Source organism: Marinibactrum halimedae (assembly GCF_021234875.1).
Classification (GTDB): Bacteria; Pseudomonadota; Gammaproteobacteria; order Pseudomonadales; family Cellvibrionaceae; genus Marinibactrum; species Marinibactrum halimedae.
Genome location: NZ_JAJQVM010000021.1, coordinates 57,672 through 106,712, shown reverse-complemented (window position 1 = coordinate 106,712; position 49,041 = coordinate 57,672). Strand labels below are relative to the sequence as shown.

40 protein-coding genes (1 of these 40 cut by a window edge) are annotated in these 49,041 nt (G+C 45.1%); 22 read left to right on the top strand and 18 right to left on the bottom strand.

All coding sequences use genetic code 11. The features are described from left to right. Positions 1–390 precede the first annotated feature (390 nt). On the top strand, positions 391–1,311 hold the full coding sequence (locus LU351_RS13140; protein WP_232594543.1) for a histone deacetylase family protein: 921 nt from the start codon (positions 391–393) through the stop codon (positions 1,309–1,311). A gap of 77 nt (positions 1,312–1,388) precedes the next feature. On the opposite strand, the gene phhA is transcribed toward LU351_RS13140, so the two are convergent. Next, positions 1,389–2,198 carry a phenylalanine 4-monooxygenase gene (phhA, locus tag LU351_RS13135; protein ID WP_232594542.1) on the bottom strand — a complete coding sequence of 270 codons (810 nt, stop codon included), beginning with the start codon at positions 2,196–2,198 and terminating at the stop codon, positions 1,389–1,391. Positions 2,199–2,507: 309 nt separating this feature from the next. Here phhA and LU351_RS13130 point away from each other — a divergent pair, with 309 nt between their 5' ends. Next, entirely contained in the window at positions 2,508–2,975 is a 468-nt protein-coding gene (locus LU351_RS13130; RefSeq protein WP_232594541.1) for an Lrp/AsnC family transcriptional regulator, read from the top strand. A gap of 192 nt (positions 2,976–3,167) precedes the next feature. Here LU351_RS13130 and LU351_RS13125 read toward each other — a convergent pair whose 3' ends face one another. The 5 genes from LU351_RS13125 to LU351_RS13105 all read right to left on the bottom strand — a co-directional run bounded on the left by LU351_RS13125 (position 3,168) and on the right by LU351_RS13105 (position 11,069). After that, complete coding sequence (locus LU351_RS13125) at positions 3,168–3,878, bottom strand: substrate-binding periplasmic protein (RefSeq protein ID WP_284285142.1); 711 nt, start codon at positions 3,876–3,878, stop codon at positions 3,168–3,170. Positions 3,879–4,211: 333 nt separating this feature from the next. After that, positions 4,212–6,644 carry a DNA polymerase II gene (locus LU351_RS13120; protein ID WP_232594539.1) on the bottom strand — a complete coding sequence of 811 codons (2,433 nt, stop codon included), beginning with the start codon at positions 6,642–6,644 and terminating at the stop codon, positions 4,212–4,214. A 95-nt stretch (positions 6,645–6,739) separates the two neighbouring features. After that, positions 6,740–7,804, bottom strand: coding sequence for a DUF2333 family protein (locus LU351_RS13115; protein ID WP_232594538.1), 1,065 nt, complete (start codon positions 7,802–7,804; stop codon positions 6,740–6,742). 182 nt (positions 7,805–7,986) lie between these two features. Next, on the bottom strand, positions 7,987–9,990 hold the full coding sequence (locus LU351_RS13110; RefSeq protein WP_232594537.1) for a bifunctional diguanylate cyclase/phosphodiesterase: 2,004 nt from the start codon (positions 9,988–9,990) through the stop codon (positions 7,987–7,989). A 296-nt stretch (positions 9,991–10,286) separates the two neighbouring features. Further along, positions 10,287–11,069 carry a hypothetical protein gene (locus tag LU351_RS13105; RefSeq protein ID WP_232594536.1) on the bottom strand — a complete coding sequence of 261 codons (783 nt, stop codon included), beginning with the start codon at positions 11,067–11,069 and terminating at the stop codon, positions 10,287–10,289. A 351-nt stretch (positions 11,070–11,420) separates the two neighbouring features. Here LU351_RS13105 and LU351_RS13100 point away from each other — a divergent pair, with 351 nt between their 5' ends. From LU351_RS13100 to accC, 4 genes are all read left to right on the top strand, one after another. Then, a complete protein-coding gene (locus tag LU351_RS13100) occupies positions 11,421–13,235 on the top strand; it encodes a protein-disulfide reductase DsbD family protein (RefSeq protein ID WP_232594535.1) in 1,815 nt (604 codons plus the stop codon). Positions 13,236–13,716: 481 nt separating this feature from the next. Next, complete coding sequence (gene aroQ / locus LU351_RS13095) at positions 13,717–14,154, top strand: type II 3-dehydroquinate dehydratase (RefSeq protein ID WP_232594534.1); 438 nt, start codon at positions 13,717–13,719, stop codon at positions 14,152–14,154. 70 nt (positions 14,155–14,224) lie between these two features. Beyond that, positions 14,225–14,695, top strand: a complete 471-nt coding sequence (accB, locus tag LU351_RS13090; protein ID WP_232594533.1) for an acetyl-CoA carboxylase biotin carboxyl carrier protein — start codon at positions 14,225–14,227, stop codon at positions 14,693–14,695. 206 nt (positions 14,696–14,901) lie between these two features. Continuing rightward, on the top strand, positions 14,902–16,245 hold the full coding sequence (gene accC, locus LU351_RS13085) for an acetyl-CoA carboxylase biotin carboxylase subunit (protein WP_232594532.1): 1,344 nt from the start codon (positions 14,902–14,904) through the stop codon (positions 16,243–16,245). Between the two features lie 137 nt (positions 16,246–16,382). On the opposite strand, the gene LU351_RS13080 is transcribed toward accC, so the two are convergent. After that, a complete protein-coding gene (locus tag LU351_RS13080) occupies positions 16,383–17,600 on the bottom strand; it encodes a DUF4785 domain-containing protein (protein ID WP_232594531.1) in 1,218 nt (405 codons plus the stop codon). 13 nt (positions 17,601–17,613) lie between these two features. Beyond that, entirely contained in the window at positions 17,614–18,624 is a 1,011-nt protein-coding gene (locus LU351_RS13075; protein ID WP_232594530.1) for an alpha/beta hydrolase, read from the bottom strand. 476 nt (positions 18,625–19,100) lie between these two features. Between LU351_RS13075 and prmA the strand changes: the two genes are divergently transcribed. From prmA to coq7, 7 genes are all read left to right on the top strand, one after another. Next, positions 19,101–19,985, top strand: coding sequence for a 50S ribosomal protein L11 methyltransferase (gene prmA, locus LU351_RS13070; RefSeq protein WP_232594529.1), 885 nt, complete (start codon positions 19,101–19,103; stop codon positions 19,983–19,985). Between the two features lie 444 nt (positions 19,986–20,429). Further along, positions 20,430–22,250: a DUF3426 domain-containing protein gene (locus LU351_RS13065; RefSeq protein ID WP_232594528.1), complete on the top strand. Its 1,821-nt coding sequence runs from the start codon at positions 20,430–20,432 to the stop codon at positions 22,248–22,250. A 615-nt stretch (positions 22,251–22,865) separates the two neighbouring features. Beyond that, positions 22,866–23,855 (top strand): tRNA dihydrouridine synthase DusB, encoded by a 990-nt coding sequence (gene dusB, locus LU351_RS13060; protein WP_232594527.1) that lies wholly within the window; start codon positions 22,866–22,868, stop codon positions 23,853–23,855. Further along, positions 23,852–24,181, top strand: a complete 330-nt coding sequence (gene fis / locus LU351_RS13055) for a DNA-binding transcriptional regulator Fis (RefSeq protein WP_232594526.1) — start codon at positions 23,852–23,854, stop codon at positions 24,179–24,181. The genes dusB and fis overlap by 4 nt, the downstream gene beginning before the upstream one ends. A gap of 169 nt (positions 24,182–24,350) precedes the next feature. Beyond that, the gene (gene purH, locus LU351_RS13050; protein WP_232594525.1) at positions 24,351–25,937 is read left to right on the top strand and encodes a bifunctional phosphoribosylaminoimidazolecarboxamide formyltransferase/IMP cyclohydrolase; all 1,587 of its coding nucleotides are present in this window, start codon (positions 24,351–24,353) and stop codon (positions 25,935–25,937) included. Between the two features lie 38 nt (positions 25,938–25,975). Further along, positions 25,976–27,265: a phosphoribosylamine--glycine ligase gene (gene purD / locus LU351_RS13045; protein ID WP_232594524.1), complete on the top strand. Its 1,290-nt coding sequence runs from the start codon at positions 25,976–25,978 to the stop codon at positions 27,263–27,265. Positions 27,266–27,503: 238 nt separating this feature from the next. Next, positions 27,504–28,151: a 2-polyprenyl-3-methyl-6-methoxy-1,4-benzoquinone monooxygenase gene (gene coq7 / locus LU351_RS13040; protein ID WP_232594523.1), complete on the top strand. Its 648-nt coding sequence runs from the start codon at positions 27,504–27,506 to the stop codon at positions 28,149–28,151. A 75-nt stretch (positions 28,152–28,226) separates the two neighbouring features. Here the strand turns inward: coq7 and LU351_RS13035 are convergent, their stop codons facing one another. Beyond that, positions 28,227–28,646: an OsmC family protein gene (locus LU351_RS13035; protein ID WP_232594522.1), complete on the bottom strand. Its 420-nt coding sequence runs from the start codon at positions 28,644–28,646 to the stop codon at positions 28,227–28,229. A gap of 508 nt (positions 28,647–29,154) precedes the next feature. Here LU351_RS13035 and crp point away from each other — a divergent pair. Both crp and LU351_RS13025 read left to right on the top strand, forming a co-directional pair. Further along, a complete protein-coding gene (gene crp / locus LU351_RS13030) occupies positions 29,155–29,790 on the top strand; it encodes a cAMP-activated global transcriptional regulator CRP (RefSeq protein ID WP_232594521.1) in 636 nt (211 codons plus the stop codon). Positions 29,791–30,237: 447 nt separating this feature from the next. Then, complete coding sequence (locus tag LU351_RS13025) at positions 30,238–31,923, top strand: NAD-dependent malic enzyme (RefSeq protein ID WP_232594520.1); 1,686 nt, start codon at positions 30,238–30,240, stop codon at positions 31,921–31,923. A gap of 84 nt (positions 31,924–32,007) precedes the next feature. Here LU351_RS13025 and rimI read toward each other — a convergent pair whose 3' ends face one another. From rimI to LU351_RS13005, 4 genes are all read right to left on the bottom strand, one after another. Then, positions 32,008–32,478, bottom strand: coding sequence for a ribosomal protein S18-alanine N-acetyltransferase (gene rimI / locus LU351_RS13020; protein ID WP_232594519.1), 471 nt, complete (start codon positions 32,476–32,478; stop codon positions 32,008–32,010). Between the two features lie 22 nt (positions 32,479–32,500). Next, positions 32,501–33,430, bottom strand: coding sequence for a hypothetical protein (locus LU351_RS13015; RefSeq protein WP_232594518.1), 930 nt, complete (start codon positions 33,428–33,430; stop codon positions 32,501–32,503). Between the two features lie 79 nt (positions 33,431–33,509). Beyond that, entirely contained in the window at positions 33,510–35,057 is a 1,548-nt protein-coding gene (locus LU351_RS13010; protein WP_232594517.1) for a 2-isopropylmalate synthase, read from the bottom strand. 222 nt (positions 35,058–35,279) lie between these two features. After that, positions 35,280–36,800, bottom strand: a complete 1,521-nt coding sequence (locus tag LU351_RS13005; protein WP_232594516.1) for a PilT/PilU family type 4a pilus ATPase — start codon at positions 36,798–36,800, stop codon at positions 35,280–35,282. 125 nt (positions 36,801–36,925) lie between these two features. Here LU351_RS13005 and LU351_RS13000 point away from each other — a divergent pair, with 125 nt between their 5' ends. Further along, positions 36,926–37,867 (top strand): 4'-phosphopantetheinyl transferase family protein, encoded by a 942-nt coding sequence (locus LU351_RS13000; protein WP_232594515.1) that lies wholly within the window; start codon positions 36,926–36,928, stop codon positions 37,865–37,867. 21 nt (positions 37,868–37,888) lie between these two features. On the opposite strand, the gene LU351_RS12995 is transcribed toward LU351_RS13000, so the two are convergent. Then, complete coding sequence (locus LU351_RS12995) at positions 37,889–38,737, bottom strand: ParA family protein (RefSeq protein ID WP_232594514.1); 849 nt, start codon at positions 38,735–38,737, stop codon at positions 37,889–37,891. A gap of 302 nt (positions 38,738–39,039) precedes the next feature. On the opposite strand from LU351_RS12995, the gene LU351_RS12990 reads away from it, so the two are divergent. Further along, positions 39,040–39,648, top strand: a complete 609-nt coding sequence (locus LU351_RS12990) for a flavin reductase family protein (RefSeq protein WP_232594513.1) — start codon at positions 39,040–39,042, stop codon at positions 39,646–39,648. Positions 39,649–39,741: 93 nt separating this feature from the next. On the opposite strand, the gene LU351_RS12985 is transcribed toward LU351_RS12990, so the two are convergent. Next, complete coding sequence (locus LU351_RS12985) at positions 39,742–40,014, bottom strand: cell division protein ZapB (RefSeq protein WP_232594512.1); 273 nt, start codon at positions 40,012–40,014, stop codon at positions 39,742–39,744. A gap of 466 nt (positions 40,015–40,480) precedes the next feature. On the opposite strand from LU351_RS12985, the gene LU351_RS12980 reads away from it, so the two are divergent. Further along, complete coding sequence (locus tag LU351_RS12980; protein ID WP_232594511.1) at positions 40,481–41,512, top strand: hypothetical protein; 1,032 nt, start codon at positions 40,481–40,483, stop codon at positions 41,510–41,512. Between the two features lie 75 nt (positions 41,513–41,587). Here LU351_RS12980 and msrQ read toward each other — a convergent pair whose 3' ends face one another. Continuing rightward, the gene (gene msrQ / locus LU351_RS12975) at positions 41,588–42,208 is read right to left on the bottom strand and encodes a protein-methionine-sulfoxide reductase heme-binding subunit MsrQ (RefSeq protein WP_232594510.1); all 621 of its coding nucleotides are present in this window, start codon (positions 42,206–42,208) and stop codon (positions 41,588–41,590) included. A 123-nt stretch (positions 42,209–42,331) separates the two neighbouring features. After that, positions 42,332–43,354, bottom strand: a complete 1,023-nt coding sequence (gene msrP / locus LU351_RS12970; protein ID WP_232594509.1) for a protein-methionine-sulfoxide reductase catalytic subunit MsrP — start codon at positions 43,352–43,354, stop codon at positions 42,332–42,334. 356 nt (positions 43,355–43,710) lie between these two features. On the opposite strand from msrP, the gene LU351_RS12965 reads away from it, so the two are divergent. After that, a complete protein-coding gene (locus LU351_RS12965; protein ID WP_232594508.1) occupies positions 43,711–44,280 on the top strand; it encodes a hypothetical protein in 570 nt (189 codons plus the stop codon). Between the two features lie 102 nt (positions 44,281–44,382). Here LU351_RS12965 and LU351_RS12960 read toward each other — a convergent pair whose 3' ends face one another. Beyond that, on the bottom strand, positions 44,383–44,853 hold the full coding sequence (locus LU351_RS12960; protein WP_232594507.1) for an EVE domain-containing protein: 471 nt from the start codon (positions 44,851–44,853) through the stop codon (positions 44,383–44,385). A gap of 336 nt (positions 44,854–45,189) precedes the next feature. On the opposite strand from LU351_RS12960, the gene speA reads away from it, so the two are divergent. The 3 genes from speA to nspC all read left to right on the top strand — a co-directional run. Further along, on the top strand, positions 45,190–47,106 hold the full coding sequence (gene speA / locus LU351_RS12955) for a biosynthetic arginine decarboxylase (protein WP_232594506.1): 1,917 nt from the start codon (positions 45,190–45,192) through the stop codon (positions 47,104–47,106). A 207-nt stretch (positions 47,107–47,313) separates the two neighbouring features. Further along, on the top strand, positions 47,314–48,495 hold the full coding sequence (locus LU351_RS12950; RefSeq protein ID WP_232594505.1) for a saccharopine dehydrogenase family protein: 1,182 nt from the start codon (positions 47,314–47,316) through the stop codon (positions 48,493–48,495). Positions 48,496–48,577: 82 nt separating this feature from the next. After that, positions 48,578–49,041, top strand: the beginning of a protein-coding gene (gene nspC / locus LU351_RS12945; RefSeq protein WP_232594504.1) for a carboxynorspermidine decarboxylase. Its footprint extends 703 nt past the window's final position; the window shows 464 of its 1,167 coding nt (coding positions 1–464); it begins with the start codon at positions 48,578–48,580; the stop codon falls past the right edge of the window.

Sequence of the window (49,041 nt, the reverse complement as noted above, 5' to 3'; positions counted from 1 at the left end):
CAAAAGAACGAATTTTTATCCAATATTTTTGTAAATAAATGCGTAATGATAATTATTTTCGGTAAATGTTCCGGTAGAAAAAATTAGAAAATTATCGCGCTAAAAAAACGAATTTATAGAGGTTCCCATTACACAATGTTAATGAAGATGCTCTATCACGCTTTATAGCACAACTGATATCTGACAAACCCAGATATCAACTTGCTAAATACAACTGCTCAAATGTAGTAGCTGAATGTTTGAAGGTTGCTTGTGATCAAGACCCCAGCTTTAATCCATCCGCGCACGACTATGGTAAATTAGGTAAGTTTTTAGGGCGCGGCATTTGGACACCCAATGAAATATTGCGCTATGCTCGTGAACTCTCAGATCAGACTAAGTGGTAATAAAATGAAGGTCATTTATAACAAGCATTACAACTACAATCTTGGCCTACTTAAGCACCTACATCCTTTTGAAGGTACAAAATTTAAAATTATTTATGATGCGTTAAAAAGCGATTCTGCTATCAGATTCATTTCTCCAGAGCAACCTGTTGACATGAGCATGATTGACGAATTTTTATCCAGCATCATGCAGTATAGAGTACGCAATAAAAATGGGATTTTTCAAGCCCTCGAAGTTCCCAAAATTCCACTTGTCAGCTTTTCGTTTCTGGATCGGAAAATCCTAACGCCTATGCGGTGGGGAGTCGCAGGCACATTGCTTGGCGCTGAGAGCGCATTGAATGAAGGTGATGTGTACTGGAATTTATCCGGCGGTTATCACCATGCCATGCAACAAAATATGGAAGGCTTCTGTATTTATAATGACATTGGCATTGCTTATCAACAACTGATAAAACAGCACAAGCTCAGTCCAAATGACAAAATTTTGATTATCGATACCGATGCACACCACGGCAACGGCAATGCCTATACGTTTATGGAAAACAAACAAATCACATTACTGGATGTGTATAACGCCGGTATTTATCCCACCTCTGGCTATACCCGCGATCGAGTGGACATCCCAGTTCAACTCCCCCCCGGAACAGACGGACAAACCTATTTAGAGCGATACAGCACGGCACTACATCAGTTGACTGATGATTATCGACTTGCCTTTGTTGTCGCCGGCACAGACCCTTTGCTCAGTGATAAATTAGGTAAATTATGCTTAAGCATCGACGACATCGCCGAAAGAGAAAAACGAACAATTAAAGCCCTTAAAAAACGAAATATTCCAACGGTCATCCTTGGCGGCGGCGGCTATTCAAAAGAAAGTGCTCAAAGCGTGATAAAAGCCATTTCTGTGTGTACAACCTTATAAGTTGGTGTGAACTCATAAGATTGTACGAGTTGACAAAATTGTACGAACTAATAACGTTGTGGGGATCAATAAAAAACTTAAGCCGCTTTAGGTGGCCAAATGTCTTCTGGGGTGTCCACAATAGGAATCATACCAACGGATTTTGCTTCATCAATAGCATCAACAATTTCACCATCGGACAAGCGTGTAAAATCTCCGAAGCTATTGATAACAAAATACTTAGGCTGTAATTGATCAATGCGATATTTTGTCCGTGCTACCTCCAACAAATTAAATGGAGTTCGTGCCGGATAATCACTTTCTATAGCATATTGCAATTCTGATTTAGAGGAGACAATACCTGCACCATAGGCCCGAATTCCATTTCCTGTTTTGATCAAGCCAAATTCGACAGTCATCCAATAAAGTCGAGCCAACCCCGCATGATAGTGACTCGGTAGCTTTGTTCCCAACCGGCCAATTCGAGCAGTAAAATCTGCGACATCACTGTTGGTTAATAATGGGGTATGCCCAAATAATTCATGGAAAATATCCGGCTCTTTTAGATATTCAAACTCTTCACGAGAGCGAATAAAAGAAGCCGCAGGGAAGCAGCGATCCGCCAGCATCGCAAAGAATTTATCAAAGCTAATTAACGCAGGTACCGGCTCTACTCGCCAGCCGGTACAATCGCGAAGAGGTTTAGAAAGTTCAACACACTGGGGAATTTTATCCGAAGACATAGAAAGTTGTTGCAAACCGTAGATGTATTCCTGGCAAGCTCTTCCTGTGAGTAAAGGCAATTGAGATGCCATTAAATCAGACCAAACCGCATGCTCTTTACCCAAGTAAGGTATGACGCCGTTTTCATCCGGAGTGTGCGCAATATATGAGGAATTATGACCCATATTATTCTCCATTTAGCTTATTTATCATTATTATTGTTCAGTCATACGCACAGAAACTTCAATTTTTTGAACACCACTTTTGGAAATGCTCTTTCCTATACCTTTCCCACCCTACCCACCACCTCTCTAGATTTTTGTGCTGTACAGCTAAGGGCTCATGTGACGAATTGTTGTGGGCGATAAATTTGGTCACTGCGCGAGGAATTTAGATTATCAGGGAATTTCGGCAATAAGTTGCCAAATATTGTGTTTACAGCATATATTTAAGCAATAATCTTTTAATTCTGGCAGCTTATGAACTCATTTGACATGGATAGATGCGACAAAGCCATTATCGACTCACTCCAAAGAGATGGCAAACTCACCAATCAAGAACTGGCCACTCGAGTTAACTTATCTCCCGCACCCTGCTTGCGTCGTGTAAAGCGACTTGAAAAAGAAGGCGTAATCAAAGGCTACACCTGCCTTGTAAATCGGGTAGCACTTGGAGCCCATCTTCTGGCGTTTGTTCAAGTCTCTCTCAATCGCCACACGATTGATGCAACTGAATTATTTAATGAATTTGTTGAGCGTTGCGAGCAAGTGATTGAATGTTACTCAACATCAGGGGAATACGATTATTTACTAAAAGTCGTCGCACACGACATGGTCGAAATGGAGGACTTTTTACTTCATGAGCTAATGGCCATGAATGTGATTTCCACCGCTAATACTAATTTTGTACTGGGTGAACGTAAACATACTACAGTCATTCCTGATTTACGTCGTAAAAAATAGGCCCCATCATGAAACAACTTAAAATAAAAAAACTCTGGACATTTTGAAGGGGGATATTTCAAGTGAAGCTGTCTCACCCGGTTGGACCATGAAAGACATGGTATTGATCACCAAACTTTTAAAAAAACTTCCACAACGTGAGAAAATTATCCAACGTTTAACGCACGATTAAACGTTGTTTTTTATTTATAACTATTGATTAGGCTTCGAATGTCGGCTAAGAGGTACGACGTCTAATTCAGATAAATACGCCTCATACTGCCCACTTGCTTTCAGTGCCTGTAATCCCTTATTAAAAATAGTGATTATCGAACGGTTACGCGGTATTTTTTTGGAAAGCAATAAAAAAGTGGGCTCATCCATTAATGGATGAGGATGATAAGTCAGTTTATTTATCGACTCTTGAGAAAACCACTTTGACAAGGTTGAATAGGCAACATGGATATCCGTGGGATACACATCAATTCTCCCCGAAAGTAACATTTTCATCGCCGAGGCTTCATTTTTAATTCGTACAACTTTAATAGTTCCAGCGTTTTCAGCGGCTCTAAATTCAGCAGTATAGGTATTGCCAATAATGGCACCTACTTTCAAGCCTGCCAAATCACTCACAGTACGCCACTCAAAATCCTTTTCTTTAAGATGTAAAAAAACCCATTTGGTTGAAAAAATAGGATCACTGTACCAAAAATGTCGCTCCTTATCCGGGCGCCTTAACCAACCAATGGTTCCATCACGAAAACCTTCTCTGGCATACGACAACCCCCGCTTCCAAGGCAAAAAATCATACTCAACCTCCACACCTTGTGATGCAAAAGCTTCTGATACAATACGAGAGCCGACACCATAGTGTTTAAGTGACTCCGACATGTACGGAGGCCACTCTCCATTACAAACTCGCACAGGCTCTACCGCAACGCTTGTACTTGATATCAAGCATAGCAATACAGATAGAGAATAAATCCACTTTTTTATCTTCACTACTGAGCCTTATGGGTTAAAAGTAGTTATAGAATCTGCTATGAAGTATGTAATATAAACCTTAAATGTGAATACTATAAATTTTATTTATGTAAAGAAATTAAACAGAGAGTTAAAATGCGCCAATAAGAGAGTTTTTGCGACACATATACCCCCCAAACAATGAGAACCTCAGGTAACATCACCAATCAAACAATGCTTTTAAAAAATATCTTTAAAAAAATGCTTTTAAAAACAACCTCTTTGAAAAACCTATTAAAATAACCCAAATTGTCTATCGGTCAGCTCTGAAAAGCGTTCACCTAGAAACATTAATAGGCTATCTGCTACAGGCGCCAACTGCTTGTCAATGTAGTGCTGATAATCCAAAGGGCTTTTTCTCAACGACAGTGGTTCTGCGCCGCTTGTGGTAATTACATACTCTATCCAATCTCCTTTGCGAATTTTCAAGCCTGCTTCAGAGAGCTTTTTTGCCGCTTGAACATGAGGAGGGATGTTACGCTGATACTCATACAACTGACGTCTTAAGCGCTTTTTATAAACCAGCAAATCGTCACATTCGCCAGAGAAAACAGATTCTACTTGATGCTTTAAATAATTTTTATAGGGCTGCTCATAAAATATTTTCTCATAAAGTGACTGTTGAAATTTTTTGGCTAAAGGTGTCCAATCCGACCGAACAGATTCTAGCCCTCTGAAAATTAACTCTTCACCTTTCGATGAAACAGAAATTCCGGCATATCGTTTTTTACTCCCTAACTCACTGCCACGAATGGTAGGCATAAAAAATTTACGATAGTGTGTTTCAAACTCAATTTCGAGATGACTGGTAATATCAAACTCTTTCTCTAATCGAGTGCGCCACCACTCATTTAACCCTTTTGCCAAATCATTTCCAATCACCACGGCCTGCGTACAAGTGACCTCCTCTCCCAATAAGACAAAAACTGAATCGGTATCGCCATACACTACCGTATACTGCTGTTCAATCCATTCTTTGGACTGCTGAATAATTTGATGACCTCGTAAAGTAATAGAACTGGCAATACGTGGATCAAAAAAACGACAACCCGATGACCCCAAAACCCCATAAAACGAGTTCATAATAATTTTAATCGCGTATGACAATGAAGCATTCTGAGAGTGTTTTGCCTCATCGCGTTTTTGCCATAGTGAGCGAATCAGTTCTGGCAAAATATGATGATTTTTTGCAAAACAAGCGTCATTAAAGCCAGGCACCCGTTCAGACTCTGACAGGGTATTATGCTTGGCAAACCAAAAGCCGTATGGGTCGATAGCAAAGGTACGAATTATACTGGGGTACAGACTTTTAAAATCCAAAACAAGGACATTTTCATAGAGACCCGGTTTTGAGTCCAATACATACCCACCAGGGCTAACAATATTGGATTGTAATTCCCCCAAATTCGGAGCAACGTAACCTTTTCGATGCATTCTGGGTAGATAGGCAAATTCAAAACTGGCCACAGCACCACCACTGCGATCCATCAACATACCGGTCATTTGAGTTCGAGCAATTGCAAAATTAATCAAGTCGGTTTTATCGAAAATGTCGCCCACCAACTCGCAATCTTTAATGTTATAGCGAGCCAGATGACGTCGATCCACTTGGTAATAGTGAGCGATATCTTCTCCCCGATGACTACCCGCAATTAGCTTGCCCGCCCCCAATAATTCATTCGCTACGAACTCTAGACTAAAGCTGTCAAAGTTATAAAAGGCCGTACGCAGTAATTCAATACCATCCAATACTACGCGGCCGGGCACGGTAATATAGCGTCGCTCTCGATCTTCTTGATCAATTCGCCAACTGACAACAGATCGTGTACGACCTAAACGAAAAGGAATGCTCAAACGTTTGCAAAGTTGATGAAGCACCCACATATCAAAACCCACAACGTTCCAGCCAATCAAAACATCGGGGTCATACTCATCAACCCATTCTAAAAATGCCGTAATACATTCGCTTTCGGTTGCACACAATACAACAGTAAAATCATCAGTTTCCTCCCGCGCTCCATTCAACTCATCAGCCACAAGAAACACACGTTTTCCAGACTCTACATCTGTTACGCCACAGCAGCGTACCACCGCAATGGAAAAGAGAGTTTGTGCATCCATAGACGTTTCAATGTCGATGGAAACCACTCGCAACGTTGGATGGTACTCGGAAGGTTGCAATACCGGATTGAGCACCCTGGAATACGGTGCGCCAGAATGAGGTTTAACCGATTGGATATGGCCGAAGAGATCCACTCCCCCTGTAATAAAACGTTCCATTAAAAAACGTTCTGCCGGGCGAATATCCGCTTCCCACACCGAGATTTCTCTACGAAGTGTGTTGGCAGCCTCTCTGGCACGCTTATGACTACGGAAATACAATGCCGTAATCGCATTATTTTCTGTGCTTTTTAACGGTAAAGGCTTTGTTCTCCACCCCCGTTGTACCCCAAGCAACGGAGAAAGGCGATCGGTATCAGCCTGCTCAATAAAAAAAACACTTTCTTGCTCTGATACGCAAACCTGCAATGGCCCATCGTCTGTGCTAAACCAGCACTCAATAACAACACCTTGCTCGGTATCATGCCAATGTCGGGTTAATAGGAATCCGGTTAAGCGTTTTTCTGAATGTGGAGTGGGAGTAATTAACGGTTTCGTATGTGACATCTCCGGCCCTGGCGATAAAAACCAGAGCCGGGAAGAAGCAGTAACAGAAGAACGGGAAAAGAAACGAGAAGGAGACACGAAAAGGCCTGGAATACTTAGCCTTTTGATAACAGCTCGCGCAAGTCAATTAAGGCAGCATTAGCACGAGAAATATAAGAGGCCATGACTAAAGAATGATTCGCAAATACCCCAAAACCACTACCGTTTAAAATAACTGGGCTGTATACAAACACTTGTGTCGCTTCCAATTCTCGAATAATTTGCTGCAAACTGACCCGTGCGTTTTTCTTTTCTAAAACCTCAGCAAAATCCACTTCAATGGCTTTTAAAAAGTGCAATAACGCCCAAGCACTACCACGAGCCTCATAAAACACATCATCCACTTCATTCCATGGTGTTTTTACTTCCATTTCACGAGGTGCCGCCGTCGCTTGACGAGCCGAATTATCTCCGGCCAAATCCGTATTAATACGGCGTTGCCCCACACTGGCACTTAACCGCTGAGACAAGCTGCCCAAACGTGTCTCTACAGTTGACAACCAATAGCGTAAATTATCTGCACGAGCATAAAATTGCGCATCGGCTTTTTCCGCATCCACCAGCCGTGCCAAATAACGTCCGAAAAACTCCATACCTTCACGATATTGTGACTCCGTCGCCGGCACGACCCAACTGTTGTGATCGAAATTAAATCGAGATTCCGCAATGGCCAAATCTTTATCTTCTGTCGATTGAGATTGGGAACGACTGAAGGATTCTCGCATCGCTTTACTTAAATCACGCACTTGAATAAGTACACCATACTCCCAGTGGGGTTGGTTATCCAACCAAACCCCGGGCGGAAAAATATCATTACTTAAATAACCGCCGTTTTTATGCAATAACGTATCTGATACATTAATCAACGTTGCTGTCGTCACTGCCCCAGTGACGATATCGGCGTCTAGCTCTTTCACTCGCACAAATGCTTGGGTACGGACATCAAATTCATCCGGCTCAATACTCCAGATAACTCCCATGACCATAGCCACCAATAGATACCCTGCAATAGCTATCGCAACATAACGAGGCCAACGAATCCCATCATCGTAATCTCCACGCCAATCCGACCAGCGCTCTTTAATCTTGTCACGAATTTTCTGCCGAAAATCAGACATCATCTGTGCCACCCCAAGTTTTTATTTGAATCAACGATCCACTTTGCGATTTTTTACTTACTCAACGAAACGTACATTATCTCAATACATTTATCCGGCCACAACATAGTGTTTTTAGTGGCCTCGTCATTATCAATATTATCGTTATGAGCGCCCGAATTAAGGATAGTCGTGTTCGGGCTTCACTATTTATTGTTATTGACTTTGACAAACGAATCATAATCCGGCTCCGGCTTAGCCAACCAATAACCTTGTCCACCCCCAAGGTTCAGCTCGGTGAGTACTCGCCACTCTGATTCATTCTCAATCCCATCAGCAAGCAAAGTTACCTCGCAACTAGATGCAATTTGCACCAACGAACGAAGAAAAAACTGGTAATCCTCACGTCTAGACAACTCTCGAATAAATCGACGATTCACTTTTAGCACATCCACAGGCAGCGTTTGTAAATAATGGAAAGACACGCCGCTATTGCCAAAATTATCCAGAGAAACGCCCAAACCTAAACGTTTAGCCGTTGCTACCAGTCGCTCCACTTTGTCAGGTATCAGGCTGACAAAGTGTTCATTGAATTCAATGATAAGCCGATCTGCAAAGACACCATTATCTCGAACAAACTCCTCAAGCCACAGACAAAAGCGATCACTGCAAATCGTCTGGCATGACAGGTTGACCGCCACCGGAAAAGAGGCATTGTAACTTCTGGCCAATTTGCTCAGCATCGCTTTGTCTACGCTTTCAGCCAACTCGAATCGCTCGGCATAAGGGACAAACATACCCGCATGGTAAATTTCACCCGCCACCTTTAAGCGGCTGAAGACTTCCAAGTGCATAAGCTCTTTACGGTTGGTGTAAACCGGTTGGTAATGCAACAGAAAACTGTTGGATTCCAATGCATCCAATAAAATACGACGCCAATGTTTTGCTTGAAATACCGAATGACTGAGCGAGGGCGCCTCAGAACGACTGGAAGCCGCTTGCAAAGATGAAGAAGATAAACTTTCACACGTCCACCCGGATTGGGCTTTATGAACCGTCTTCTGTAAATAATGATCCACCAGCGCGCACAATGTTTCACGATCTTTACCTCTTTCAATCATGACAAACCCGCCGTAACAACGCAGAGACGAATCTTCGATGAAAAGAGGTAAGCGCTGAATACGGCCAAAGATCACACTGATTTTTTCTTCAAACAGGTCTTGCGTTAAGCCCGGCACAAGGAGCATAAACTCCCCTCCACTCCGTCGCCCAACGATACACCCTGGTAGTACTTCCAACTCCTGACGAATAACATCCGCCACAGACACAATCAGCTCATCCACCGTTGGTCGACCCAAGCGGTCATTTAACGATTTCACATCACGTAACTGAATGACACCAAGCCCTCCGCTGCCACCGTGTTCGGAACTAAGGTGGGCATCCACTGACGATTCGAAGTCCACCATATTGGACAGTAAAGTGAGAGGGTCTAAATGCACTTTTTGGTGAAGCGACTCTATCAGCGCCACTTGATCCGAGAACATCTGTTTGAGCTTACTCATCATGTTATTCACGGTGCTGACCGTTTGGCGTAACTCACGCTGCCGCGGTAATGGCCCGAGCACATCGAAATTCTTCCGGCAAATCGCATTCGCTTGAACTTGAATATGCCGCAATGGCCGCAAAATATTCATGAGCACACGCAAAGCAAGGAGATACACCATGACGGCAATGGCACCATAAAGGAAGACATACGCTTTACATTCACGCCAAAGATCTTGATGAGCCAGGTGAATTTCACTGACCACAATCACTTCTCCCAGGCGGGCTCCGTCATAAACAACCTCGGAATAAGCTGAATGATTGGGTACCGATACAAGCTCATTAAACCAATCGGGTACACCATTCGCACTGCTGGGCCCCTCCTGCCGAGAAACTAATGTTTCACCAGATAGGTTGGAATAGGAAATGGACTGATAATAACCACTCGAAAATAGGGTATTGATCGTTTGCTCAATAGCCGTCAGGTCATTCGCTTCGGCATCCGGAGCAATACCGATTGCCAATGCCGTCGCAACCTGTCGAGCTTGAGCATCGAGTTGCTCATACAAATACACCCTCGAGCCATAAATACTGAGAGCAACGGAGGCACAGAAAAGGATCAAAAATAACACCCCAATCGCCACCATCAACTGCCGCTTGAGACTCAAAACCCCTCCCATCATCCGCTTTATTATTCTGTTTGAAGGTCTTCATTATTCGCTTTTTATGGTTTTCTATTTGGACGTCGTTTGGAGCGACCTAAAGCAGCCTTCTGCTGACAAACACGCTTTGCAATATCACTGCATACCCATCTCAAAGCCAACTCTAAAAATCTACGTTAAAACCCCATCAATTCAAAGTATTTATAGACACAGTGGTTATAGACAAAGTAGTTATGAATAAAGTGGTTATGAACAAATTAGTTATAGACTACGCAATTGAATAATCTCCCAAAAGCAAGCACTCACTTTTCTAAGATAATCTTTGGTGACTTGCCTCGCCGAATATCGCCACGCAAACGGTATCCCGGCACCGCTTTTTTCATCTCTTGATAAATCCAACGCCCTTCTGTGTCATTTCGGGCAACAATCAGCATAAACTCATCACTGTTTTTTACGCGAACTGCCAATTTTTGCAATTGCGCCTTCAAAACATCGCTGCGTTGATCCAACGCACGAACAGGCAGGGCCACAACTTCCTTTCCTTCACCATTGTCATCCACACCAGAGCTCACCAGCTCTACCGGTTGTTGACGATTCTGTTTTTCAAGAGTCTGGATGGCAGCCTCCACAGAGGCAATTCCGTCTATATGAGGATGAATATTACGGGCTTTCGAAACAAAGTTTCGCGCACTGCCAAACTGCCCCCGCTCTGCCAGAGCTTTCGCTAAGGACAAATACCGTTGCGCAATGCTTCGTATACCCTGCGCGGCCTCTTTATTGTCTGGATCAATTAACATTACCGCCCGATATCGATCATGCGCATTATCTTCTACCGGGGTCATATACTGGCTTAGTGTCATCGCACGCTCAGCGTCTGCCAATAATTGAGCGATCATACGATCTTTTTTACTGGGTTGCTGAGGTTGAGCTGTTATTGATGACTCTCGATTATCGACAGGTTTCATGGCGGGCGTCATGGTGGGCTTGGCCTCTGATTTCACCCCAGCGCCTCCGCAACTTGACAGCATGAACACCAAAGCCATCACTTCCGCTATCGTCACACAAGCGCTCAAGCGACTTGGCAATTTACACTCCATCCTTTCTTTATTTGTATTCCATTTTCTACCCATACTCCCCTCGCTACATTAACTGCTCTGATTTTCAGTCACTGGTTTCAACGACTTTGACTTCAATACCATGGCCGCTTATATCCATAAAGACTTAAATATGAAAAAAGTATCCCGAATTAATCACTAAAAGCACAATTCTAAAACAATTTTTTGTCGACCAGTCCCAAGCCTGGAACTGTCGTAAAAAGGGGGCGGTCAAACCCTCCACAAATCGCGTACACTAAAACCCTGATTGCGTGCATGAGCGTTATTTGGGTTTTCAAATTCAAATAACATCGACGAGATTCAACCCAGAAGCCCTTACACATGAAACGGATATTGAATACTTTACGCCTAACTCAATCCTGCCTCCTCCTTGTTTTGCTTTTTTTGCAATTCAACACTTTTTCTCACGCTCAAGATCTCAGCTTCGACTCCCCCTCGATAGACTCTAACGAACATGAGTTTTTAAAAGTGGAAGAAGCGTATAATGTCGAAGTGGAATTTAGCGACAACCAGTTGCTGCTGCGATGGTTTATTGAGCCTGGCTACTACCTGTATAAAGAAAAGTTCAAATTCAAAGTCGATGGCCAAACTCATACCGCCACCCTAGAAAAGGGAAAGGTTAAGTACGATGAGTACTTCGAAAAAGACCTTGAAGTTTTCTACAACACCACGGTCGCAACACTGGACACCCAATCCCTACCTCGACAACTTTCCTTAAAAGTCACATCCCAGGGCTGCGCGGACGCAGGGCTTTGTTATCCTCCCTATCATCAGTATTTCGACATCGACCTGGATGAAAAACTTGCACAAGAGACCGGCAAACCCTCGACCACAGGAGGAAGTTCTCAGAATATTTCAGGTAACATCGATTCAAACACCGTTGATACAACAAGCCTGAGTGATGGCTCCGCCACCAACCTGTGGATAAGTTTACTTTTTGCTGTAATCGGCGGCGCTATTCTTAACCTAATGCCATGTGTGTTCCCAGTACTGTCGATTAAAGCGATTAGTCTAAGTAACGCCCACCTCTCCCCCCACCAACAACATTTGCATGGCTGGGCCTACACGTTAGGATGCATAGCGACTTTTGTTGCCATTGCCGCCGTCATGCTTGCTCTTCGTGCCGGAGGAGAAGCCATAGGCTGGGGCTTCCAGCTACAGTCACCGATGGTGATTACATTGTTGATGTATCTTTTCTTTGTTATGGGCCTTAGCTTTTCCGGTGTGATTAATATCGGCAGCCGTTGGATGGGCCTTGGCCAAGAAGCCAGCCAAGGGGATGGCTTACGACATTCTGTGATGACCGGCGCTTTAGCCTCTGTTGTCGCAAGCCCCTGTACTGCACCCATGATGGGATCGGCATTGGGGTACGCTATTACTCAGCCAACCTTCATTGCTTTACTGGTCTTCGCCGCCTTGGGTTTTGGTATGGCATTGCCCTTCTTATTGCTGTCTTACCTTCCCAAGCTGGCCAATGCTATGCCAAAGCCTGGCGCTTGGATGGACACCCTAAAACAGGCCCTCGCCTTCCCCCTTTACTTAACCAGCGTCTGGCTACTTTGGGTTTTAATCAATCAAACCAACTCCAATCAAGTAGCGCTTGTCGCTACTGGATTAGTCGCCATCGCTTTTGCAATTTGGTTATTACCTAAACTCCCAGAGAAAGGCACTGGGCTATGGATTGGACGGCTTACAGCATTAGGAGCTATTAGCTTGGCGTTGAATTTTGCAGTCAACGCCAAACCAGAAAAAGCAGATGAACTTTGGGTCGCTTATACCCCCAAAACATTGCAAGAACTGAGGGAAGAGGGTCGTGCAGTACTCGTTAACCTAACCGCAACGTGGTGCATTACCTGCTTGGCAAATGAAAAAGTAGCCTTAAGTACGGACACCGTTCGCAACGCTATGAAAGCCAATAATGTACAAGGTGTGAAAGGGGATTGGACAAACGCAGACCCTCAAATTACCGAACTACTGAACCAATATGGACGAAGTGGCGTTCCTATGTACCTATACTTCCCACCGAAGAAAAACGCCAAAGCAGAGCTTTTGCCTCAGTTACTCACGCCAGAAATAATCACCGACGCCATCCAGAGACATAAAAATAACAATTTGGCAGACATTAGCAACATTTAGCAGCATTTTAGCTTCAATTTGTCGCATCTTCGTCAAACCTGAGTATATCGCGCCGCCTTCAGGCGCGATTGTCCTTTAACTTCTTAAAACCAGGTCTGAAATAGCGACGTTTAGGATCGTAAATTTCGTGTTTTAACAGTAAACATCGTCAATCTTGCTGACATTTGCAGTTATTTACCATTTTTTTTGCTTGACCGTGGACACCTAGTCGAATTTACGGCACACTCTTTTCGATCGTGAAAAGCGTGGATTCAGGCCCATTGCCTTAGTCAAGAAAATGACGAATAAACGTTATAGCAAGCAACTCATAACAAACGACAGAGCGTCACGGTTATCTAGATGTCATTTTAATCAACACCATCCTCTACTCCGAGCACATTGTTTATCGCTCAATTATCCAGAGGAAAATACCATCGCCGCTGATGGCAACATAGCAGCCTGATAAAACTAAGCTCAACTTATCTCACTAGACGGTTTATGTATGGCGAAATTTCTCATACTACATGGCCCCAATTTAAACTTATTGGGCACTCGAGAACCTGAAATCTACGGTGCTGACACCTTAGAAGATATCAACACAGAGTTGTCTTCCCAATGCAACGAGGCAGGCCATGAGGTGTCATTTTTCCAAAGCAACGCTGAGCACGAATTGATTGAGCGTATTCATAGAGCGAGGACCGAGCAGGTTGATATCATCATCATCAACCCTGCCGCCTATACCCATACCAGTGTTGCCCTACGCGACGCCTTGGCCGGTGTCGCCATACCATTCATCGAGGTCCATCTTTCCAATGTGCACGCCCGTGAACCGTTCCGACACCACTCCTATTTCTCTGACACTGCCATTGGCGTCATTTGCGGATTTGGTGTACACAGTTATCGTCTAGCCATATCCGCTGCCATTGAGAAGCTACGTTGAGTATTAATTAAGCATCACAATTCATTAAATCGGTTAATCCCATAAAAACAACAGAAAAAGAGACAGAACAATGGATATTCGAAAAATTAAGAAATTGATCGAGCTCCTAGAAGAATCAGATATCGGGGAAATTGAAATTAAAGAAGGAGAGGAGTCTGTTCGAATCAGTCGAGGCAGCTCTCATAACGCAGCTCCTGTTTACGCTCCTGCTCCAGCCCAAGTCACCACCGTTGCTCCAACCGCACCTGCTGCGGCGGCAACCACCGCCTCTGCCGAACCCGCTCCTAGCGCAGAAGCTGAGGTATCCGGCCATGCGGTTCGCTCTCCTATGGTGGGCACGTTCTACGCCTCACCAAGCCCAGGCGCAGCCAAATTTGCCGAAGTTGGTAAATCAGTAAAAGTAGGCGATGTTATTTGTATCGTCGAAGCCATGAAGATGATGAACCAGATCGAAGCAGATAAAGCAGGCGTTATCGAAGCCATATTGGTTGAAGACGGTGAGCCCGTTGAATTTGATCAACCCCTTGTGACCATTGTTTAGATTCGCGGCTTAATGACCTAAGGCTTGGTCTACCTAGAACTTGAGCTATCTAGGTCTTAGTTGACCTATGAATTAGTTGGCCTAGGAATTAGTTGGCCTAGGAATTAGTCGACCCGAATCAACATTGATAAACGCCCGCCATCTCGTGATGAACGTTTTAAGAATACTTGGCAGGCAAACTGAAAACCGCCTAGGAGCTGGTTTTAATGATAAAAAAACTCTTAATCGCCAATCGGGGTGAAATTGCTCTGCGAGTACTGCGCGCGTGTAAAGAGCTGGGTATCGCAACCGTTGCGGTGCACTCAAAAATTGATCGCGACTTAAAACACGTAAAACTGGCAGACGAATCGGTCTGCATCGGGCCCAACCCGTCGCCACAAAGCTATTTGAACATTCCTGCCATCATCTCAGCCATGGAAGTGACCGGCGCCGACGCTGTTCACCCCGGCTACGGCTTTTTAGCTGAAAATGCCGACTTTGCAGAACAAGTTCAAAAAAGTGGATTCACCTTCATTGGCCCAAGTGCTGACGTTATTCGTTTAATGGGCGACAAAGTTTCTGCTATCGAAGCCATGAAAAACGCCGGTGTACCTACGGTTCCTGGCTCTGACGGGCCCCTACCAGAGGATTCCGACACCTGTTTGACGATCGCTGAGCGAATCGGCTACCCAGTCATCATCAAGGCCGCCGCCGGAGGGGGTGGTCGTGGAATGCGTGTAGTGCATAACAAAGATGCTCTGATCAATTCGATTTCCGTAACGAAAGCGGAAGCCGGTGCAGCCTTTGGTGACGACACCGTTTACATGGAAAAATTTCTTCAAAATCCACGCCACGTCGAAATTCAGGTCATGTCAGATGGACAAGGCGGAGCGGTTCACTTTTATGACCGCGATTGCTCTCTCCAGCGACGCCATCAAAAAGTCCTTGAGGAAGCTCCTGCACCGGGTATTCCCGATGAAATTCGTCAAAATGTCTACAACGCCTGTACCAATGCCTGTATTGAAATTGGTTATCGCGGCGCGGGAACATTCGAATTTTTGTATGAAGACGGTCGATTCTACTTCATCGAAATGAATACGCGTATCCAGGTAGAACACCCAGTTACAGAAATGGTGACGAGCACGGACCTCATCAAAGAACAAATCAATGTTTGTTCAGGCAATAAGTTGTCGGTTTCACAAAGTGATATCACTCTGAAAGGCCATTCGTTTGAATGCCGAATCAATGCGGAAGACCCGAAAACTTTCATGCCAAGCCCTGGTAAAGTCGTGAATTTTCACTCCCCCGGCGGCTTGGGTGTTCGCGTTGACTCTCACCTCTACAGTGGCTACAGCGTCCCTCCTAATTACGACTCGATGATCGCAAAAGTCATCACCCACGGGGAAGACCGTGCCACTGCATTGGCCAAAATGCGCGTCGCACTGGATGAACTATTGATCGACGGCATCAAAACCAACATTCCGTTACAACAAATTCTTGTTCGCGATGAGCCTTTTGGGAAGGGGGGGGTCAACATTCACTACCTTGAGAAAATGCTGAGCGAGGACTAGCTCTATCTCAAGAAGACAATGAATACCTCACCAATAGAGTGGCTATTCTCTCTTCAAAAGGAGTAGCCCTCTTCTAGAACAGCTCTCTTCTAGAAAGGCGCCCACAAGGGCGCCTTTTCTTTTGCACACATAAACACTCAGTACGATTGCCTAGCCGATTGCTTTGATAACCGGCTTTGATCAATCAACTCCACCCCACGCAACTGATAAGGTGGCGACAAACCTGACTGTTTGAGTAATGAGTGGTCAAACATAAGCGCCAACTCTCCACCGGGTGCCTCCATCCATGCTGCGGTGTGCCCAATGGCAATGGGCATTGACTGACCATCGTTATTCACACCCGCCAAGAGCGCCCTCACTTCGTATCGCCCAGGCTCGGACACCGCTACAGAAAAACGAGCTTGTAAACCCCCTTCTTCTGTCAACATCAAGTGGTGATCATTCGTTGCGGCGGTTGTTGGAAAATGGGCAAATGAGAACCGCAGATTGCGGCGTATCTCACCACTAACGGCTTTGATTTCCAAATCCCACAACTTACCGGGCACAACATCATTGGGAACGGTCATGGGAAGATCCACAACATAATGCGCCCTGCTTTGCCGAATAACGTTTACGGTCTTGAGATTGCCCAAAGGCGAAACCAACACCCCCTGAACCTCATCCAAAGGAAGAGAAGATTGAGCTACTCCCTTACTAGAATCTCTCTTATTAGATTTATCCTTTGAAGGCATGAACATCTCAATATTTGCGGTGAGTCGCTCACCAGGTGAAAAAGCTCGCTGATTTACACTCATTGATAGCGTTGGTGATGATGACTTCTCTTTCACATGAACACGGTATTGTGCCTGTAGATTGGAAACAGCCTGCGATCGCAAAGAGACGACACCCGTTCCCGCTGCCTGACTCAGGCGCACCGTATTGGCCCGGGCCAAACCCACTCCCTGTAACTCTTCAGCAGTAGCACTTAAGCTGAAAGCTTCAGACGCTGACAACACTTTCCCATCACTACGTATCACATCAAAGGTCATCGGCTCCAATGCCCGCCCCCCGAGCGGTGAAACTCTAATCAACGCGCCAGGTGACGATGTGGAAATGGCAACACCCTTTTGCAACGAGCGCCCGCTGGCATGGAACCAATACTCTTGGCTAGCGAGCAATACAGCCTGCTCTGCTCGCTTTTCAGATTGGGGGGCGAGCTGAACACTTGATTGATCTACCGCATACACATACTGCAATGGCTCACGGTTCGTGGTTGCTGAAGGTAAAGATGCTTCCGCCAAAGACACTGAGCTTAGTAAGCTACAGGCTCCCGCTAAGATAAAGGCAGCTAACGATAAAATAGTCGATCGAATCATAAGAACACCCCCTTCAAAGGTCATTGCGTAAGAACACATCAAGATTGAAACAGGGCCTACGACTTTGATGATGACTCAAAGGCTCGCGGCGGCGTGTTCGATCAACATCATAAAACCACACCGTTCCTGCACCGGCTTGGGATCTGCACTCAATAAACCCGTCGGAGCAGTTATCCAGCCATTCCTGCGTGACCTCCAATGCCACTTGATAAGCGTACCCACCACAATAACTATCAGAATCAAACGGACTGGATTCCACATCCGTCCCCACGATAGATTTAAACGTCACAGGTAAAGCCGGGCGCCCAGCCGTGCCATAAAAAAGCGTATTGTTGTAATGGGCCATCCAGTCTTCCTGCTGTAACTCAACGGCCGGACTTCGATACCCCAAAATCCACCCCAATACCCTCTCAAACCGATTACCGTCAATAACCGCATCCGCCAACGGTGTTCCCAAGCTTGATGGCGCGATGGCCGTTACGGATCGCGTTGCATTAATAATCACAGGATGCCGACGATCCCAAGTAGGGTTAGACAAAATCCATCGCATCACCGTGCCACCATACGAATGGGTAATCACTACCAGGTCACTAATGGATTCACGCTCAATAAAACTGGAAATCTGCCTAGCCAAACAGCCACCGGCCTCATTACTCCAGGCATACTCATCAAAATTACAATTCACCACCACAAATTTAGAAGTATCTGGTAATCCGCCGGTGACGGAAAACACCATATCTCTGGTCCAATAATCATTCAGTGCATCCGAGGAATCACCGGTGCCATGAACAAAAGCAACACCCGTATTGGCATTAACAAAAGGACTTGAGATACAAATAGAAACCAACAGACCTTTCCACAGCCAGTGAATGACTGTGGCCTTTTGCAAGACAACTTTTTGTAAGGCAAATTTTTGAGAGGTAACAACCTGTATAGCCGCAAGTACCGAGGTCAATGCAGATACAAACGTTTTCAGACAACGTAGAAAAGTCGAAAAGAAATGCAATATCACTGACAGTGTCATTGATAGTCCTCCTATTTTCTGTACACTGTAAAATGAACTAGAAAATAAGACGGGAACAACAGGGAAATTCTCAGTCGACGAAACGTTAATAACACGTCCGGAGAAGAGATAAAGAAACCCACCCGAATTATTGTTATTGGTGAGAGCAACGTACTCAGGGTTATCAACCCCGAAAAGTGCTCTACATCACCCAGGTGGTGCACCACTCACTACGCACATTACTTACGCTAGTTTGAAAATCGATTGCAAGCAAAACTTATTTATGACCGAGCCAACAAAATCGTTATTTATCGCAAAAATTATTTTATTTTTAGACTAAAAAAGCCAAGCGCGACGAAAACTCAAATCACACCAAAAACACCTTAAACAAACACAACAGCTACCCTATTCAAAGCAGTTCCGTTAACCTTCCTATTAAAAGACACTCAACAACACTTATTCTTCACCTTTTAATTACAGCAACGATTGAGAAAGGCATGCCCTGGCTACAACTAATTATCAACACTACTCGTGAAAACGCTCCCACACTAGAAGACCACTTATTAACGGCAGGAGCGGTTTCAGTCACGCTTCAAGATAATGCCGATCAGCCCATTCTAGAACCTGGACTCGGTGAGACCCCATTGTGGGACAATACTCGACTGACCGGCCTGTTTGATGCGCAAACCGATACCAAACAAGCAACGGTGGCCATCACAGACGCTTATGGACGCGACCTGCCTAACCATAAGTGGGAACAACTTGAAGATAAGGATTGGGAACGGGAGTGGATGAGCACTTACAAACCCATTCAATGCGGCGACCAATTATGGATTTGCCCGAGCTGGTGTGAACCACCTGCGCCCAATGCCACCAATTTAATGCTCGACCCAGGTCTTGCATTTGGCACCGGCACCCATCCCACCACATTCCTCTGTTTACAGTGGCTCGACCAGACACATTGCTCAGGAAAAACGGTGATTGATTATGGCTGCGGCTCCGGCATTCTTGGCATTGCAAGCTTGTTATTAGGTGCGGAATCCGCCTGCGGAATTGATATCGATCCTCAAGCCTTAATTGCCACCGCGAAAAACACAGAGACCAACAATCTCAGTGCAGAACGCTTCCCGGTTTACCTACCAGGTAAAGGAAGCCCTGCCCCTTGCGATATTATGCTAGCCAATATTCTTGCCGGGCCACTGGTTGAACTGGCCACAACCATCAGTGCATTAACTAAAGACGGTGGGATGATTTGCCTTTCCGGCATACTGGCTTCGCAAGCAGAGGCCGTCATCAACGCTTACACACCTTGGTTCGACTTTGACCCGGTGGCACAGAAAGAAGAGTGGGTACGGCTTACTGCACAAAAACGGAGATCGTAACCTCTAAAAAAGCCCTGTATCAACGACTGGAAAATTAAGAATTCTTGAGGCGGCGCACATCTCTAGCGGTACAGAATGCGCGACAATTTACGTACATTAATATAATGACTAAAATTTCTGTCATTACAGAGGCTTAGAAAAACAACCTAGAATGTATCTATCTAGAATGCATTGCACTAGAAGGTATCAAATGTGCGCACATACATAAGTAAAAAAAGATGCATTCTACGGTTTAAGCTTATTCAGAGGTAATTTGCGTCAATCATAGCCAGTCACGCTATATTAGTTAGAACTTGCTTTAGCCCATGCAACAAGACAACCTTTCGCTATACACTGATGCGAATGAAGTAAACAATACTCTCTCACTACGGCTGATGCAGTACGGAGAGCTCAGCCAAATATAGATTTAACCATGAACTTTTCCACACAAGGACAACTGTCTCGATGACGGATACGATCACACGTTGCCCACAATGCAGCACCTCTTTTCGAATTACACCCGATCAGTTGAAGAAAGCTCGGGGGGCTGTGCGTTGCGGATCCTGTCTTTATGTCTTCAATGCGATGGAAAACATTGTTCATGGTACTCCTAAGCACATTACCCCAAAACAAAGTTCGCCTAAACAAAGCTCGCCCAAACAAAGCGCCCCTAAACAAAATGCTTTTAAAAGCACCTCCCAGGTAGGAAGCCCTGAACATAAAGTCACGAAGCAAGTTAAACATTCTGAAAGCGTCAAGAAAGAAACAACACAATCAAACGATTCGCTCCCTCAAAATACTTTGGTGGATAGCACAACAAACTTTCAACCCCAAAGTGACCCAATTACTCACACAACTCCAGTCACCGACCACAACGCACCTAAAGATACAAAGCCATCACCGGTGAACGAAGAAGTATTGAGGGAAAGTAACTTAACACCCAACAAGGAACACCTAGCTAAAAAAACCTCATCAACTGATCAAGAGGGAAAGATTCCATCAGATAATGCTGAAACTAATAACGCAGCAACCAATGAGACCTCAAAAACACACTTTGTCAGCGAAGAAGAAAAATCAACCCGCCTAGACACAACCCAGCTCGGCTCCATTTCTGAAAAAGAAGACGTCTTTTTAAAGGACATTGATGATGATTTCCTCATCAGTGATGACATGGACCTCGAAGAAAGTGGGTCTGTGGGTAGCGGAATGGACGAACTGGCTGAGTTTGAATTTACGGCTAAAAGGTGGAATGTCGATTCCGGTTCGCTCTTTGATCGCTCTCCGAAAAAAGATGACCCAATAGAAGAGGATACACATACCGATGAATCATGGGCACTTAGTATGCTATCTGAGTTGGAGAGCGGAGAAACCCATGTCGAACCTATTCGTAAATCGGTAACCCCCTCCTCAGACAACCCAGAAGACGGCCAAGCAATTATTGATGATGATCTACATGCCAAATTGGAGAAAAATCTTCACAGTAATGATGATGAGGATATCAATACCCGCTTTGACCCAAATCGCACCGGCAGCTTTGACGCAATCGACGACGACTTCATGGATAAGTTTGCGGCAAATTTTGACGAAGAGCCGCCAGAACCGATCGAGCGACGTAAAACACCAGACCTTCGCCCACCTCCAGATTCAGAATTTGAAGGGACACAAGCCCGAAACTGGGATATGGAAGATGACGAAGAAAACGAAGTTAATACCGGACTGTCTACTTCACCAGAAGACCGTTATGACATGCTTCAATCCTTCGAACCAGAACCGCTCGAAGTCACCTTTAGGCAAGATGAGCCAGGAGAGTGGGTTAAAAAGCTGGCATTTTGGGCATCCAATGTTGTCTTGGCTCTATTGCTCATCGCACAAGTAGGATGGATTAAGTTTGATACATGGAGTCGAGTTCACCCCTATCGTGATGCTTATACGGTTATGTGCCCTGTTATTGGTTGCACAATACCGCCAGTATACGATTACAGCAAAGTACGAATCACGTTAGTTGTGCGTGAACACCCGACTCTGGAAAACGCATTACAAGCGGATGCGGTTCTGCTCAATACAGCGGGTTTCGAACAGCCTTTCCCACATCTAAGCTTGGCATTCACTGATATCAATGACCAACCTATTGCCCAACGAACCTTTCTCCCCTCCGAGTATTTGGCTGGTGAGATGGCAGGGGCTCGCAATATGCCCAAAAGCCAACCGATTCATATCAGTTTAGAACTTCTTGACCCAGGTGATAAAGCCGTCAATTACAAAGCGTTTATTCCTTCGGAATCCTAATTTTTGCGAAGAAGCACTGAGAGTATGAGACACACCATACTCTCATATGCACTAATATTAAGCATTTCTAAAAAGCAACCTTTTTTACGCTTATTTTTTCGTCAATACGCATAAATTCTGCGTTCCCATTAGGGATCAATATGGGTATGATAGGCGCCCTTTTCGGCACTGACTGAAATGGCGCGTGAATTTCTGCATACTGAAGCAAATGCTTCCTTAATAACTTAGGTAGCTCGATGCCAGACAACGATCCTCCGATCAAGAATATGCACTTCATCACAGCCATTCGCCGTAAACAAAAAGTTATTAGCAAACGATGAGGGGTATCTCTCATTTCTCTGCCAGATAACCCGTAAACATCAGTGTATATTTATTACTCCATTGCGATGTCTGAACCTTCGCCAAAACCCATCGGCAAAGTAATCGTTATCAATGATTGGAGATTGAGTAAAAAGTACTTTACTTATTTCTGCTCTCAGCAATGTGTAGTCGAATTTTTAGACTTGTTCCGTGAAATGCAAAACGATCGCAACCAGTTACTAAAAGTTGGCGAACATCGTATTGGTGACAGCATAGCAATAGCACTGATTAAACGATAAGCGCAGGAGTGACTCAGTGTTTTCGATTGGTTCCTACTCGATCACCAACCCAGTCATTCTTGCACCAATGGCGGGGGTAACAGACCGCCCATTTCGTCAATTATGTCGAGACATGGGCGCAGGGCTTGTTGTATCAGAAATGGTAACTGCAGACACTCGACTTTGGAAAAGTCGAAAGTCACAAACCCGGTTGGATCACACAGGAGAGGAATCTCCGCGAAGCGTTCAGATTGCCGGTGCAGAACCGTCAATGATGGCGCAAGCCGCTGCAGAAAATGTACGGCGAGGTGCGCAGATAATTGACATCAACATGGGCTGTCCCGCTAAAAAAGTGTGCAATAAAGCCGCCGGGTCAGCACTACTCAGAGATGAAAAGCTCGTCACTGAGATTTTAATGGCTGTCGTCAATGCAGTAGATGTCCCTGTAACGTTAAAGATTCGTACAGGTTGGGACCAGGACAATCGCAATGCAGTCAGTATTGCACGTATCGCTGAGCAAAGCGGCATTCAAGCTCTAGCGGTACACGGTCGAACACGGGCCTGCAAATTTAATGGCAGTGCAGAATTCGACACTATCGCCAACGTCGTGAAATCGGTATCCATTCCGGTTTTTGCCAATGGCGATATTTGCTCACCAGAGACCGCAAAAAAAGTGCTGGACTATACCGGCGCTGCAGCGGTCATGATTGGTCGAGCAGCACAAGGACGGCCATGGATATTTCGTGAAATTACCCATTTTCTGCGCACAGGAACCCGACTTCCTGAGCCAGACTTAAACGAAATTGAGGCCATTCTTTGCAACCATTTAAGCGAACTACATCGCTTTTATGGCCATTACATGGGGGTACGAATTGCGCGAAAACACGTTGGGTGGTATTTGAAAACCTTACCAAACGGTGATCGCTTTCGGGCCAAATTTAATGAATTAGAGAACGTAGAAGAACAGCACGGCAAAGTTCGTGAATTTTTCGAACGGCTGAAACATATAGGGGAACAGGTGGCATGAATCACGCAGAAACTATTTTAGCGGATTTACCAATTTCGAATACTGAAGCAAGCGAAACAGAAACCAGCTCGTTTGCTACCATCAATACTGCGTCGGAGTACAGCTCCTTACGCGACTGCGTAAAACAAGCCATTGACAACTATTTCAAGCACTTAGATGGCCAGAAAGTCAGCGATGTATATGAGCTAGTCATGGCAGAAGTTGAAGCACCACTGCTAGAAGTCGTTATGCAATACACTCGGCACAACCAAACTAAAGCCGCTCAAGTATTAGGCCTTAATCGAGGTACTTTGCGTAAGAAGCTAAAGCAATACGGTCAACTCTAATACACTGATTGACCAGTCCAAGATTTCCAAAGAGGGGGGAGTAGAAATACTCACCCCTCTTTTATTTTCGGCCCCAAAAATGGGCCAAACAGTCAAAAATTCAAATGTAGTGCGTCATGACACACTACTGTGAAAAATTACCCATCGTTGAGTAATGGAAGTAACCACCATGAATAATCCTGGCGACTTAACCCCCGTGAAACGTGCACTCATTAGCGTGTCAGACAAAAGCGGCATTGTTGATTTTGCCAAATCGCTTCATCAAATCGGCGTAGAAATTCTCTCTACCGGCGGCACCTATCGCCTCCTTCACGAACACAATATTCCTGTTATCGAAGTCGCAGACTACACGGGCTTTCCAGAAATCATGGATGGTCGCGTAAAAACACTGCACCCTAAAGTACACGGTGGTATTTTGGGGAGACGAGGAAAAGATGAAGGGGTAATGTCTGCTCAAGGAATCAGCGCCATTGATATGGTTGTAGTCAACCTCTACCCCTTTGAAAACACGGTGGCCAACCCGGATTGCTCTCTTGAAGACGCCATTGAAAACATCGACATTGGCGGCCCCACCATGGTTCGTGCTGCGGCTAAAAACCACGCCTTCGTGAATATTGTCGTCAACAGCAGCGACTACCCCCGCATTATCAATGAGTTAACAACCCACAATGGGCACACAACCCAATCAACACGCTTTGACCTCGCCATCAAAGCCTTCGAACACACCGCTGCTTACGATAGCGCCATTGCCAATCACTTTGGCAGCATGGTCGAAGAAGGCAGCGATGCTTTTCCTCGTACATTGAACACACAATATGTGAAGCAGCAAGAACTGCGTTACGGGGAAAACCCTCATCAAGCCAGTGCGTTTTATGTAGAAAAAAATCATTCTGACGCCAGCATCAGCTCTGCCAAACAATTGCAAGGCAAAGCGTTGTCTTACAATAATATTGCTGACACTGACGCCGCTCTGGAAACTGTAAAGTTATTCGATACCCCCAGTTGCGTAATTGTTAAACATGCCAACCCCTGTGGTGTCGCCTCTGCACAAACATTGCTAGAGGCCTACCATCACGCTTTTGAAACAGACCCTGAATCTGCTTTCGGCGGCATCATTGCGTTTAATGAAGAGCTGGATACGGAAACTGCCCGCACAATTGTAGAACGCCAATTTGTAGAAGTAATCATTGCTCCATCGGTTGCTGATGGTGTTGCGGAAATTGTTGGTTCGAAGAAAAACGTTCGACTTCTCACTTGTGGCCCGTTCTCAAAAATAAACTCAAATATAAAAGACATGGACTACAAGCGCGTAAACGGTGGCTTGCTGGTTCAAGATCGCGACCTTGGCATGATCTCTACCGACGAGCTCAAGGTAGTAACAAAACGAGCGCCCTCTGAAGCAGAAATACGAGATTTACTCTTCACTTGGAAAGTGGCAAAAATGGTTAAATCTAATGCCATTGTCTATGCCAAAGGCCACCGTACGATTGGCATTGGCGCAGGGCAAATGAGCCGTGTTAACTCAGCGCGTATTGCCGCAATCAAAGCCGAACATGCCGGCCTAACCGTAGAAGGTGCTTGCATGGCAAGTGATGCCTTCTTCCCTTTCCGTGATGGCATCGACAACGCAGCTAAAGTCGGAATCAGCTGCATCATCCAACCAGGTGGCTCAATTCGTGATGAAGAAGTCATAGCGGCTGCGGATGAAGCCAATATGGCCATGGTATTCACTGGTATGCGTCATTTCCGCCACTAAATCTGAAGACATCAGAATCAAGAATTGAGGAATACTTAATGAAAGTACTGATTATCGGAAGTGGCGGACGTGAGCATGCCCTTGCTTGGAAAGCAGCTCAAAGCCCTACCGTTGAACACATCTTTGTAGCACCAGGTAACGCCGGTACGGCCGCTGAGTCTAAAATTACGAATATCAGCATTGATATTTTAGACTTCTCAGCATTAGCAGAATTTGCCCAAACAGAAAAGGTGGGCTTAACGATTATTGGGCCTGAAGCACCGCTGGTGGAAGGCATTGTTGATTATTTCAATGAGCACAACTTGCCTTGTTTTGGCCCTTCTAAATTGGCCGCACAATTAGAGGGGTCAAAGGCGTTTACCAAAGACTTCTTGGCTCGAAATAACATCCCTACAGCAGAATACCGAACCTTCACCAATGAAGGTGAAGCCCTTGCCTATCTCGATCAAGTCGGGGCACCCATTGTTGTCAAAGCCGATGGCCTAGCAGCCGGTAAAGGTGTCATCGTTGCAGAAACCCTTGAGCAAGCACAGTCCGCAGTATCGGATATGCTCTCAGGCAATGCCTTCGGTCAAGCTGGTTGCCGAGTGGTTATTGAGGAATTTTTACAAGGGGAAGAAGCCAGCTTTATCGTCATGGCCGATGGTAAAACCGCACTTCCTATGGCCACAAGCCAGGATCACAAACGGGCTTACGATGGTGATAAAGGCCCGAATACTGGAGGTATGGGCGCCTACTCACCAGCACCCGTGGTCACTCCTGAGATACATCAGCGTATTATGGACGAAGTGATCAACCCCACCATGGCTGCCATGGCCAGCGAAGGAAACCCCTATACAGGTTTCCTCTATGCTGGATTAATGATCACTTCTGACGGTGAACCTAAGGTCATTGAATACAATTGCCGCTTTGGTGACCCTGAAACTCAACCTATCATGATGCGGCTACAAAGCGATTTAGTGGCATTGTGCTTATCAGCGTTAAACGGTGATCTCCACCAAGAAACCACAGAGTGGAGTCCTAATCCTGCCGTCGGTGTAGTGTTAGCTGCGGAAGGTTATCCTGGTACTTATGCGAAAGGAAAAGTCATTACCGGCTTTGACAATGGCGATGGTAGCTCTCAAAAAATATTCCATGCAGGAACCTCTATCTCCGAAGGAAATATTGTGACCAATGGCGGCAGAGTGCTTTGCGCTACCGCCACTGGGAGTACCGTCAAAGAAGCACAAGAACAAGCTTATACCTTGGCCAAAACCATCTCGTGGGAAGGTGTCAGTTACCGAAACGACATTGCTTACCGAGCCATTGAGCGAGATACAACTAATTAATATTGCACTGCCTTTAGCCCGTTAATTCGGGCTAACCTCTTTTTTACATGCCCCTTTACATGCCCTCGCCCGACCAAGCTTCTTCTGATTTAACACGGTCCCCTCATTCAACACGTCCTCTCCATTTAAAAAGTGCCGCCATTTCCCTTACAATTTATTATCAGAAACAGGTAGCGAGCCAATAAACGGTATCCGCAGTAAGTAATGAATTAAACTTGAACATAAGGCGCACTCAGTCATGAAATCACGTCATCTATCGGCAATCGATCACCTCATCACTCATGCCGACCGCGCACTCAGAACACTCACCCCCGGCACTCGCCCTGCTTATCATACCTCGCCTGCCGAAGGCATCGATGTAGAACAAGCATTAACTGACGAGGAAAGACGCAAAGCCTGCGGTTTAATGCGCGTAAATCATACAGGTGAAGTCTGTGCTCAAGCCCTATATCAAGGACAAGCTCTAACCGCAAAGCTGCCTGACGTGCGTAGCGAAATGGAAAAAGCCGCTGATGAAGAAATTGACCACCTAGCATGGTGTGAAGAACGGATTGATCAGCTCGGCGGTAGAGTCAGTATATTGAACCCCATCTGGTATACGCTTTCATATGGCATTGGCGCCAGTGCAGGATTAATTTCAGACAAAATGAGCCTCGGGTTTGTTGCTGCAACAGAGGACCAAGTATGTAAACACCTGGAATCTCATTTAAACCAACTGCCTGCGCAAGACGCAAAGAGCAGGGCCATAGTGACGCAAATGCTAGAAGATGAAGCCAGCCATGCCAGTCATGCGCTACAAGCAGGCGGTTACACCTTCCCAAGACCCATCAAAAAAATGATGTCCGCCGTGGCCAAAGTCATGACCACCACGAGCGAAAAGGTATAGCGATTTAGAACAACCCAACCCCTATAGCGAGCTTTTCGCTTCATGGAATTTTTCTAAAATTAAAGTCAGTATTCGTTATTCTTCTATAATCTCGTAATCATGGGAAATAGACGCACCTGCTTTACCCAACATAAGTGAAGCAGAGCAATATTTCGTTGCAGATAACTCTACTGCTCTTTTAACTTGTGCGTCTTTCAGAGACTTACCTGTGACAACAAAGTGCAAATGAATTTTTGTAAACACCGCAGGAACTTCATCCGCCCGCTCCGCCGTTAATTCACACCGACAATCTGAGACGCCTTGTCGCGCTTTATTTAGGATGCTCATGACATCAAAAGAAGCGCATCCACCAACACCCAAAAGCAACATCTCCATAGGCCTCACACCCATATTTCTGCCACCATGGTCTGCTGGCCCATCCATCACCACGCTATGTCCGCTCCCAGACTCTCCAAGAAACATCACCCCATCTACCCATTTTACCGTTGCCTTCATATTTTGCCTCTCATAATGGTTAAGTGTATTTTATTCCTAAATTATCAATCTACGTCAGTTTGTGGCATGAAAGGTCATTTAACCCCCATCATTTATACATCAGCAAGACGCAAATCTTAGTTTCATTTATTCGGTTATTTTGAAACAATATTAATTACATTATCCAATACCCGAAATAAACACACTCAAAGATGAATTTTTTCGTCAAAAAAATGACGATAACGCTTGAATTTTATTTGAAAGATTGAACAATGTCGCAAAGACAAAAAAATTTGGTTTTGTAAAAAAAACATAACCAATGACTATAACTAAGTCACATTTTAACCAGACCTCACTGATCTATACTGGGCTCATGGATTGAGGATAGTGGCGATAAATTTTTGAACGGGCGGGGTTACATATAATAAATACGCCGCTAGACTGATCAATAATGTGCGGTCATAATTTTATAATTACTCCGCAAAGGGTTTGCTTGCAGAAGCCGAGTATGTCGGCCAAGGGGATAAATTTGGTTGCTGTATCATTAACACCACACATTTCGAATCTCGAACAATTCTTGTCACACTGCCATCGTCGTAGGTATCCAGCAAAGAGTACGCTGATCTACGCCGGCGATAAGAGTGATTCACTTTACTACATTATTCGAGGTTCTGTTACCGTCGTTATTGAAGACGATGAAGGGCGAGAAATGATCGTCGCCTACTTAAATGACGGCGATTTCTTCGGAGAAATGGGCCTATTTGGTGAGCATGACCCACGCAGTGCATGGGTTCGAGCCAAAAGCGAGTGTGAAGTTGCCGAAATCAGTTACGGTAAATTCCAAGAGTTAGTAGAGACTCACCCAGAGTTCCTATTTGCACTGGGCACACAAATGGCTCGCCGCTTACGCAATACTACACGTAAAGTGGGCGATCTCGCCTTCCTTGACGTAACCGGTCGTGTTGCTCGCACATTGCTTGAGTTATGCAATGAACCAGACGCCATGACCCACCCTGACGGGATGCAGATTAAAATCACCCGGCAAGAAATCGGCAGAATTGTTGGTTGCTCAAGGGAGATGGTTGGTCGAGTGCTGAAAACACTGGAAGACCAAGGGCTCGTCAGCGTAAAAGGAAAAACGATGGTTGTCTTTGGCACTCGCTAAAGACAAAGTCTCGCCAACACCTCCCTCTCCCTTCCACCACGAAACTTGAATTGTTTTGTGGTGGAATCAAAAAGTGTTCAAGCAGTATTTGGGCACTTTTTTATGCTATGTTTTAACTTCCCACACATTTCTGCTGAATCCTATCGGTTTTGTTGGTCAACCAACGGCTATAAACCAAGCTAGTTAACTTATTGTACTCCCTCACTACTTGTATAGATTTTATGGGTTTGCAACACCAAAAACTGTATTCATAGATTGTACACAACACACCTTTAACCTTCCTTTAGATCTAAGCTTCACGTCAAAGAGAGATGATCTCTGCCGTTTCTACAAAATAGAGTAGAATGAGAGAAAACTTGCGATGGTTGTGAACATCCATTTAAGCAGTATTGCGAATAACACAACGGTTAAGTGTTTGATATTTATCCAAGCATACTAGGGCCTAATATGAATAAAAGACCACTCTACATTCCTTACGCCGGACCCGCCCTGTTAGAAACTCCCCTATTGAATAAAGGCAGTGCATTCAGTGAGTCAGAACGACAAAACTTTAATTTGGTCGGCTTATTACCACATATTAAAGAAACCATCGAAGAGCAAAAAGAACGCGCCTATGAACAACTTAGCTCATTCAAGACAGACATCGACAAGCACATCTACCTGAGAAATATTCAAGACACGAACGAAACTCTATTTTATCGTTTGATCGTTGATCATATTGAAGAAGTCATGCCATTAATTTACACCCCAACGGTGGGGGAGGCTTGTCAGCAATTTTCACATATTTATCGCCGGTCCCGTGGGTTATTTATTTCTTATCCCGATTTAGAAAACCTCGATGACATGCTGCAAAACGCCACAAAGCGTAATGTCAAAGTCATTGTTGTCACAGATGGGGAGCGTATATTGGGCTTAGGTGACCAAGGTATTGGCGGAATGGGTATTCCCATTGGAAAGTTGTCGCTCTATGTTGCCTGTGGAGGAATCAGCCCTGCCTATACACTTCCTGTCGTTCTCGACGCAGGATGCAACAACCAAAATTTAATTAACGACCCTATGTATATGGGGTGGCGCCACCCAAGAATTACCGGCGATGAATACGAAGAGTTTGTTGACGAGTTTATTGCAGCCGTAAAACGACGTTGGCCTGAAGTGTTGCTTCAATTTGAAGACTTTGCCCAAACTAACGCCATGCCTATTCTAAATCGCTACAAAGACAACCTATGTTGCTTTAATGACGATATTCAAGGTACAGCAGCGGTTACCGTGGGAACGCTGCTCGCCGCATGCAAAGCAAAAAACGAAAGGCTGTGTGATCAGCGAGTTGTGTTTGTTGGAGCCGGTTCAGCAGGGTGCGGTATTGCAGAACAAATCATTGCCCAAATGAAATCTGAAGGTTTATCCGAGCCACAAGCACGTCAACAAGTTTTTATGGTTGATCGCTGGGGGTTATTATTAGACAGCATGTCTAATTTACGAGATTTCCAAAAACCTCTGGCACAAAATTCCAATACCATTGTAGATTGGGAGTGTACCGAACGGGACAGTATTGCGTTACTTGAAGTCATTACCAACGCAAAACCAACTGTGTTAATTGGTGTTTCCGGTCAACCCGGATTATTCAATGAGCAAGTCATCACCTCTCTTCATGAAGGCTGCTCCAGACCCATCGTACTCCCCCTATCTAACCCTACCTCTCAGGTTGAAGCGGAGCCTAAAGATATTCTTCGGTGGACGAAAGGTGAAGCCATTGTAGCAACAGGCAGCCCATTTGCACCTGTGGCACAAGAAGGGAAAATATTCGACATTGCACAATGTAATAACAGCTATATTTTTCCAGGCCTAGGATTAGGCATTGTCGCCAGTAAAGCGACGCGCGTTACCGATAACATGCTCATGGCAACCAGTCGCGCCTTGGCTGAAGCTTCCCCACTGGCAAGAGATGGCGAGGGTCCGTTGTTACCGAGCTTGGAGCATGCACGCGAGTTAAGCAAGGTCATTGCGAAAGCAGTGTACGAACAAGCCATGGCAGATGGTGTGGCAAATGAGGTAACCGAGGAACATATGTTAGAGCGAATAGAGCGAAATTTTTGGAAACCTGAATATCGGCGTTACCGAAGAGTTTCTTTTTAAATACACGTTTTTATCTCGTTCGTACAAAAGCCGTCTTTTAGACGGCTTTTTATTTTTTAGGTAGCCACCCCGCATACCATATTTTTATGCTAATTCTACGGCATTTTCTCTCGCAAAAATAAACGCATCCTCACGATGTGACTTGGCCGGATAGTAATTTTCCCGCACACCAATTTGATGGAAACCTAATTTTTCATAAAGGCTTTGTGCAACCAAATTAGAAGCTCGCACCTCTAGAAAAACCCTTTCAACTGAAGGTTCAAGAAATGGAGGAAGCATAAGAGAGGCTAAGAAATCACTGGCAATACCTTGCCCTTGGTACTCAGGGTGAACACTAATAGTTAATAATTCCGCTTCCGAAGCAATCACACTGAATACAGCGTAACCCACCACAATATTATCGCGCAAAGCCACCCAACTTTTTCGAACACCGGATAAGCTGCGCTCGAATTCTTTTCTTGACCATGGGCTCAGCTGAGTTTGTGATTCTATCTCGGTAACGGACGGCAGATGCTGCGCCGTCATAGAAAGGATTTTAATAGGAAGACCAGACATTCTTTTTTACTTCTGAAACACATCAAGATTTTCGTAACGGCGTTAACGCTTGCCACACAATACTTTTCATTTTGGGAGACTGAAGTAACTCCACTAAGCTCGGCATAACCAGTGCAGTCACATCAAAGTCCGAAATCGCGATGGATTGGCCAAGCAAAGACTCAAAATCATTCGTCTCTTCAACTGTAACTCGTACCGCATCACGCCCCATGAGAAAAATGAACTTTCCAGGTTGCAGTAAAAACTGTTCATCTAAAAATGCCTGCATCATTTCTCTCGCAGCACTTTCACTTTGATCGTGTTTTGTGCCTTTGATCAATGGCCATTTTATGACTTCACTGCGCGGTAATTCAGGTGGATACCCCATGGCGCGTAAAATGTTTCGCAATAATGTTTCTGTAGGGAGGGCTAATTCACTATGACGACTATCAATAACCAACACATCGTCATTCACTCGCCATACACTCAATGAAAATCGTAAATTTCCCGCTGCGCTGTCAGAAACGGGAGGTGATTTGAGTGATTGCGCCTTCGATGCCCTACCCTGCATCTTATCCTGAGCACTTGGAGTAAATTCCGACAGGATATCAGTGACAACCTCGTCAGCGGCTTTAGGAACACCCGCCCTGTTATCGCTGCGAGGAGCGCCATCGTTCAAAACCACCGCTTGGTTTGTCACTGGATGAACAGAAATCTCAGCTTTTGAGGTACTCGGCTTTGTGGTAGATAAAGCGGTATTGGCAGGACTGCCCGTTTTTAAGGATTCCGTTTCAGCCCGAGCAGAGGTTACAGGCGAAGCACTCTGGTCAGAGCGATTAAGCTGATGTAACCACTCAGGGCGCCATTCGGCCTGAATAGGCGCCGGTGCGCCTGGCAAGCGGCGGCGAGGCAAGTACTGATCCACCCCCATCGCCTCAAGATACGTTAAACGTTGCGCTTCATTCACGGCCACAAGAATTCCCTACACTATTACCGATACCGATTACCAACTGACTCTGATTACCAACAAACACTTGACTGCAACTGGGCATTTAAACCCCTGCAAACTGCGGGTGTGCTCGCTGAGCGCCGGATTCTATCAAATTCAACGCCTGAATGTAGGCCTTGGCCGATGCCGCTACGATATCCGTATCCGCACCAACACCATTAACAACCTTACCCCCTCGCTCCAGGCGAACCGTCACCTCCCCTTGTGAATCCGTACCCTGAGTAATGGCATTAACCGAATACAGCAATAAATCTGTATTGCTTTCAACGATTTTTTCAATGGCTTTGAACGTGGCGTCCACAGGGCCTCCCCCCTCTGCCTCCGCTGTCTGCGCTTGTCCGGATACCGTCAATGTCACACTGGCATGGGGCTTTTTCCCCGTTAAACAATGCACATCAATGGCTGTGAACGAATACAGACTGTCAAAAGGGGAGCTCGTCGAAGTAGTCACAATGGTTTGCAAATCTTCATCGAAAATTTCGTGTTTTTTATCGGCCAATTCTTTAAAACGTGTAAACGCTTCGTTTAAAGCTTCGGGAGTATCAAAGTGAATTCCCAATTCTTCGAAGCGAGCCTTCACCGCTGCACGCCCGGAATGTTTTCCTAAAACCAATTTATTGGTATTCCACCCAACGTCTTCCGCACGCATGATTTCATAGGTTTCCCGATGTTTTAACACACCATCTTGGTGAATACCCGATTCGTGAGCAAACGCATTGGCCCCCACAATGGCTTTGTTAGGCTGAACAGGAAATCCTGTGGTGGATGAAACAATACGAGAGGTAGCAACGATATGCCGGGTATCAATATTTGTAGAAACCGGGTACAAATCATGTCGGGTTTTCACTGCCATCACCAACTCTTCCAGCGAAGCATTACCGGCACGCTCTCCCAAACCATTAATCGTACACTCCACCTGTCGAACACCATTCATCACCGCCGCTAAAGAATTCGCTACCGCCAACCCCAAGTCGTTGTGACAATGGGTTGAAAAGATGGCTTTATCACTGTTCGGAACTGCCGTGATTATACGTTTAAACATCGCCCCATATTCACCCGGCTCCCCATAACCCACCGTGTCAGGAATATTAATCGTTGTGGCACCAGCATTAATCACCGCCTCAATAATCCGACAGGCAAAATCATGTTCTGAGCGGCTCCCATCCTCTAAAGAAAACTCCACATCGTCTGTAAAGTTACGGGCCAAGGTCACGGCTTTGACTGCTTGTTCCAGCACTTGCTCTGGCTGCATCTGCAATTTGTATTGCATGTGAATTGGGGAGGTAGCGATAAAAGTATGAATACGGCTGCGCTCAGCCGGTTTAATAGCTTCAGCAGCACGTTCAATATCCGCCGTGACTGCCCGGGCGAGGCTGCAAATGGTCGACGCTTTAATTTCTGAGGCCACGGCATGCACCGCCTCAAAATCACCTTGGCTGGCAATCGCAAAACCCGCCTCGATAACATCAACGCGCATTTTTTCCAGTTGCTTGGCAATGCGTATCTTCTCTTCCTTGGTCATGGACGCCCCCGGGCTTTGCTCACCATCGCGCAAAGTAGTATCGAAGATCACTAAATGTTCATTGCTCATAACACCGCTCCTTAGAGATAGACTCATCATTATTGTTATAGTGGAGAAATTGTTTTCTCATGAGCGTGCAAACGGTGAACATTTGCACTCAACCATCATAAACCCATCACCGGGTAAGGGTATGCCTTTTTAAGCGACAACACCGATTACCGACATGCCAATGCCACAAACGTGGCATTCATTTCACAGTATGAGCCTTTTTGGTTTTTTCTAAAGAAGTCGTTAACCTGAAAACGGCAACGATGCCAGTAACTTGGAAATTTCAATGGATAACTCTTGTTGAGTGAGAGAAGTATCTTGCATGTTCATGGTGGCACTCAATCGCCACACGACTTCTCCAGACTTTTGATCTTTCACATGCATTAATAGGCTTGCTGTTGTCATTACCGGTTTTTTACCCGCTCCGTTTGTCTTGGATTTTGGCGAGAAAGCAAAAAAGAAATCGATCGGCGGAGGTGCCACTCCCTCTTTAGGTTCATAGGATTGATAACCACGTTCTTGTAAGCCCACCTTAATGGCTTTCGCCAAACCAGAAGCCAAGTCTGGCCAAATGGTTTGACAACGTTCATGAGCGGTAATGGACATCCATTTGTAGCGATCAAACTTTGCACTAGGGCTTCGCCATACCTTTTCCAGACGAATCACATCACTCTGCATCGGGTTATAACCACTGTTATCAGCAGACAAACGCACGGATAAATTAATCTTTGAATCCGCCATGCGTAAGGCTTCTTCCCGTGAGATTTTGCCCGCTTCAAATAATTTAATGAGAGCATCATCGAAGGTTTGGCAATCATCGTCACTCTCACTCATGGCATCTTTGATTTTACCCGTCTCCCCTTTCTCAATGAGATCCGCAATGTAGGGGGTATTCATCATAATTTCCGGCACCATCACCCTCTGACCAGAATGCGTGAACACCATACGCTGACTAATAATTGCCACGAGCATGCCCGCTAAATCCTGGCGAATACGTTTATGAGCACTTTGGGGAAATAAATTTTGAACACGATCTAACGCCTGGCTAGCACTGTTGGCATGTAAGCTCGATAAACACACATGCCCCGTTTCCGCCAACCGCAATACCTGGGTGGCTGTGTGCATATCACGAATCTCACCCACCAAAACCGCATCGGGCGCTTCTCGTAAAGCAAATTTCAATGCATCTTCAAAACTGTGAGTATCAATGCCCACTTCTCGTTGGCTAATTAACGATTTTTTGTGGGGGTGAGTGTATTCGATCGGGTCTTCAATGGTCAGAATATGGCCAGCTCGATTCGTATTGCGATAATCGATCATGCTGGCCAAGGTGGTGGATTTCCCCGTTCCCGTGCCACCCACTACCAAAATCAATCCACGCTCCGCCATGGCCACCTTGCGCACCACTGGCGGTAAACCCAACGCTTTAAAACCGGGAATTTCATGTTTTATAAATCGGGCAACCAACGCCGGTGCCCCTTTTTGGTGATAAAGATTAAGGCGAAAGCGACCTACTTTCGGGTATTCCAAACCCAAATCTACCGCAAGATCACGACGAAATTGCTCGGCCTGCTCTGGTGTTAGCACTGCAAAAATCAACTCACTGACCCGTTCCGCACTGAACGGATCATCGCCAATGGGATGGTATTGTCCATCCACTTTAATCGTTGGTCGTGCATTGGCCGTGACGAATAGGTCTGATGCATCGCGCATCACCATGACCGATAACAATCCGGTTAAATCACCCGAATCTTTTTTATCCATTGTATAAAAACTCCTCAACTCAAAGGGGTAGCTGGCTTTTCTGACTTATTTCATTACCATGCCAGACGCGCATTACTATTCAGAAACTTTTTTATAACACTGGCGGGATAACGGTGAATTGATCCATGAACACAGAGTATAGTCAAAGCCCTTTCAACGAGCCCCATGTCTACCTGTGCTTCTACGAGTCTCATGATGACTCGTACAACATCACGGCACGTCAAAATGATCACTTACAGTGGCTCAATAAAGAAGAGCACGAGCGCTGGGCTCGCTTTAAACACTTAGACGCCCAGCAACAATACTTACTCGGAAAAGTAATCGTAAGGCAGCGCTTATCCGAACGGTTAAACCTGCCCAATCATAAAATTGAATTTGAAATTGGGCCACATGGACGCCCTAACCTCAAAGGCATACCCGTTGATTTCAATATTTCTCACACCAAAGGCTTAGTGGCAGTCACTATTGGTACTCAAGGACGTTTAGGCGTTGATGTAGAGCGCACTGCTCGTCGTGGCAACCCACTGGATATTGCAGATCACTACTTTCACCCAAGTGAAGTCAATGCAGTCAACGTTGACCCACAAGAAAACCAACAATTACAGCGTTTTTTTGAGTTTTGGACATTAAAAGAAGCGTACATCAAAGCCTTAGGGAAAGGGCTGCAAAAATCGCTACAAAGTTTTTATTTCAACCTCTCTTCGCGGTGTGGAAAGACTAATGCACCAGGCGCGATCAACTTATTCGATAACGATGTAGATAACCACCATGAATTTAATGCCCAACTCTTTCGCTTCCCAATAACAGCAACGCCTAGCGTACAGAATGAAGGTAAGTCAGGCATGAATTCAAAAATGACGACACAAGCTCCGACACTCGCCACGGCGCCCACTGCCTCATCATTCGAAGAATCGTTTTATTTATCGTGGATGCAATGCGCCCAACCCAACGAAAGCATACCGCCACAAACGCCACGATTTTTTAATGTGTGCAACGACGATACGCTTAAAGCCATGCAATACACACCAACAGCCGAAGCGATACAACAACGTATACAGCCGATGTAAGCGTTCAAGGGGAATCAATAACTAACCTTTTTTCTGCCCCTGATCTTCGACAGGCTCATCATCCGAGAAAGGAACCCCCAATAATTGCTCTGTACCATCGCGCAATTTCTTTTGTGTACTGCTTCGGTCGGCTGCTTTCGGCACAGTGGACTCATAAGCGCGAATCCAGCGGATCATCTGTACCCAAGACTTCTGATCTGCCGGCGATTTTTGCGATAACTCATTGACCCCCAAACCGGCTTCCGCCGCTTTCACATAAAACTGGGTATCTCTCACCTGGGAGACCACAGGAATATCCAAAGTGGATAAAAATTTCTCCAACTTATGAAAGCTCAATGTGTTTTTTCGAATACGATTCATTACCACCCCTAATTTAACGGGGCGACGCCGAAACTGGGGATTAAGCAAGAGCGATTTAACAAAAGCAGCAGTAGCATGAATATCGATCTGAGAAGGAGAGACCGGAATTAGCACAATATCCGTATCAATCAGCAGTTTATCCAATAGAGGAGAGCTTAAACCTGCCGGAGTATCGGTAACCACATAACGCGCTTTCTGTGCCACTTGATGCGTCATCCATGAACGGGTCACTTGCCCACGATCATGAGCTTTGGTTGAGAACCGCGTAATCACAGGTTCCCGCTCACCTCGTAAAGAAAGCCAAAAGCTGGCGCTGCCTTGGGTATCATAATCAAATAAACCTACCGGCCCCAGAAGACTTAAATGAGACAGCAAATTAGTGGTCACCGTCGTTTTCCCCACGCCACCTTTACCATTAGCGATCATAATACGCGTGGCTTTGGGCCTTGAAATAACACGAACAGTGGACGTTGAGCCAGAGGCTTTATCTTGGGGCGAGCGTGTTGTCATGAGGGTGCTGTCATTCGAGTTATGAACCTTAATGGATATCACTTGCCATTCCTGTCTTTACAGCATAACGCAAACCGGTGAGCTTTTGGCCAATTTGAACCCTTTTTGTCATTATGGCTTTTCACACAGAAATCAACGCATAATGATCATCACACCGCTCACCGACCATCAAGCACGTTACCGGTGATACTGGCCGCTCATAAACACTAACCTCTCATGATCTCTTACCACGAAGTACTGAAAACTAGGTACTGACAACTAAACACTTACAACTATTTCGTGACAAAAGGAAACTCGTTTTTATGCATCTCATACCTGAAAACAGTGAAAACCACGATATTTATCGCGTGTTAATCGCCGCCGTGAGCCCACGCCCCATCGCTTGGGTCAGTAGTCACAGTGATGCCGGCACCTTGAATCTTGCTCCGTATTCGTTTTTTAATGTTGTCAGCGTTAACCCTGCCATTTTGGCGTTTGCCCCAATCACCAAACCGGACGGCTCACAAAAAGATACTCTCAACAATATTCGTTCCACCAAAGAGTTTGTGGTGAATATTGTGAGTCGGGATCAGGTCAATGCCATGAATACCACCAGTGTAAATGCCCCAGAGAACGTCAATGAATTTGATATTGCAGGCTTAACACCAGAAGAATCTCATCTCGTTCGCGTCCCGCGTGTAGCCGAAGCCCAAATCAATTTTGAATGCAGCCTGCACGAGTGCATTTCCTTTGGTACCCACCCCGGTGCCGGAAATTTAGTGTTAGGGAAAGTGAAATGTATCAATATTAAAGACAGACTCTATCAAAATGGCCGAATCGACCAAGAGGCTTTAAACGTCGTGGGACGTATGGCTGGAAATGATTATGTGGGCATAGGCGATAAATTTGATATTGAACGCCCAGAGTGGTGAAGTAAATTGGGTGTTTAAGCTGTGGGTTGTGACAGTATGTTCCCGGATTAAACACTTCTCGGCGGCTATGCCGCCGATGAAAACGAAAAGACGTTATGAAACTTCTGTCACGTCCGTATTGGTGGTTAATTGCTCAAGCATTGATGTAATTTTCGCTTCCCACTCATTTTGTTGTTGGCTTAAACGTTCCTTTTCATTTTTTAACGCTTCCACTTCTTCCACTAATTCTTGTCGCTCCATTCTCAATAATTCAATGGTCTCGACCGCTTGTACAATTTTATTTTCAAGTTTTTCTAACGCTTCCATTTTCACTCCAAGGCTGATGGAAAAGTGCCGGATAGTAGCGGCAACCATAGCGCTTCGCAAACTACAAATCTCTCAACTCAAACAATTTATCAGAGAAAGATCGACACAACACATTAACGATTAAAAAACAAACACAACAAACGAAGAAATGGCTATTTAATAACCGCAAGAATGAAATCCGTAAAAAAATTCGCCCAAATGACATATCGCATTTGAAGAATTTTTTATGATCAATTTGGCATGATTTACTCTATTTTCTTCAAAAGCGTGTCTAAAAGTGCGTATTGAACACTAGCCAAAAGCCTCAAATGGCATCAAACCCTCCTCTTTTTTAACCAAAATGAATTCGATGCATCACCTTATGCATAACGAATAAAAAATTGGTCACAAAACAAACTTTTACGTCATTGCAATGACTGATTTTTCACCCCTATAATCTATACCTAGTTGGCAATAATGATTTGAAGTTTATCATTTACACGACCCATCATCGAAAAGAGGTAAAACGAACCACACGGAGAAGTGTATGTTGATGCCCGACCAAGACCAATTTATTCGAAAGCTATGCAAGCCTTGCACAATACAAACCCACTGCCGTCCTCCACGGTATTTGTGTGAATACGCAGCCGATTTTCAACGTGATTCTGTTTCTGAATTTATCAGCAATCGCCGATCCGATGGTCTCAGTGAAATAGACGCCTTGGTAGCCCAAGCCGTTCAAATACCGTCAACCAACTATCCACGCATTTTTAATGTCTGCAGTAAACTACTGCCAAAACTGGCAGTGTGGTTAAAAGGGTTCAACCCTTCTGCCCCCAATCAAGCGTTGCAGCCCAAAAGCCGGGAGAAACACTCTCAGGCTATTCGAGCACTAACAGGCGGTGTCTATTGTTGGTACATGCAATCGGCGGAAGCGGCTATGTCAGCCCCAGCAGCCATTCACCTAATGAAACGCCACCAAGATATCCCTATATCACTGTATCACTATCGGTTTTCCCGCAAAGGCTATCGACTTCAACCTGCCGGTGCCCCTCTGTATCGTGGCGATACCCGAGCCCCAGATACGCTATGGAAAGCCGGTGGGTTTTATCCAAAAATCGATGCGGATGCCGCACTCTCACACGACCCGCATCTTAAAAACAGTAAACCCCAACAAATGATTGTGACCACCAATGATGCGGTGTTAGTAAACCGCTTCGCCTGGCACAACAGCCTATTTTGCCCGGAAGAGTACCATTACATTTTCTATGACCATGATGGCCCAAAGGCCATCACTGGATTTATCTATGAAATCGACAAAAGTGGTCATCAGTGTGTGGAAGTCTCTGGTGTCACACCAGGAAGAGAAGTGGCTTTTTTGGCGATTCCGAATCAATATATTCGCCGATTTCGCATGCGTTTTTATGCAGGCTCACCGCATAATGTCGAGGTCTCAGATTGGATTCCTTACAACCAGCAAGCCATTTCTGATACGCCAATTATTGAGAATAAAGCACAGTGGCGAATGCTCCGCTCTCACTATTTTCAAGAAACACAAGCCATTTCCTGTGGTAATTAATGTGTTTAAACACACCGTCGTAAAAGAATGCAATTCTTAAAGAATACGCTCACCACAAACCAAATACCAAAAACATCAGCGCCGAGCAGACCCCAAGTAACGTTTAAGCTTTTGCCAGCGCAAACTTAATAACCCTACTACCATCACAAAATACACCACTGGCTCGGTAATATCGGCCTTAACAGACCACCAAAAATGAACACCAATCAATAAAGCACTGGCATAGATCCAATTATGAAGTCGCTTCCAGCGCTTACCTAGCTTTCTCACCAATATCGGCAATGACGTAATTGCCAATAACATCAGTAATACCCAAGCGAAAAAGCCAACCGTAATGTAAGGTCGTTTAATGACTTCAGAACCTAATAAAAGAAAGTCAAAATGTAAATCAAACGCCGTATACGAATAGAAATGCGCTACTGCAAACGTGAAACACCACAACCCAAGCATTCGTCTTATACGCATCAACTTACCTTGTTGCGACCACTGCGCTAATGGCGTCACGGCCAGTGTCAGCAATAATAATTTGAACGCACTCATGCCAGTAAAGTGAATAATTGCCTGAACAGGGTCCCCACCTAATTGATCCGTAAAAGCAAAATAAAATCGGCTCATTAAAAAATACAAACACATGGCATGTATGATCGTTTTAATAATGACAATCGATTTATTGCCCAATTGATTGCGCTTGAGCAAACAAGCCTCCTAACGTAAATCAAACATCTCGATATTAACTAGGCGATATTGACTATCAATATCATTGTACTCATGACGATTCATATTAATGACAATGCCCCCACTAACTGGAGGCATTCACCATCAATAAAACCTTCGTAAATCCATTCCGGTATACAAGCTGGCGACTTGGTCTGCATAACCATTAAACGGAAGGGTGGGGATACGCTTATCCGCTCCGAGCCCACCGGTCGTGATACGACGCTCACTGGCCTGACTCCAACGAGGGTGATCCACTTTCGGATTCACGTTGGCATAAAACCCATATTCTTGAGGTGCAGAAAGATTCCAGGTGGTCGGTGGTTGTTTTTCTGTAAGCGTAATTTTTACCAGAGATTTAATGCTCTTAAATCCATACTTCCAAGGCACCACTAAACGAATTGGCGCACCATTTTGTGGAGGGAGTGTTTTACCGTACATGCCAACACTCATCAGCGTGAGGGGATTCATCGCCTCATCCAACCGTAATCCTTCTACGTAAGGGTAACGAATACCACCGCCTAAAAAGCGGCTGGTTTGACCAATCATTTGTTTAGGGTCATACAACGTTTGGAAGGCAACGTATTTTGCTTTGGAGGTTGGTTGAGCTTTTTTCAATAATGCGGCCAACGGGAAGCCCACCCAGGGAATCACCATCGACCAAGCCTCAACACAACGCAACCGATAGATACGCTCTTCTAAGGGATAAGAAAACAAATCCTCATAACCAAGAGTAATAGTGTTTTCCACCTCGCCATCAATGGTTAATGACCAAGGGTCAACCTGAAACGACTGTGCATTTTGTGAGGGGTCAGATTTAGATAAGCCAAATTCGTAAAAATTATTGTGGGTAGTCGCTTTATGTTCTGTCGTTATGGTTTCATCAACACGATGTGATGAGTCGGTATACGATAATGCTTTCTGTGATACCGTAGGCTTGCCCTTTGTTTGATCCTCTCCAGAGAGCCAATCCAACAAACCGGCATTCGCTGCAGGGACACCTCCTAATAAGCTTCCAGCACCAATAAACCCCATGCGTTTTAGCACCGAGCGTCGATTCTGAAACACGGATTCATCCGTTACCTCAGCTTCTGTCAAATCTTGATGTGATTTAGTTCGAATTAACATGAAGACTCCCGTTTCGTTTAGCCTCTATTCATCCGGCGATATTAAAAATACTTTCTATATCGGTATAGGTCGCAGGCAAAAGCAGCCATTAACAGGTAAGACAATGAGTAAGCAACTGCATCAAATGACTATGTCATCACCAGACACTGATCGTTGCTATCTCTACCATCGTGATTATCCCTGCCACCGCCTGCATCAATCCTCACAAAAGCCTAACATTTTACGATGCCATTGCGCGGCATACTCCCGGCCGAGACCTGTTTTCAAAAATCATCAAGTAAGGCAAATCAAACACTACCGGTTACTCTAAAATAACCGCATTCTGAACAAACCACGTTAAGAGAGAAAAATAATCAATGAGCACTCAAAAAAGACGGCACGATAAACATTCTCCTCAGAGCAGCACCGTCAATCCTCGATGGCTTAATCGTTTTCAAACCATCGGTTACACATTGGGGTTAATGGTACTCTCACTGGCCACTTTACTCTCTTCCGCCTGTTCGTCCGTTCCTAAAACCGACTTCAAAGATCGACTTGCCATAGGCGAATCTCAATTTGGTGATACCTTCGAGTTTTTTTATATCCCCTCCAATGGGTGGCTGGCAGATCGTGCTTTTGTTCAACAAAGTAAACACACCACCTTATCCTCCGTTGATGCGAAGCGCTTAAGTAACATTATGGCGAATGGGGAAGAACGTTTAACACAAATTGCCGTGAGCAGTCCCTCTGCCGAAAAAGCTCAGCGTATACTGCTAGAAGCCTGTCAAATTTTGCGTGTACAACGCAGTGACCAACCACTCCCCTTTTTAGAGGTTATGTATATCGGCAAGCCACAATTTAGTCGAGAAATTAAAGAATGCTTTGGTTTGCTGGGGTCAAAATATTTCTTTTCGGATACAGACCTGGAATTAAATCGCCATTCTTAACTTATTTAGTGATGATCCCAATTAACGAAGATCTAGGCTCTAATGGCCCAAATTAAGAATGGCCCAGATTAAGGATGGTCCAGTGAATATCATCCCCCTAGCTTAACCGTTCTGCTGAACACTCAGGCGCAAAATCGCTTCCCACTCTTGTTCAGTCACCGGCGACACCGATAGGCGGGCCTGTTTGAGTAGTGCCATACTCTCTAGAATCGGTTCCCGCTTTATTTCACTGAGTGTCACCGGAGACGAGAAGCGGGATTGATAGGCAACATCCACACAAAACCAACGAGGGTTCTGCTCCGTCGATTTAGGATCAAAATAGTGGCTGTCCGCTTGAAACTGAACCGGGTCTGCATAGGCAGCACGGACTACCTTTGCAATGCCCACTATTGCCGTGGGTTTACACGCACTGTGGTAAATGAAAACGAGATCTCCTTTGGCAACGTCATCACGCAAGAAATTACGAGCTTGATAATTGCGAATACCATCCCACACACCATAGCCTCTTTTCTCCTGAGCAAGGTTATCAATGCTGTACTCATTCGGCTCCGTCTTAAATAGCCAAAATGCCATGCTGCTCTCCATTCTCTCGTTGATCAAAACCCGTATTCTGGACACTGAAAAGGGTTTATGCACGGGAAATTCACCTCACCAAAAAGTAAGAGCTAAACTTTGAACACGCCAAGGCTGACGGCTCGCCGTGCCCTATTCACTCAACCAATAAACTCAGTGAAAAAAGCCTTTTATTTGAGCTAAGATGCGTGCAAAATTGCGCGCCTTTCTAATAGGGCCTTAAGAGTGTACATAGGGCTGAATCCAGACAGCCATGCCTAGACAGACGCGTACTACCAGACGCGTACTACGATAAGGCCTTATCGTTTATCTTGATCAATTAAAGGTAATTCATCATTGACTACTGATTCACTTATTCCATGGTCTACCAAGCTCGCAGAAGAGGTTTATGGCTTAAACCAATGGGGCGCTGATTACCTATCCATCTCATCTCAGGGTGAGGTTATGGTTCAACTCCCCACCGAAGCGGGAATAAGAGAAGTTTCGCTATTGGACATCAGCGAGGGGTTACGACAACGGGGCCTGGAAATGCCTGTCATGGTTCGCATCGAAAACCTCATCGACGGGCAAATCACCTCATTGAATGAGAGCTTTGCGAAAGCCATTAGTGAGTTAGGGTACCAAGCCCCTTATCGTGGCGCATTCCCAATTAAGGTGAATCAACAAAGCCATGTGGTTTCTGAAATTGCCCGGTTTGGGAATCGGTATCACCACGGGCTGGAAGCAGGCTCAAAAGCCGAATTATTGATTGCAATGTCAATGCTCGATAACCGTGAAAGCGTGATTATCTGTAACGGCTATAAAGACGAAGAGTTTATCGACCTCGGCCTACAAATGCGCAAGCTGGGGTTTAAATGTTTTTTTGTTGTCGAAACACCGGCTGAAGTCCCTGTCATTATTCAACGAGCCAAAGCACTCGATGTGGAGCCTTATATTGGCCTGCGCTTAAAATTGTCCACACAAGTCGACGGCCACTGGGCAGAAGACAGTGGTGATCGCAGCATTTTTGGCTTATCCGTGACACAACTGATTCAAATTGTGGACACCTTACGCGATGCCGACATGCTCTCTGCACTCAAACTTGTGCACTTTCACCTAGGCTCCCAAATCCCCAATATTCGCAACATTCGTGATGGTGTACGAGAAGCCTGTCGCTACTACGTCGAATTGATTAATGAAGGCGCCCCTCTGGGCTATCTTGATTTGGGTGGCGGATTAGCCGTTGACTATGATGGTTCCTCTAGTACAGAAGGCCACAGCCGCAACTATTCTCAGGAAGAATACTGCGTTGATATTGTTGAAACGGTCAAGGAATCCCTCGATCCATTAAATATTCCGCACCCAGTGTTAGTGTCTGAGTCAGGCCGCGCGACCGTTGCTCACACTTCGGTATTGTTATTCAATATCTTGGATGTGAGTCGTTTTATGCCGACCCATGAACCACAAGCCCCCGAAGAGGAAGACAACGATGCTATTCTCAATATCTGGACGGCTTATCAATCGGTCAGCCCTTTAACGCTACAAGAGAGTTATAACGATGCTATTTATTATCGGGATAGAGTAAGGGATTTATTTGGTCGTGGTGATATTTCTCTTCGACAACGTGCCTATGCAGAAAATGTCAGCTTGGCGATTTTGCAAAAAATCGTAAAATTACTCCCAAGCCAAAAACGCTTACCAGTGGAACTGGAAAACCTTCCAGAGCAAATGGCCGATATTTATTATGCCAACTTCAGTGTTTTTCAATCATTACCTGATGCCTGGGCCATTAACCAAGTTTTTCCCGTTATGCCGATACACCGATTACAGGAAGAGCCCACTCGACGAGCCATCATTGCGGATCTGACCTGTGATTGTGACGGAAAGCTCGATTTATTTGCCCACCCTGATGGCGCAAAAGAAACCTTACCCCTTCACACACTGAAAAGTGGCGAAGAATATCTTTTAGGGGTGTTTTTGGTCGGCGCGTATCAAGAAACCCTCGGTGATCTGCACAATTTATTCGGTGATACCAACGTCGCCAGTGTAAGGGTTCAACCCGACGGCAGCATTGAATACGTACATGAACTCAATGGCGATACCATTTCAGACGTTCTCAGCTATGTTGAGTACGATACAAAAGAATTATTTACTCGTTTTCGTAAAACCGCCGAGACGGCGGTAAAAGAAGGCCGTATTACCATTCAAGAACGACAGAAAATCCTAGCAGCATTCAAAGATGGGCTTGAAGGCTATACCTATTTCGAACGTTAGATTTGACAATTAAGAACCTAATTTTTTTGATCACCGTTATTTTCAAAAACCATAGTGAGTGAACATAACCGGTGAATAGTAAAAACCAATTTAAGCAACAATCAAAAATAGAATCATCGCTGTGGCGCAATGTTTAGGGTGAATAAGACACCATTGCGACACAGTATTAACCGCCTTTTTGAAACGCAAAGGTATAAGGATAAAAACATGGCAAAAGTAGTGATTATTGGCGCCGGTGGCGTCGGCGGTGTGGTAACCCACAAATGCGCACAAGTGGCAAACACCTTTGAGGAAATCGTGTTAGCCAGCCGTACAAAAGAAAAATGCGATGCTATTGCCGCTCAACTGAATCGCCCAATCAAGACTGCTCAAATTGATGCCGACGATGTTCCTGCATTAACCGCATTTTTAGAAACCGAAAAACCTGAGCTGGTCATCAATGTCGCACTGCCTTATCAAGACCTGACCATCATGGATGCCTGTTTAGCGGCAGGTGTACATTACTTAGATACCGCTAATTATGAGCCCAAAGACACCGCCAAGTTTGAATACAAATGGCAATGGGCCTATGCAGAAAGATTCGAAAAAGCAGGCCTTACCGCACTGCTTGGCTCAGGCTTTGACCCAGGTGCGACAAACGTTTTTACGGCGTATCTCGCCAAACATTACTTTGATGAAATTCATGAGTTAGACATTATTGATGTCAACGGTGGTGACCATGGCCACCCATTTGCGACCAACTTCAATCCAGAAATTAATATTCGTGAAGTCACCGCAGAATGCCGCCATTGGGAAAATGGCGAGTTTGTTACCACACCGCCTATGTCTGAAATGCAAAAGTTCGAATGCCCTGAAGAAGTGGGGACTTACGATATTTATCGCATGTACCATGAAGAACTAGAGTCACTAACCAAACACTTCCCAACGCTAAAGCGTGCTCAGTTTTGGATGAGCTTTTCAGACAATTACCTTAAACATTTAGAAGTATTAGAAAATGTGGGCATGACGGGTATTGAGCCTATTGAGTTTAATGGCCAAGAAATCATACCTCTGCAATTCTTGAAAAAACTGTTACCCGAACCTTCTACGCTTGGGCCACGCACCAAAGGCAAAACTTGCATTGGGTGTATTGTGAAAGGTGTGAAAGACGGCAAAGAACGCAAAGTGTATGTGTACCAAATTTGTGATCACCAAGCCTGTTACGCCGAAGTGCAATCTCAGGCGATTTCTTACACCACCGGCGTACCGGCCATGATTGGCGCCAAGCTATTACTCGAAGGGCAATGGCAAAAGCCCGGTGTCTGGAATATGGAACAATTCGACCCAGACCCGTTCATGGAAGCCATGAATCAATACGGACTGCCCTGGAAAGTCATCGAATTAAGTTAATGGATTCTCATACTCTAAAAGGCTGTTAAGCACTAACAGCCTTTTTCTATTTTTATCATTTGCTTTTCTCCGGTATCCCCCCATGCCACAAAATACGTTTACTCACTTCGACCCGCATTCTGTACCATCACCCTGCTTTGTGGTGGATAAAGTCGCCATTGAAAACAACTTGAAAGTCTTACACCACGTTCAACAGGCCAGCGGCGCTAAAGTATTGGCGGCCCTCAAAGCATTTTCTTTTTGGCACCTAGCACCACTTTATAAAAAGTATTTAAGCGGAACGTGTGCGAGTGGTTACAATGAAGCAAAACTCGGATTTGATTACTACGGCGGAGAAACACACGTATTTTCAGCAGCCTTCAAACCAGAAGAGTTAGAGAGCGTACTCTCTTTTGCGGACCATGTTGTCTTTAACTCGTTACAACAGTGGCAGCGTTTCCAACCGTTAATTCAAGAGGCACTTAAAGCACGCCCTAGCTTGGACTTCGGCCTTCGAATTAATCCTGAACATTCCGAAGGCACGGTTCCCATTTATGATCCTTGTGC

Coding starts and splice junctions, on each gene's coding strand:
- aroQ (WP_232594534.1), top strand. CDS start 13,717: ATGGCGAAATTTCTCATACTACATGGCCCCAATTTAAACTTATTGGGC.
- LU351_RS13120 (WP_232594539.1), bottom strand. CDS start 6,644: ATGTCACATACGAAACCGTTAATTACTCCCACTCCACATTCAGAAAAA.
- LU351_RS13115 (WP_232594538.1), bottom strand. CDS start 7,804: ATGATGTCTGATTTTCGGCAGAAAATTCGTGACAAGATTAAAGAGCGC.
- LU351_RS13130 (WP_232594541.1), top strand. CDS start 2,508: ATGGATAGATGCGACAAAGCCATTATCGACTCACTCCAAAGAGATGGC.
- purD (WP_232594524.1), top strand. CDS start 25,976: ATGAAAGTACTGATTATCGGAAGTGGCGGACGTGAGCATGCCCTTGCT.
- LU351_RS12980 (WP_232594511.1), top strand. CDS start 40,481: ATGTTGATGCCCGACCAAGACCAATTTATTCGAAAGCTATGCAAGCCT.
- LU351_RS12960 (WP_232594507.1), bottom strand. CDS start 44,853: ATGGCATTTTGGCTATTTAAGACGGAGCCGAATGAGTACAGCATTGAT.
- LU351_RS13140 (WP_232594543.1), top strand. CDS start 391: ATGAAGGTCATTTATAACAAGCATTACAACTACAATCTTGGCCTACTT.
- LU351_RS13065 (WP_232594528.1), top strand. CDS start 20,430: ATGACGGATACGATCACACGTTGCCCACAATGCAGCACCTCTTTTCGA.
- LU351_RS13080 (WP_232594531.1), bottom strand. CDS start 17,600: ATGATTCGATCGACTATTTTATCGTTAGCTGCCTTTATCTTAGCGGGA.
- LU351_RS13035 (WP_232594522.1), bottom strand. CDS start 28,646: ATGAAGGCAACGGTAAAATGGGTAGATGGGGTGATGTTTCTTGGAGAG.
- LU351_RS13025 (WP_232594520.1), top strand. CDS start 30,238: ATGAATAAAAGACCACTCTACATTCCTTACGCCGGACCCGCCCTGTTA.
- prmA (WP_232594529.1), top strand. CDS start 19,101: ATGCCCTGGCTACAACTAATTATCAACACTACTCGTGAAAACGCTCCC.
- msrP (WP_232594509.1), bottom strand. CDS start 43,354: ATGTTAATTCGAACTAAATCACATCAAGATTTGACAGAAGCTGAGGTA.
- rimI (WP_232594519.1), bottom strand. CDS start 32,478: ATGTCTGGTCTTCCTATTAAAATCCTTTCTATGACGGCGCAGCATCTG.
- LU351_RS12995 (WP_232594514.1), bottom strand. CDS start 38,737: ATGACAACACGCTCGCCCCAAGATAAAGCCTCTGGCTCAACGTCCACT.
- LU351_RS13100 (WP_232594535.1), top strand. CDS start 11,421: ATGAAACGGATATTGAATACTTTACGCCTAACTCAATCCTGCCTCCTC.
- LU351_RS13005 (WP_232594516.1), bottom strand. CDS start 36,800: ATGGATAAAAAAGATTCGGGTGATTTAACCGGATTGTTATCGGTCATG.
- LU351_RS13075 (WP_232594530.1), bottom strand. CDS start 18,624: ATGACACTGTCAGTGATATTGCATTTCTTTTCGACTTTTCTACGTTGT.
- LU351_RS12950 (WP_232594505.1), top strand. CDS start 47,314: ATGGCAAAAGTAGTGATTATTGGCGCCGGTGGCGTCGGCGGTGTGGTA.
- LU351_RS12965 (WP_232594508.1), top strand. CDS start 43,711: ATGAGCACTCAAAAAAGACGGCACGATAAACATTCTCCTCAGAGCAGC.
- fis (WP_232594526.1), top strand. CDS start 23,852: ATGAATCACGCAGAAACTATTTTAGCGGATTTACCAATTTCGAATACT.
- LU351_RS13000 (WP_232594515.1), top strand. CDS start 36,926: ATGAACACAGAGTATAGTCAAAGCCCTTTCAACGAGCCCCATGTCTAC.
- coq7 (WP_232594523.1), top strand. CDS start 27,504: ATGAAATCACGTCATCTATCGGCAATCGATCACCTCATCACTCATGCC.
- LU351_RS12990 (WP_232594513.1), top strand. CDS start 39,040: ATGCATCTCATACCTGAAAACAGTGAAAACCACGATATTTATCGCGTG.
- phhA (WP_232594542.1), bottom strand. CDS start 2,198: ATGGGTCATAATTCCTCATATATTGCGCACACTCCGGATGAAAACGGC.
- purH (WP_232594525.1), top strand. CDS start 24,351: ATGAATAATCCTGGCGACTTAACCCCCGTGAAACGTGCACTCATTAGC.
- accB (WP_232594533.1), top strand. CDS start 14,225: ATGGATATTCGAAAAATTAAGAAATTGATCGAGCTCCTAGAAGAATCA.
- LU351_RS13010 (WP_232594517.1), bottom strand. CDS start 35,057: ATGAGCAATGAACATTTAGTGATCTTCGATACTACTTTGCGCGATGGT.
- accC (WP_232594532.1), top strand. CDS start 14,902: ATGATAAAAAAACTCTTAATCGCCAATCGGGGTGAAATTGCTCTGCGA.